The sequence below is a fragment of the Pseudomonas kitaguniensis genome (assembly GCF_009296165.1).
GTDB classification, from domain to species: domain Bacteria; phylum Pseudomonadota; class Gammaproteobacteria; order Pseudomonadales; family Pseudomonadaceae; genus Aquipseudomonas; species Aquipseudomonas kitaguniensis.
This window is the reverse complement of record NZ_VUAZ01000054.1, coordinates 1-41,814: the sequence shown is the minus strand read 5'-3', so window position 1 is coordinate 41,814 and position 41,814 is coordinate 1. Positions and strand designations below refer to the sequence as shown.

Annotated in this window: 40 protein-coding genes and 2 pseudogenes; 18 read left to right on the top strand and 24 right to left on the bottom strand. The window is 58.7% G+C overall.

Annotated features, from left to right (window positions below):
* The 15 genes and pseudogenes from F0169_RS10475 to F0169_RS10415 form a co-directional block, all read right to left on the bottom strand.
* The coding region (locus tag F0169_RS10475; protein ID WP_152746456.1) for a phage tail tape measure protein at positions 1-1,309 on the bottom strand (1,309 nt) is incomplete at its 3' end.
* A gap of 127 nt (positions 1,310-1,436) precedes the next feature.
* Entirely contained in the window at positions 1,437-2,009 is a 573-nt protein-coding gene (locus F0169_RS10470) for a phage tail assembly protein (protein WP_152746455.1), read from the bottom strand.
* Positions 2,010-2,178: 169 nt separating this feature from the next.
* On the bottom strand, positions 2,179-2,685 hold the full coding sequence (locus F0169_RS10465; protein WP_058412676.1) for a phage major tail tube protein: 507 nt from the start codon (positions 2,683-2,685) through the stop codon (positions 2,179-2,181).
* Positions 2,685-3,851 carry a phage tail sheath protein gene (locus F0169_RS10460; protein WP_152746454.1) on the bottom strand — a complete coding sequence of 389 codons (1,167 nt, stop codon included), beginning with the start codon at positions 3,849-3,851 and terminating at the stop codon, positions 2,685-2,687. The genes F0169_RS10465 and F0169_RS10460 overlap by 1 nt, the downstream gene beginning before the upstream one ends.
* Before the next feature lie 2 nt (positions 3,852-3,853).
* Entirely contained in the window at positions 3,854-4,027 is a 174-nt protein-coding gene (locus F0169_RS27370) for a hypothetical protein (protein WP_172979402.1), read from the bottom strand.
* A 92-nt stretch (positions 4,028-4,119) separates the two neighbouring features.
* Positions 4,120-4,548 (bottom strand): phage tail assembly chaperone, encoded by a 429-nt coding sequence (locus F0169_RS10455; protein ID WP_122249867.1) that lies wholly within the window; start codon positions 4,546-4,548, stop codon positions 4,120-4,122.
* 7 nt (positions 4,549-4,555) lie between these two features.
* A complete protein-coding gene (locus F0169_RS28390) occupies positions 4,556-4,990 on the bottom strand; it encodes a gp53-like domain-containing protein (RefSeq protein ID WP_421555869.1) in 435 nt (144 codons plus the stop codon).
* Positions 4,973-5,494: pseudogene (locus F0169_RS27850) on the bottom strand (phage tail protein); the annotation flags it as partial. The pseudogene F0169_RS27850 and the gene F0169_RS28390, both read right to left, overlap by 18 nt.
* The gene (locus F0169_RS10445) at positions 5,495-6,121 is read right to left on the bottom strand and encodes a phage tail protein I (RefSeq protein ID WP_152746452.1); all 627 of its coding nucleotides are present in this window, start codon (positions 6,119-6,121) and stop codon (positions 5,495-5,497) included. It abuts the pseudogene before it with no gap.
* Positions 6,118-7,113 (bottom strand): baseplate J/gp47 family protein, encoded by a 996-nt coding sequence (locus F0169_RS10440; RefSeq protein WP_152746451.1) that lies wholly within the window; start codon positions 7,111-7,113, stop codon positions 6,118-6,120. The genes F0169_RS10445 and F0169_RS10440 overlap by 4 nt, the downstream gene beginning before the upstream one ends.
* Positions 7,110-7,442 (bottom strand): phage baseplate protein, encoded by a 333-nt coding sequence (locus tag F0169_RS10435; RefSeq protein WP_152746450.1) that lies wholly within the window; start codon positions 7,440-7,442, stop codon positions 7,110-7,112. Before F0169_RS10435 ends, F0169_RS10440 begins: the two co-directional genes overlap by 4 nt.
* Before the next feature lie 9 nt (positions 7,443-7,451).
* Positions 7,452-8,063 (bottom strand): phage baseplate assembly protein V, encoded by a 612-nt coding sequence (locus tag F0169_RS10430; protein WP_152746449.1) that lies wholly within the window; start codon positions 8,061-8,063, stop codon positions 7,452-7,454.
* Between the two features lie 3 nt (positions 8,064-8,066).
* A complete protein-coding gene (locus tag F0169_RS10425; protein WP_152746448.1) occupies positions 8,067-8,582 on the bottom strand; it encodes a hypothetical protein in 516 nt (171 codons plus the stop codon).
* 21 nt (positions 8,583-8,603) lie between these two features.
* A complete protein-coding gene (locus F0169_RS10420; protein ID WP_058412684.1) occupies positions 8,604-8,942 on the bottom strand; it encodes a phage holin family protein in 339 nt (112 codons plus the stop codon).
* A 704-nt stretch (positions 8,943-9,646) separates the two neighbouring features.
* Positions 9,647-10,381 carry a LexA family transcriptional regulator gene (locus tag F0169_RS10415; RefSeq protein ID WP_082649018.1) on the bottom strand — a complete coding sequence of 245 codons (735 nt, stop codon included), beginning with the start codon at positions 10,379-10,381 and terminating at the stop codon, positions 9,647-9,649.
* A gap of 1,391 nt (positions 10,382-11,772) precedes the next feature.
* On the opposite strand from F0169_RS10415, the gene F0169_RS10405 reads away from it, so the two are divergent.
* The gene (locus F0169_RS10405; protein WP_058412686.1) at positions 11,773-12,054 is read left to right on the top strand and encodes a DUF3077 domain-containing protein; all 282 of its coding nucleotides are present in this window, start codon (positions 11,773-11,775) and stop codon (positions 12,052-12,054) included.
* A gap of 239 nt (positions 12,055-12,293) precedes the next feature.
* Positions 12,294-13,064 (top strand): tyrosine-type recombinase/integrase, encoded by a 771-nt coding sequence (locus tag F0169_RS10400; RefSeq protein WP_341869096.1) that lies wholly within the window; start codon positions 12,294-12,296, stop codon positions 13,062-13,064.
* 305 nt (positions 13,065-13,369) lie between these two features.
* On the opposite strand, the gene F0169_RS10395 is transcribed toward F0169_RS10400, so the two are convergent.
* Positions 13,370-14,098 carry a zeta toxin family protein gene (locus F0169_RS10395; protein ID WP_241679101.1) on the bottom strand — a complete coding sequence of 243 codons (729 nt, stop codon included), beginning with the start codon at positions 14,096-14,098 and terminating at the stop codon, positions 13,370-13,372.
* A 172-nt stretch (positions 14,099-14,270) separates the two neighbouring features.
* Here F0169_RS10395 and mutS point away from each other — a divergent pair, with 172 nt between their 5' ends.
* On the top strand, positions 14,271-16,850 hold the full coding sequence (gene mutS, locus F0169_RS10390) for a DNA mismatch repair protein MutS (protein ID WP_152746446.1): 2,580 nt from the start codon (positions 14,271-14,273) through the stop codon (positions 16,848-16,850).
* A 143-nt stretch (positions 16,851-16,993) separates the two neighbouring features.
* Positions 16,994-17,317: a ferredoxin FdxA gene (fdxA, locus tag F0169_RS10385; RefSeq protein WP_058412691.1), complete on the top strand. Its 324-nt coding sequence runs from the start codon at positions 16,994-16,996 to the stop codon at positions 17,315-17,317.
* A 533-nt stretch (positions 17,318-17,850) separates the two neighbouring features.
* Here fdxA and apbC read toward each other — a convergent pair.
* Entirely contained in the window at positions 17,851-18,945 is a 1,095-nt protein-coding gene (gene apbC, locus F0169_RS10380; protein ID WP_152746445.1) for an iron-sulfur cluster carrier protein ApbC, read from the bottom strand.
* 172 nt (positions 18,946-19,117) lie between these two features.
* On the opposite strand from apbC, the gene metG reads away from it, so the two are divergent.
* The 4 genes and pseudogenes from metG (at position 19,118) to F0169_RS10360 (ending at position 23,300) form a co-directional block, all read left to right on the top strand.
* Positions 19,118-21,169 (top strand): methionine--tRNA ligase, encoded by a 2,052-nt coding sequence (gene metG / locus F0169_RS10375; RefSeq protein ID WP_058412693.1) that lies wholly within the window; start codon positions 19,118-19,120, stop codon positions 21,167-21,169.
* A 112-nt stretch (positions 21,170-21,281) separates the two neighbouring features.
* Positions 21,282-21,656: pseudogene (rsxB, locus tag F0169_RS28385) on the top strand (electron transport complex subunit RsxB); the annotation flags it as partial.
* A gap of 715 nt (positions 21,657-22,371) precedes the next feature.
* The gene (nth, locus tag F0169_RS10365) at positions 22,372-23,010 is read left to right on the top strand and encodes an endonuclease III (protein WP_152746444.1); all 639 of its coding nucleotides are present in this window, start codon (positions 22,372-22,374) and stop codon (positions 23,008-23,010) included.
* A gap of 107 nt (positions 23,011-23,117) precedes the next feature.
* On the top strand, positions 23,118-23,300 hold the full coding sequence (locus F0169_RS10360; RefSeq protein WP_058412695.1) for a PA3496 family putative envelope integrity protein: 183 nt from the start codon (positions 23,118-23,120) through the stop codon (positions 23,298-23,300).
* An 83-nt stretch (positions 23,301-23,383) separates the two neighbouring features.
* Here the strand turns inward: F0169_RS10360 and F0169_RS10355 are convergent, their stop codons facing one another.
* From F0169_RS10355 to F0169_RS10345, 3 genes are all read right to left on the bottom strand, one after another.
* Positions 23,384-24,016 carry a response regulator transcription factor gene (locus tag F0169_RS10355; RefSeq protein ID WP_058412696.1) on the bottom strand — a complete coding sequence of 211 codons (633 nt, stop codon included), beginning with the start codon at positions 24,014-24,016 and terminating at the stop codon, positions 23,384-23,386.
* A 633-nt stretch (positions 24,017-24,649) separates the two neighbouring features.
* A complete protein-coding gene (locus F0169_RS10350) occupies positions 24,650-25,867 on the bottom strand; it encodes an argininosuccinate synthase (RefSeq protein WP_017738284.1) in 1,218 nt (405 codons plus the stop codon).
* A gap of 129 nt (positions 25,868-25,996) precedes the next feature.
* On the bottom strand, positions 25,997-26,905 hold the full coding sequence (locus F0169_RS10345; RefSeq protein ID WP_058412697.1) for a flagellar protein MotY: 909 nt from the start codon (positions 26,903-26,905) through the stop codon (positions 25,997-25,999).
* A 156-nt stretch (positions 26,906-27,061) separates the two neighbouring features.
* Between F0169_RS10345 and pyrC the strand changes: the two genes are divergently transcribed.
* Entirely contained in the window at positions 27,062-28,108 is a 1,047-nt protein-coding gene (gene pyrC, locus F0169_RS10340; RefSeq protein WP_058412698.1) for a dihydroorotase, read from the top strand.
* Positions 28,105-28,776 (top strand): ribonuclease T, encoded by a 672-nt coding sequence (gene rnt, locus F0169_RS10335; RefSeq protein ID WP_058412699.1) that lies wholly within the window; start codon positions 28,105-28,107, stop codon positions 28,774-28,776. The genes pyrC and rnt overlap by 4 nt, the downstream gene beginning before the upstream one ends.
* Before the next feature lie 67 nt (positions 28,777-28,843).
* On the opposite strand, the gene F0169_RS10330 is transcribed toward rnt, so the two are convergent.
* Positions 28,844-29,446, bottom strand: coding sequence for a peroxiredoxin (locus F0169_RS10330; RefSeq protein ID WP_057724790.1), 603 nt, complete (start codon positions 29,444-29,446; stop codon positions 28,844-28,846).
* Positions 29,447-29,692: 246 nt separating this feature from the next.
* Here F0169_RS10330 and F0169_RS10325 point away from each other — a divergent pair, with 246 nt between their 5' ends.
* Positions 29,693-29,911, top strand: coding sequence for a bacterioferritin-associated ferredoxin (locus tag F0169_RS10325; protein ID WP_099235954.1), 219 nt, complete (start codon positions 29,693-29,695; stop codon positions 29,909-29,911).
* Positions 29,912-30,112: 201 nt separating this feature from the next.
* Positions 30,113-30,583, top strand: a complete 471-nt coding sequence (bfr, locus tag F0169_RS10320; RefSeq protein ID WP_058412700.1) for a bacterioferritin — start codon at positions 30,113-30,115, stop codon at positions 30,581-30,583.
* An 86-nt stretch (positions 30,584-30,669) separates the two neighbouring features.
* On the opposite strand, the gene grxD is transcribed toward bfr, so the two are convergent.
* Together grxD and F0169_RS10310 are read right to left on the bottom strand one after the other, a co-directional pair.
* Complete coding sequence (grxD, locus tag F0169_RS10315; RefSeq protein WP_058412701.1) at positions 30,670-31,008, bottom strand: Grx4 family monothiol glutaredoxin; 339 nt, start codon at positions 31,006-31,008, stop codon at positions 30,670-30,672.
* Between the two features lie 86 nt (positions 31,009-31,094).
* Positions 31,095-33,203, bottom strand: a complete 2,109-nt coding sequence (locus F0169_RS10310) for a molybdopterin oxidoreductase family protein (RefSeq protein WP_152746443.1) — start codon at positions 33,201-33,203, stop codon at positions 31,095-31,097.
* A gap of 435 nt (positions 33,204-33,638) precedes the next feature.
* Between F0169_RS10310 and argF the strand changes: the two genes are divergently transcribed.
* Positions 33,639-34,559 carry an ornithine carbamoyltransferase gene (gene argF / locus F0169_RS10300; RefSeq protein ID WP_058412703.1) on the top strand — a complete coding sequence of 307 codons (921 nt, stop codon included), beginning with the start codon at positions 33,639-33,641 and terminating at the stop codon, positions 34,557-34,559.
* A complete protein-coding gene (locus F0169_RS10295) occupies positions 34,556-35,617 on the top strand; it encodes an ABC transporter ATP-binding protein (protein WP_152746442.1) in 1,062 nt (353 codons plus the stop codon). The genes argF and F0169_RS10295 overlap by 4 nt, the downstream gene beginning before the upstream one ends.
* Before the next feature lie 81 nt (positions 35,618-35,698).
* Here the strand turns inward: F0169_RS10295 and ybaK are convergent, their stop codons facing one another.
* Positions 35,699-36,169: a Cys-tRNA(Pro) deacylase gene (gene ybaK, locus F0169_RS10290; protein WP_152746441.1), complete on the bottom strand. Its 471-nt coding sequence runs from the start codon at positions 36,167-36,169 to the stop codon at positions 35,699-35,701.
* A gap of 326 nt (positions 36,170-36,495) precedes the next feature.
* On the opposite strand from ybaK, the gene F0169_RS10285 reads away from it, so the two are divergent.
* The 4 genes from F0169_RS10285 to glpD all read left to right on the top strand — a co-directional run bounded on the left by F0169_RS10285 (position 36,496) and on the right by glpD (position 41,630).
* On the top strand, positions 36,496-37,350 hold the full coding sequence (locus F0169_RS10285; protein ID WP_152746440.1) for an MIP/aquaporin family protein: 855 nt from the start codon (positions 36,496-36,498) through the stop codon (positions 37,348-37,350).
* An 80-nt stretch (positions 37,351-37,430) separates the two neighbouring features.
* Positions 37,431-38,936, top strand: a complete 1,506-nt coding sequence (glpK, locus tag F0169_RS10280) for a glycerol kinase GlpK (RefSeq protein ID WP_058412707.1) — start codon at positions 37,431-37,433, stop codon at positions 38,934-38,936.
* A 95-nt stretch (positions 38,937-39,031) separates the two neighbouring features.
* Positions 39,032-39,787 (top strand): DeoR/GlpR family transcriptional regulator, encoded by a 756-nt coding sequence (locus F0169_RS10275; protein ID WP_058412708.1) that lies wholly within the window; start codon positions 39,032-39,034, stop codon positions 39,785-39,787.
* Positions 39,788-40,091: 304 nt separating this feature from the next.
* Positions 40,092-41,630, top strand: a complete 1,539-nt coding sequence (gene glpD / locus F0169_RS10270) for a glycerol-3-phosphate dehydrogenase (protein WP_058412709.1) — start codon at positions 40,092-40,094, stop codon at positions 41,628-41,630.
* The last annotated feature ends 184 nt before the right edge of the window (positions 41,631-41,814 follow it).

Genomic DNA, 41,814 nt, shown 5'->3' with positions numbered 1-41,814 from the left:
CTTCGGACGGCATCGGTACAACGCTGCGCGCCGTCGCTTCGACCAGCCCCGGCGCTCTGCCTGGCGCCGATTGGCGCGCGGCATTAGCCTTCTTGCGGCGGCTTGGCTGGGCGCGGGACGAAGTATTCGCGCGGTCTTCGGACGGCATCGGTACAACGCTGCGCGCCGTCGCTTCGACCAACCCCGGCGCTCTGCCTGGCGCCGATTGGCGTGCTGCATTATTCCTTTTGCGGCGGGTTGGCTCGGCCGCAGGCGGCAGTAAAGCCTGAGCGGGAGCGTTGCCAGTGAACCCCGCCAGCGAGCTGCTCAAAGGCTTGGCAACCCGATCAAACAGACTGCGGGCCAACCCGGAAAAGCCAGCGTTTTTTTTCGCCGGGGTTCTGGCGGCTGCCTGCGAACGGGCGGGTTTCGGCTTGCCTGCGTTGGTTTTCCTGCCGGTGTTTCTTGGGCCAAAACGCTCGCGCCCACGCGGGGCTTCGGCCGCAGGCGGACAGCAGCAATCTTTGCCATCGCCTTTATCGCTGTCTTTATCGTTGCCCTTTTCGGAATCACCTTCCTTGAACAGCTTGCCGATGAACGGCAGCTTACCGAGTGTTCCATCGACCACTTTATCGGTAACGCGGGTCTTGATGGTTTCGCCCATACTTTCAAGCATCGGCATGATCACGGCGCCTGCCGTTTTTAATGCACTGGCCGCAACAGGCGAATCGCCGGCGAGGTCATTTGCGCCGTCCACCACCCGGGTCTTGGCCTTCAGCCAGGCGCCTTCGAACAACATCGGCGCGGGCTCAAGCGTTTTGGAAAGGCGACTTTCGCTTTCAGTGGATTCCTCGCGCAGAACGCTGATCGACTTTTGCGACGTTGTGGTCGTATCAAGCGACAGATTGGCGTTGGAAGATCGAAGCGCTGCGACCGGGTCGAGCACCTGTGCGGTGACGACTTTTAGGGATTCGCGGGTATGGCTGAGGTTCTCTGACGTGCTCGACGTCAATGCAGCGCCAGCCTTGGGCTCGGTTTGCTCAGCGGTCTTTGACGGCTGAACATCCAGTGCCTTGAACGGCAATAAAGAGGTTTCCAGCGCATCCACGCTGTCACGCAATTGGCTCAAGGACAGGCTGAGGCGATTCACCTCAACGCCTGCATTGGCCAGCGCCAACTCCACGCCCGATGATGCTGCAGCCGCCCGACTAGTTTCGGGCACCAAAGCCCCTGCGTTGACGACGGCGGCGTCCATCGCACCGCCGACACTGCCGAACACCTGCTGGCCATCCTTGGCCATGGCATACGTGAGCGAATACTTGTCTTGCATCCCGCTTACTCCTGTTTGACGCCAAGACGAGTGATCGCAATGTCGTAGCGGCGCAATGCTTTTCCGGCGTCCCAGTCGAGGATCTCCGCCTCATTGACCGAATAAATCAGCGGTACCACATCGAGGATTACTTCGATGTCGCGCTCCGAAAGAAGTCCGCCGGTTGATTTAAAAAATCGTCGATGCGCTCCTGCAGTTCCGTCCAGTCGGGCACGGTCAGGCCGGCGATATCAGGGATCATCAGGCCGGTGCAGTGCGCGGTGATGAACTCGGCGCGCTCCTTGTTGGTGGCGAGCTTTTTCATCACTTTGGTCACGCGCAGGGCGGGCATTTCCAACGCGAGTTCAGTCTGGGTTCGACCGGCTGCCGCCAACGGCAACAGCAAGTGGACCGGCTGATCGTGGTTCGCCGCAGTGCGTTCATCCAGGAAGAACGACGCAGGGCGCGTCGACATTTCGTGGACGTATTGGGCGATGCTCACGTAGTCCGGACGCTTGAGTTGGTCGAGCTCTTTTTCTGACAGGCCGGTGGCGAGTTTCGCCAGCTCGAAGAACTGGTCGTCCTCGTCGTCACCGGCGCGGGCCAGCGCGTCTTTTTGCGCGGCGTAGAACAGCGGCTTGAGTTGGATTTTTTCGATCGTCGCGCCGGTGTCAGCGGTGATCGGGGACAGCAGGCGGTGCAGCGGTGGCATCCAGGCCATTAGGTCATTCCTTGATAAGCGTTTTAAAAGGCAGCGCGGCGTTAAGCTGCGCGCGCGGTCACTGTGGGAGCCGGGCTTGCTCGCGATGGCAGTGGGTCGATCAGCACAGGTGTCGGCTGACCTGGCGCTATCGCGAGCAAGCCCGCTCCCACAGGGCGCGCATTGCGCTTTACGGCATCAGCACGGCGCGGCGGGCATCACCGAGGATGTCGACGCCGTTGAGCACGAACTTCTGGGTGCGCACGTCGATGTCGATTACCGGAATGCCGTTTTCCAGGCGGCTGTACGTGCGGCAGGAGAGTTCCAGCGTGATGGCCGGTTTATCGCCCATTTTCAACGTGGTTTCGGTCAGGGATTTCAACTTGCCACCGACGGTGTGGTAGGTGAAGTACGTCTTGCCGTCCTGGTCCTGACCGGCTTCGCGCACGTTCAGCAAAATGTCCTCACCCAAGGTCACGCCCAGGGCCAGCATGATTTCCGGCCCTGCACCTTGCAGCTCCAGGGTGGCATTCAGCACCTTGGCGCTCTTGGCCATTTCTTCGCCGATGAAGCGTCCGCCGGTCATCGACTCCATGTCGAAGTCGATCTTCGGCGGTGCGAACGAATTGACCGTTGCCGACAACGGCAGGCCTTGAAGGGTGGCCGCAAGGGCCTGTCTGATTCGGTTGGTAAACATTAGAGAACGTCCTCCAGGAACTGCTCGATGATTTCATCGCGGGCGTTGAGTTGATAAACCATGTGTTCGTTCGGCGCGTAGCGGCCGTAGTCGATGACGATGAACCAGGTGCCGTTCTTGTACTTCTCGACGCTGTTCAGTTCCGGGTGCAGGTACACGCTGCCGCCGGGAATGGTTTCGTCGGCAACCAGGGTTTGCATCCAGTCGTTGATGCGCTTGACCTCCTGGTCCATGAAGGACTTGGTGAGGTTCTTGGCCATGGCTTTCTGGCCGGCCTTGACCAGCTTGCGGCTGATGGCGTCTTCCAGCCCGACGTAGCTGATGAACTTGCCGGTGATCGAGCGGTTACCCAACAGCGAGAAACCGCCGAGGATGGTGCGCGCGTAGTAGCTCACGCCGTAGCGGTTGAGCAGGTCGCCTTCGGTGGAGGTGTCGAGGATGTTGTACTCGACCACGCGGGAAACGTCCTCGGCGAACGTCACCTGATTGCCCGGGCTTTCCCACTGCTTGACCTTGGCCAGTGCAGCGATAGCCAGCGACGACGGCGCCAGGAACACGTTTTTCTTCGCCGCTTTGGAGTACACCGACGGCAGGTTGTGCACCAGCAGGCAACGGTCGAAGCCGAGGTCGGCACCGCCCAGCTCGCCGCTGTAAATCACTTGGTCAGCGACCGAAGCGTCCTTGCCATCCAGCACCACACGCGCCTTGATGCGCTTGCCGAACGCGGCAAACTCACCGGCAACGGCCTTGGTGCCGGTGAAGCCCGGCGCACCAATAATGGTCAGGTCTTCCGGCACGCTGCTCAGCGCAGCCAGGCCAAGTTTGCGCCCGGTGACCGGCTCGTTGCCGCCGATCACGTTGTTCAGCGTGTCGGCCGGGGTTGCGCCCTCCTCCACGATCACCACGTAAACCGGTACTTTGACCACTTTGAGAATCTGGTAAACAGCCTGAAACAGTGTGCCGGTTTCAGCGCCGGTAGGGTCCAGCAGCGCCTGAGTGGTGAAGCTGTTGATGCGAAACGGCGCGTTTTTCGGGATCGACGCATGCGCATTCGGCGCAGTGCCGACCAGCCCGATCACGTTATCGCCCAGGCCACCCATGGCCTCGGGAGATTCGGTGGCATTCACGGTGATGCCGTTGTGCTCGAAGTTCAAAACCTCAGCCATGATTAGTCAGCCTTCTTGGGGGTGGAGTTAAGGACGCTGGTCAGTTCCAGACGGCCAGCGGTGCGCAGCGCGGAGGCTTCGACGTCGAGCAGTTCGAGTTCCTGGCCGGCGGTGGACCAATGGCCACCTCCGATGGGGAACGGGATGAGGACGGTGTAGGTTTGGCGGGTGTACATGTGTGGATCTCCAGGCGAAAAAAAACCGCTTGGCGCGGTATTGAGTGAAAGCGTAAGTGGGCTAAAGAACTTGCCCGGACAATGCAGGGCGCTTATTCGGCCTGCTCGGCAAGCCACAGCGGTGCTGATGGCTGATGTTCAGCGTTAGGAAACTGCGCGGATTGGGGCCAGTCGCGCAGCGCCTGCATATACGTCAGCAGGGCCAGGTACTGTTCATGGTCCAGGGTGGTAGGCGCCATCATTTCCAGTTGATCGCGATGCCGATCGCGCAACCAGGTGACCGCCGTCAGTTGATTGTCACGCCAACTGCGCGCTTCGAGCGCAAGGTCGAAAGCACTGGGCACGACGTCAACCAGATAGGGCAACCCCTGCTCATCATGGCGGCGAACAGTATTGATGCCGGCATCACGAATAACCGCTGCATAGAGCTCTTCGGTTAGGAAAACAGCATCCGGGGGCATCCTTTGATGAAGGCCGTCCAAGTAAGTGCATCCCGTTTCTTGACTGTAGTAACGCTTCATCTGAACCTCAGTAACCGATTGCAAAGTAGACACAACCTGACGCGGTCGTCGTGTTAAAGGTGCTTGAGCCTTTGGTAAGCGTGCCCATGTTCAGCGCATTCAAGCCGGTTGCAGTAATAGAGCGAAACTGCCAGACAGTCTTCATAGTGCCGTTCGCGCCAGTGTTGTCGCACTCGGAAACCCACAGGCAACGGTTTGGAAAAGCTAAAGGGAAAGCAATAACCGACTCGGTTGTTACGACGCTGCTGTAACCCATCTGCAGGATCAAACCACCCAACCAACTTGGAAAGACCACGTAACTGTTAACACCCAAGGAGATAGAAAACCCTAAGCGCAGCTTTTTAGGCGTGATGATGGTGGCGTCATCCAACCCCTGAAGGGTCTGAACTTGCGTTGCAACCTTTGCCGTACCACGATTTGACTCGGTGGCCTGCGCGGTCATTGCATCGACTTCGGACTTTCTATAGGTCGACTTGGCGACGTAATCGATGACCCAGGCGCGGGTGGCTTTGACCACTGTATCGTCAATCAGCAACGTCACCATCGACGCGTTACTGGTCTCAAAAATCGCCCGAATGTAAAACTCTTTGCCTGTCCCGGACGCCGCCAAGACAGGCTTATAAGACTCCGGATATTTGGCGATGGCGTACAAGATGCCCGTGTCGGTCCACAACCCGGCCTCGCGCACATACCACCCGCCAACCTGCGCAGGCAGCGTGACCTCGGCCATCAACCAACTGGGGTTTTTTTCATCTTGAAACAACGCATTAAGAGGCCCACGCCAGACTTCGCGTTTGAGCGCCTTGGCACTGGCGTCAGGGTTGTAAGCGGCGCCGTTACCGTCACCGATGGAAATCTGCGTCAGCTTGACCGGCACGCCAGCCGCTTTGCAGGCGGTTTCATAGGCGATGCCGGCGTCGGTGAGCAGGGTGTAGTAATCAGCCATTTAGTGCTCCTGTGGGTAAAGGGTAGTGGTTTCGACGGTGTAGAGCCCGATCGCCGTAACGACACGCCCCGAGGACTCGGCCCCTGCCAGAACCCTTGGGTAAATTGAGGTGAGCTCACCACCCAGCGTCAGCGCACCGATGAAGTGGCGGCCCGACACGCCCAAACCTACGGAGATCGACACGATGTCGCGCTCACTTTTGGCATCCGCCAAACGCCGGTCGAGCCGCGCGTCGATGGTTTCGCTGTAGGGCAATTCGGTGTAGGCCCGTATGGAAAAGCTATAGGGCACGCCCTTTGGGTCTTGCTCGTACCAGGCGCGCACCTCGGGCACCAGTTGCAGGCCCTTGGCGGCGTTTTCCAGGGCCTGGCGGGTGCCGGCCTGACGTGCAGTGGGCCAAGCCAGTTTCACCGTCAGGCGTTTTTCGGTTTCAGGCGCCGTGGTACTCCATTCGCTGACGCCACGATCCACCGCCAGGTAGGGCAAAAATGCATCACGTGTGTTCGCCGGGTCCATCAATGCAGGAAACGGTGGCGTCACCCGCTCAAGCAAATAGCCGAATCCCAGGTCCAGCGCCTTCTCTAGCGGCGAACTGTTGGCGGGCAGCAAAGTGTTTTTCTCACTCATAGCGTGCGCACCTCCACCTCGACGCCCGTGCAATACGGGGCCTGGAACGCAGTGCCGATGATCGGCGCCAGCGGTTCAAGGATTTGCAGTTGCGCCGCCCCGGCACTGTGGATCGCGTAATCGATCCAGCTCGGATCTACGCGGCCTTCCAGGCGATGACACGACTCTGCGTAGTCTTGCAGCAGTTTCTGCGCGGCGACTTGAGTAAGGCCGGAATCGGGACCTGCGTTGATCCTGGCCACCACGCGAATTTTGTAGCGCAGGATTTGCGCAGCTTGCACGCTGACCAAATCCGTCTCGGGCCGCACATCCGGCCGTGCGAAATGGCGACGAACACCGTCAAGCAAATCCGCCGATGGCGTACCGTCGCCGTCGCGGGAGAGCACGGTGACCATCACTTCACCGGGCGCCGTTCGACGCCCATTGCCATCCTTGACCTGCGCCGCGTAGCCGTCCGGGTCAAAGGTGTAACTGACCGTGACCACGCCCGGAGTGGCGCTCTGCACGTTCACCGACGGCCGTTCGCCCAGGGTGAACACCTCTCGGCGATACTGCATCCGCGAGCCCGCCGCCGGGGCATGCGGTGCCAGGTAATAACGCAAGCGGGCGTCGTCGTCGCTTTCAAGCGTCGGCGGTACGGGCGGGAAAGCCGCCGGGTCGCCGGGGTCGAGCACTTGGCGTTCGAGGCCCATATCGGCCAGGCGTGCATCCAGGTTGCTACCGGTGGCCCACCACGCCAGCATCTGCTTGATGCGTGCGTTGTATTTGCGTTCGTGAGTCTGCAAACGCACGCAAAAAGCTTCCAGGGCGAGGGTCAGCAACTCGCTTTCATTGTCGAGGCTAACCTTGAGTTTGGCCGCGCTTTGCGGCGCTCGGGTGGCCACGTAGTCGATAACAAACGCCTTGAATTCAGCCAGCAACGGTTCGAACTCATCCACCGCAATGATGGCCGGTTCCGCCAGTTGGTTCTGGCCGGGGATCAACATGCTCATGTCACGACCTCGAAGGTTTGTTGGCGGTTTTTCCAGGTGCCGGCAAACCGCAGCAACAGGCCTGCGCCCTGGCGGGTGGCGACGATGACCTGGGGCTGAAAGTCGCCGATGCCGTTCTGCGCGTTATAGAACGCTTGAGCCGCATGGCTTTGCGCGAGAATCAGCAGGTCGTCGCCAAGGTTTTGGCCGAGCAATTGCGGGACCATCGAGCCGTACAACGGGCGTTTTTGGCGAGTACCCACGGGTGTGGTCAGCGCTCGGGTGGCGCGCTGCACGAACTGCAGCCAGTCATCGACGGCTGCCCCGGTGTTTCGATCTATTCCGATCATGCGATGTCCTTATCGGGGGCTGATGACTCGGCCCTGGTGGTCCACCACCGGGCCGCTGAAGTGCGCGCCAGCCGCATCCAACACTAAAAGAGTGCCGCCGACTTGCAGGGTGATGCCTTGGGCGTTCATCGTCAGGCCGGCCGCGCCGACCCTGGCTTCAACCTGTTCGCGCGAACCTGTGAACGTGGTGGTGCCGTTGACCCAGTTGAAGGTATGGCTGGCGTCGTCGTAGTCGCTTTGGGTGCCGTCCTGATGGCGCCGCCTTGTGAGCGTCGCCACGCTGGAAACCGGCGGAAAGCGATCACTGTTGAGGCCGAACAGCGCCACCGATTGCGCGCCGCCCTCACCGCCGCCGTAGTTGAGCAACACGCACTGCTCGCCCACGGTGGGGATACGGGTTTCGGTTTGCGCACCCGCGCTGGGGTTGAAAAAGCGGATCGCCGGCGTGAGCAACTCACCGTGGCTGACCTTGCAGGTGTTGCTGGCGGCGTCGACTTCCTGGCAAATGCCAATCCGGCACACACTCTCGGCACGTCGATACACGTCTTCGAGTTGGGCTTCCATCTCTGCCAGGCGCTCGACAATCGGCCCCAGTTGCATGCGTAACAGCGCGTCGAACATGGGCTACTCCGCCAGTGGTTTGTATTGACCGGGATCATCGATGTTCGACACGTCCCAAGTGCAGGCGAACAGCGGTTGGCCTGTGGGATCGTTGAGTAACTCCGGCCCCAAATAGAGTGTTTGGGTGAAGGAAACAGTCCAGGTGTCGTAGTCCTTTTCTGCGGTGCTCTGAATAGAGGGCGCGGCAACGATATTGATCGGCAAATCGCACTGCGCCAGCGGCAAGTTCCAGCGGTTATCCAGCACCAGGTCCATGAGTTGGCTGGCCAGGTCGCAGGCGTCAAATGGCAGTGCACCCGGCGCCAGAATGGCCTTGAGCGAGATCGCCAAGGCGTGGGCCTTGCGCCCTTCGCAAGAGCGAGTGCCCGTGCCATTGCCCTCGACCGAAATCAACACCGCGGTTTGTTCCACGGCGCCCTGAAAGTCCTGATAACTGCCGACCTTCAGGTCCGGGAATGCACGGTGCAGCGCCTCGCCAATCGCCTGTAGCAGTTGGGATGGTTTTTCGATAAGTGTCATTAGGTAGCGTCCTTGCAACGGTTACTGCGGGTCCGGGCGGGAGCTTTCGTTGACCCCGATGCGCTTGGCCGCCCACCGCTCATACAGGCCGATGGCCACGTCGGCACCCGCCATGGCGGTCAGGCAGCCGATGGCGCCGGCGGTCCAAATCGACATACCGGCGGCGTAACACAGCATTAGGGCTGAAACCCCGCACACCATGCACGCCCCGGACCTCAGGGCCAGACGCCGGACCAGCGACCACCCGCGGGCGCCCTCTTTGTCGGCGCGCCACATTTCGCCGGAAACCCCGCCGATCACGGCCAGTGCGATCACCAGCCAGACAGGCATTTCCGCCAACGCTTGCTGCTCGTTTGTCATGTCACGCCTCCTGGCTGAGCATTACCGGCAGAGTGCCGGGTTCTGGGTAAATCCATTTATAGGTAAGCATTCCAAAAAGCCCGGTCGCCCAGGCTTTTCAGTAATGATGTCCTGTGCCCTGCCCCACCCTTACGCACCTTTTGAAAAATGACCGCGGTTGCCTGGCAACCCGGCGTGGCGATAAAACGCCGTCAAAAAAGGCCCCGTAAGGGTGAGGCAAGGCACTGGTCCTTCGGCGCTACTGGCGCGGTACGGACCTGTCTCCATGTTTTTTCCGACCACGATCCCTGTCTGCCGGATAACTGCTTCTGGTGCTTTACGCTGCGCACCCGGGTCAGTTGCCAACCCTCTGAACCGTTAAGGCCGGTTCATCGCTGCCTGTTTTTCAAAGCGTTACAACTAAAGAGCGTCGGCATCCTTGCCGGTGTTACCTGGCTTCCCTGCCATCGCTTCGATGGCGTCCTTGCCGATGTTGCTTGCCTTCCTTGTCTTCCTTGGCAGCATCCTTGCCGCCTCCACCAGACCTTGTTGGCTGGCTTGAGATAAAGAATATGCCTGTATAAATATACAGTCAATGCATCAGTGCATTTATTTTTGCCGTGGAAATGCATGAATGCATTTTAAGCCCGGTGGACAAAGGGTTTGGCGGTTTTTACAGGCGAAAAAAAACCCGCTCATGGCGGGTTTGGTCTTACGCAAGAAGGTTAACGGGCGTACATACCCCACCAGAACACATGGCCGAGGATGCTGATCTGCTCATCCTGAATATCCTGAAAGCTGTAGTCCTCGTCCGGGTGCTCATCGCGGTTGAAACTGCGCAGGCGAATACCGGAAGGCAAGCGATAGAGCTGTTTCACGCGCAATTGGCCGTTGTGGTTGATGGCGTACAAGTCGCCGTCAACAATATCGCCGATACCACACTTGCCCGCATTCACCCCCACCGTGGCGCCGTCGCGCAGCACCGGCAACATACTGTTGCCGCGCACCGTCACACACTTGGCCTGATCGAACTGCACACCGTTATGCCGAAGGCTGCGCTTGCCGAAACGCAGGCTGGCCTTCTCGCTTTCCTCGATGACGAATCTTCCTGATCCAGCAGCCAATTCAACCTCACGCAGAAAGGGGATCGACACCTCGTCATCATTAACGGGCGTGTCGTCATCCCACAGGCTTATGTCCTTGAGCTCCGAATGCATCGGGTCACGCCCGTCGTCACGCAAAGCGCCCACCGCCACGCGCCCGCGCAGTTGGTCGGTGCTCACGCGAAAGTACTCGGCGATGCGCGAGATGTGTTTATCCGACGGGTCAACGATCTTGCCGCTGAGAATCCGGGAGAGTGTGGATTGAGGCACGCCGGTACGCCGGTGAAGCTCCGTGGGGGAGATCCGGTCGCGGTCGAGTAGCTCTCTTAAGACGGTTGAAACGTTGCGTTTTTGCATAACGCGGATGATGACGGGGGATTTGGGGGTTGGCAAATGCTAATTTGCATAGATTATGCATTTCCAAGAAACAAGACCTGGGTGTGCGTGAGGCTCCAAGCAGTCGAAAAGCTCAACGTTCTGGAAGGCTTCTTTCTGCCAAAAGGGGTCATTCTGTTTCGTCTAGAAAATTAAAGGCGATTCAGGCCGAGTTGTACTCGTCCTTTTAACTACCTGCCCATAAGCCTACTTAAAGTAAGGGACTGCAAGCGGAAAGAGCGGACGTTTTGAATAGAGAAATTAAATCCGTCCCCTTTATCCCAAGGGGCGGGCATTTAAATCGCGTCTTCAGTACAGCACACCGGCGAACCGATCGGTTGTTCCAATCTCTATCATGGATGATGCCTATTTGATATCATTACTCGCCCGCCAAGCCGAGGGCCGTCATTGCGGTCACCGCCTGTACGCGGACGACTTTTATCATTCATTTATTGGCAGGAGACAGATTTTGAGTGAAGGAAATGGGAGCGGGAAGGCGTCAATGTCGAATGGAAGCATCATCGCTCGGTCATCGGTTTGGGCGACGTATGAAGTGCTTCTGACGTTGATGCCTGTGCTTATATGGCTTTTCATCATCTATTTTTCGAACCCCGAACCTGATATTTCCCTGCAGTTTCCGGCGTTCTCTTTTTTCTGCGTTTCTATCTGGGCGGCTTGCATTCGGGAGATTCCGAGAACACTAGTCGGTGGGGATCCGGTTCAGGACAAATTTGAGCGGGAGTGCTCGTTGGCCATTGCGATTCTGGGATTCGTGATTTCGCTTGTTTGTCTCGTCTTCGCTGCGCTCAGGAGCACCGGCAGTATTGCTCATATTTGGGGGGGCTTTTTCCGTGGTTGTCGCGGCTTCCGGCGGCATAGGTATCCTCCTCCTTTTCGCGATGATCTCCATAAAAATCCAGCGCCTGGAATATGGACGCTACAACCGCCCTCCAGCGATCTAGGTCCCCTTGGTATTGGCCGCTGCTCAGGTCCGTAGGCCTGTGACTCGTAATGGAAGAGACGAGAAAGGCATAGTGGATGAAGGGGGCGGATTTAATTTCTCTCCTCAAAACGTCCGCTTCTGGCCGAAAGCGGCCTTAGCCATTAAACCAATGACCATGGCTGATCAACCTTAGTATTAAAGCTTCAAATGATCAGTTCAAGGCGCCTTCAGCGAGCTTGAGCCCACTGGCACTCAGACCAAGCAAAGGGCCTTATTATTCCCACTTGCACCCTCCCCACCATCACGCTAACCTCCCCCGGTCGCTGCAAATTCAGCGACGGGCATGAGAACCCGAGTTAATCAAGGCGCACAGCGCCCATTCGCCTGATAACGAATGTGGTAGCTCTCAATTGATATGGGAGTTTTACCGATGACCGCGACAAATCCGTCTGCATTAACCACCCTCGGCGTCACCCCCTTCTCTTTCCACTCCGACCAACCTCTTTTCCGCGTCAACAGCGGCGTTTCTCTGCACGAAGCTTTGCAACACGCCTCCGACCTCCTCCACGTCGCGAAGCAGCTCTCAGAAGATGCGGCGATGACCAAGGAAACGGACCGTTATGCCTGGGCGTCGCATTACTTGCAGGAGATGGTAAAAGCGGTGATTGATGATGTAGTGAAGGTGTTGGATTCGCCCGTCGGCACTCAGTAAGGGGCAAAAGCAAAAAGGGGCGCTTGCCGCCCCCACTGTACGTGCGGGCTTGTCGCGCAATGACTGCCCGGCATCACTGCGCGCAGTCAATCGTGGTTACGCCTTTACTGATGCGCTTTGAAAGCGCTGCTCAACTTTTCGGAACGATCCTACGACTCGCGTCGACGGTCTTGAATTCCCGGTAACGCCATTCTTCCCTAGCCTCATCCGCGACTCTCCCAGGACGAAAAGGAAGTCGCATGTCCGGCTATGTGCCAAAACCAGCCAGGCCCAACGTTATCAAGAGCAACAGCGGCGTAGAGCCTGTTGATATCGACGATGCGCTCAAACAGATGCGCACTAGGACAAAGCCGCCCCTCAAGCAGAACACCCTCAAGCAGTACGAAGCGGCATGCGAGCGGCTGAAGGAAAAATTCGCCGACTTCCAGCCCCGAGAGGTGCTGCAGCGGCACGTCGTCGCGCGCAAGCTTCACATGGCGGACACGCCGAATATGTCGCACCGGGTTATTTCGGTACTGCGCGCGGTGTTTGCCTACGCACTGGAGCAGCAGATCGTCGACTCGACCCCTTACATAGGCGTTAGACGCCACTTAGAACACAAGCGCGACCGCTACATCACTCACGGTGAATTCCAGTCGATTTGCGCCAATTCAAGCGACAACATGCGTGTCATCTACGAGATGTGTTACCTGACCGGCCAGCGCATCGGTGACGTTCTGGCCATCCGCCTGGCGGATATCTGTGCCGATAGGATCGCCTTCAAGCAGGAAAAGACCAACGCCAGACTTCTGGTACAGATGACGCCCGACCTCGAGGATTTGATTGCCCGGATCAAAGCGCTGCCCCGGAAGGTCCGTGGCCTGACCCTATTCTGTTCTCCGCGCGGCGAGAAGCCGGTGCATTACAGCTCGGTCAAGGACGCGTTTGCGATCAGCTGCAAGAAGGCTGGAGTCGAGGATGCGAGCCTTCACGACCTGCTCGCCAAGTCTCTTTCCGATACCGACGACTAGGGCAATGAAGTACAGAAACTGGGCGGTCAGACGGACGCCAAGATGACGCAGCGTTATCTGCGCCTGCGAAAAATGAATGTCGGCCTGCCGCCAAAGATGCCGGAAAAGGCCGATTTAACGGCATAAAAAAGCCGCATCTCTGCGGCTTTTTTGTGGCTGAGCTAAAGCTTATCCAGCCTTTAACACATTCAGCTGCCGCTCAGTGGCGCGCTGCAACACAACTGCATACACACGCTTCTTCTGGTCAGTAGATGCGCTACGGAAAAACTCAGAAAACGGAGTCGAACGAGCGGCTTGTACTTTTTTCATAACATTGCCCCAGCCTTGAGGTGCTTTAGAAGGCCCTGACGGTCATAACCGACGTGCAGGTCGCCATGGATTGAGTCTATGTCTTCCTCGGTGATCTGCAAGGAAGCATCAGTATTTTTTATGAGCAGATTCAACTGCAAACGGTTGCGATATTTGACCTTCAGGGCGTTCACAACATCTTTTGCGGTGAAAAACTGCTCAACAAAAACTTCTGGAGGGACTCTACGCCCCTCCTTACGCTCTCTAGCCTGTACAAACCTCCAAGCCAATTCAGGCTTTTGGTAGACAAACATGATGACGCATTTACGATCTTTCTTTAGGGAGCGAGCTATGTTCAGGTCGGCCTTATCGAAATTGCACAAAGTGCTATCCAAAACGAAAGACTGACTCTGTTCTAACGCCATATCATGAATCTTGTCAACAAGAATTGAAGCAGCCCGCTGAAACATCCATGAATTCGTACCCACATAGCCTTCGAAATGATGACGGAGATCGTCTGGATCGATACGCATGGTGCGGAATCCAGAGTTGTCATCGATTTCACTGATCAGCTCACTCGCCGCTTCGGTTTTGCCGGCGCCCGCGCATCCTGACATGAAAACTGAAACGGGTGAGCGATCGGGAAGGTAGATAGCAGGGTTTGTAAACTCCCGAGCAATCCGCTTCTTGTTGGCTTTCGCGAAAAGCAGCGCAGCCTCCATCTGCAAGTCTTCAAGATGACTCATATCCGTATGAACGCTCACTTTTCGGGTGGGAGATTTTATACGCTATCACCAGAAAATCCTATGCCGCGTGTCGGAATTTGCCCTGCGAGCCTCATCGGCATTGGTTACTGAATCCCTGTATTATTAGACAGATGTGAATCGTCAAATAGACAGGCAGAGCTGAAACCCCCGTATGACAGACCTTTCCAGCCACACCCCAATGATGCAGCAGTACTGGCGCCTGAAAAACCAGCACCCTGATCAGTTGATGTTCTATCGCATGGGCGATTTCTACGAGATCTTCTACGAAGATGCGAAGAAGGCCGCCAAGTTGCTGGACATCACCTTGACCGCGCGCGGGCAGTCGGCGGGGCAGTCGATTCCGATGTGTGGGATTCCTTACCATTCGTTGGAAGGCTACTTGGTCAAGTTGGTGAAGCTGGGCGAGTCGGTGGTGATTTGTGAGCAGATCGGCGACCCGGCGACGAGCAAGGGGCCGGTGGAGCGCCAGGTGGTGCGCATCATTACGCCGGGCACGGTGAGTGATGAGGCGTTGCTGGATGAGCGCCGCGATAACTTGATCGCCGCGGTGTTGGGTGATGAGCGTTTGTTTGGCCTTTCGGTGCTGGACATCACCAGTGGCAATTTCAGTGTGGTGGAGATCAAGGGCTGGGAGAGCTTGCTGGCGGAGCTGGAGCGCATCAATCCGGTGGAGTTGTTGATTCCGGATGATTGGCCGAAGGATTTGCCGGCAGAAAAACGTCGTGGGGCCAAGCGTCGCGCGCCGTGGGATTTTGAGCGTGATTCGGCGCTGAAAAGCCTGTGCCAGCAATTCTCGGTGCAGGACCTTAAAGGCTTCGGCTGCGAGACGCTGACCCTGGCCATCGGCGCTGCCGGTTGCTTGCTCAGTTATGCCAAGGAAACCCAGCGCACCGCGTTGCCGCATTTGCGCAGCCTGCGCCATGACCGTCTGGACGACACGGTGGTGCTGGATGGCGCCAGCCGGCGCAACCTGGAACTGGATACCAACCTGGCCGGCGGGCGCGACAACACCTTGCAGTCGGTGGTCGACCGTTGCCAAACCGCGATGGGCAGCCGTTTGCTGACCCGTTGGCTGAACCGTCCGCTGCGCGACTTGGCGGTGCTGCAAGCGCGGCAGTCGTCTATTACCTGTTTGCTCGACGGCTATCGCTTTGAAAAGCTGCAGCCGCAGTTGAAGGAAATCGGCGATATTGAGCGCATCCTGGCGCGGATTGGCCTGCGTAACGCGCGCCCTCGTGACCTGGCGCGCCTGCGTGATGCGCTCGGCGCCCTGCCAGAGCTGCAAGTGGCGATGACCGAACTGGACACGCCGCACCTGCAACAGTTGGCCGTGACGGCCGGCACTTACCCGGACCTCGCGGCGCTGCTGGCGAAAGCCATCATCGACAACCCGCCGGCGATCATCCGTGACGGCGGCGTGCTTAAAACCGGTTACGACACCGAGCTGGACGAGTTGCAGTCGCTGAGCGAAAACGCCGGGCAGTTCCTGATTGACCTGGAAGCCCGCGAAAAAGCCCGCACCGGCCTGGCCAACTTGAAGGTCGGTTACAACCGTGTGCACGGCTACTTTATCGAGTTGCCGAGCAAGCAGGCCGAGCAGGCGCCGATCGACTATCAGCGGCGTCAAACCCTCAAAGGCGCGGAGCGGTTTATCACGCCGGAACTGAAGGAATTCGAAGACAAGGCGCTGTCGGCCAAGAGCCGCGCGCTGGCCCGCGAAAAAATGCTCTATGAAGCCTTGCTTGAAGACCTGATCGGCAAGCTGGCGCCGCTGCAAGACACGGCCGCCGCCTTGGCGGAACTGGACGTGTTGAGCAACCTCGCCGAGCGCGCGCTGAACCTTGATTTGAACTGCCCGCGGTTTGTCAGCGAGCCGTGCATGCGCATCGTGCAGGGGCGCCATCCGGTGGTGGAGCAGGTGTTGACCACGCCGTTCGTCGCCAACGACCTGTCGCTGGATGATGACACCCGCATGCTGGTGATCACCGGTCCGAACATGGGCGGTAAATCCACCTACATGCGCCAGACCGCGTTGATCGTGTTGCTGGCGCACATCGGCAGCTTTGTGCCGGCGGCCAGTTGCGAGTTGTCGTTGGTCGACCGTATTTTCACGCGGATCGGCTCCAGCGATGACCTGGCCGGTGGCCGTTCGACCTTTATGGTGGAAATGAGCGAAACCGCCAACATCCTGCACAACGCCACCGAGCGCAGTTTGGTGCTGATGGACGAAGTGGGTCGCGGCACCAGCACCTTCGACGGCCTGTCTTTGGCGTGGGCGGCGGCCGAACGCTTGGCGCACTTGCGTGCCTATACGCTGTTCGCCACGCACTATTTTGAACTGACGGTATTGCCCGAAAGCGAGCCGCTGGTGGCCAACGTGCATCTTAATGCCACCGAGCACAACGAGCGCATCGTGTTCCTGCACCACGTGCTGCCGGGGCCGGCGAGCCAGAGTTATGGCCTGGCCGTGGCGCAGTTGGCCGGCGTGCCAAACGATGTGATCACCCGCGCCCGCGAGCACCTGAGCCGCCTGGAAACCACGGCGCTGCCCCACGAAACCGTGGTCGCCAGCCCAGCCAAAGGCAAAAACAAACCCAGCGCGCCGCACCAGAGTGATATGTTCGCCAGCTTGCCGCATCCGGTCCTCGATGAGTTGGCAAAACTTGACCTGGATGACATGACCCCGCGTAAAGCATTGGAAATGCTCTATGCACTGAAGACACGGGTCTAACGCAGACGCTTGCAAGCTGATAGAATCTCGCGCGGTTTGGGATGCTGCGGGCTTTTAGCCTGGTCCGCAGACTATCGCTCTCAAACCTCGCGAGCCCCGCCGATAAGGGGTTTCGCTGCCGCCGCCTGAGGAGAAAATTAGAAATGACCTTCGTCGTCACCGACAACTGCATCAAGTGCAAGTACACCGACTGCGTAGAAGTGTGTCCGGTGGACTGCTTCTACGAAGGCCCGAACTTCCTGGTTATCCACCCGGATGAGTGCATCGACTGCGCCCTGTGTGAGCCAGAATGCCCGGCCGTCGCTATTTTCTCCGAGGACGAAGTCCCGGCAGAGATGCAGGAATTTATTCAGTTGAACGTCGAGTTGGCGGAAATCTGGCCGAATATCACTGAGAAGAAAGATTCGCTGCCGGATGCGGCCGAATTTGATGGCGTGAAAGGCAAGATCAAAGACCTCATACGCTAACAGCGTCGACGCCCTCGAAAAGGCCCCTTGCGGGCCTTTTTGCGTTTCTGCGTGGCGGGTTTCACTTTTCTACAGGCGAAAAAAAGGGGCGGTATGACCCGCCCACATTTTCTCCATAGTCCCTTTGATCCTTTTCATCATCCTGATGAATCGCATCCCGCGATGTTCCGTCGAACCATCGTTCCTTGATGGCCGTGTCAATCCGTGGACACAGGGCTGATATTAGAGAGTTCCAAAGGAAGTTCAACGGGATCCAAACCTCTGGCTGACACGCTTGGCCGATGAGCGACACATAAATAATTGTTATATTTCAAATAGATAGAAAAATCTCTCGACGTTTTGAGTCGCACACACCCGGTAAAAAAACCGAACACTTACGCAGAAGTAAGTGAATGCTTACGCGCACAACTGCGTAAAAGCAGCATCGGCCCCCGTTGAGCATTTTTCAGGCAATAAAAAACCCCCATACAGGGGGCCATATTATCTGTGGCGAGCGGGCTGCTCGCCGCAGGGCCGCTCGCCACAGGGAGGGATCAGTCGTCGCTGACTGTGATCGTCGGCATCGCAGGCGCAGCCGCTTCTTGCAGAACGATTCGCGCGCCCACATGACGGGCCAGTTCCTGGTAGATCATCGCAATCGGCCCATTGGGCTCGGCCGCCACGGTGGGCTTGCCGCCATCGGCCTGCTCACGTATCTCCATCGCCAATGGCAACGAGGCGAGCAATTCGACGCCGTACTGGGTCGCCAGCTTCTCGCCACCGCCCTCGCCAAACAGATGCTCGGCGTGGCCGCAGTTGGAGCAGATGTGCACCGCCATGTTTTCCACGACGCCCAGCACCGGGATGTTGACCTTGCGGAACATCTCCACGCCTTTTTTTGCGTCAAGCAACGCCAGGTCCTGCGGCGTGGTGACGATGACGGAGCCGGCCACCGGGACTTTCTGCGCCAGCGTCAACTGGATGTCACCGGTGCCGGGCGGCATGTCGATCACAAGGTAGTCGAGGTCGCCCCAGGCGGTCTGCGTAACCAGTTGCAGCAACGCGCCGGAGACCATCGGCCCGCGCCAGACCATCGGTGTGTTGTCATCGGTGAGGAAGGCCATGGACATGACTTCCACGCCCATCGACTCAATCGGCACGAACCACTTCTGGTCCTTGACCTTGGGCCGCGTGCCTTCGGCGATGCCGAACATCACGCCCTGGCTGGGGCCGTAAATATCGGCGTCGAGAATACCCACGCGCGCCCCTTCACGGGCCAGCGCCAGCGCCAGGTTGGCGGCGGTGGTGGATTTGCCCACGCCGCCCTTGCCGGACGCCACGGCGACCACGTTCTTGACGTTGGCCAGGCCCGGGATTTGCGCCTGGGCCTTGTGCGCGGCGATCACGCATTGAATGTCGACCTTGGCCGAACGCACACCGTCCAAGCCTTCAATGGCCATTTGCAGCATCTGCGCCCAACCGCTTTTGAACAGGCCGGCGGCATAGCCCAGTTGCAACTGGACCGAGACCTGATCACCCTGAATCTCGATGGCGCGCACGCAACCGGCATTGACCGGGTCCTGGTTCAAATAGGGGTCGGTGTATTGGCGAAGAACGGCTTCCACCGCTGCGCGAGTGACGGCGCTCATGGGCTACTCCCGAAAAAAGACTGACTGAAACAGGCGGCTATCCTAACCGTTCCAGGCGCCCAGCGGCATGCTTTCGACGGCGCGCACGCTGCTGAAACAACGCCACGGGGTGAAATATATTTGCGGGCGCTTTATAGTGGCCGACCTCCGTTTCATCAAGTAGCCGAGCCCCATGTCCGAGCCACGCAAGATCCTCGTCACCAGCGCCCTGCCCTATGCCAATGGTTCTATCCATCTTGGCCATATGCTTGAGTACATCCAGACCGATATGTGGGTGCGCTTCCAGAAGCATCGCGGCAACCAATGCATTTATGTCTGCGCGGACGACGCCCACGGTTCGGCCATCATGTTGCGCGCCGAAAAGGAAGGCATCACCCCGGAACAACTGATCGCCAATGTGCAGGCTGAACACAGCGCCGACTTTGCCGAGTTCCTGGTCGATTTCGACAACTTCCACTCCACTCATTCCGAAGAAAACCGCGAGCTGTCGAGCCAGATCTACAAGCGCCTGCGCGACGCCGGGCATATTGATACGCGCTCGATTACGCAGTATTTCGACCCGGAAAAGAAAATGTTCCTGGCCGACCGCTTCATCAAGGGCACCTGCCCTAAATGCGGCACCGAAGACCAGTACGGCGATAACTGCGAGAAGTGCGGTGCGACCTACGCGCCCACTGACCTGAAAGACCCGAAGTCGGCCATCTCCGGCGCCACGCCGGTGCTTAAAGATTCGCAGCACTTCTTCTTCAAGCTCCCGGATTTCCAGCAGATGCTGCAAACCTGGACCCGCAGCGGCACCCTGCAGGACGCCGTGGCCAACAAGATCGCCGAATGGCTGGACGCCGGCCTGCAACAGTGGGACATCTCCCGCGATGCGCCGTACTTCGGTTTCGAGATCCCCGATCAGCCGGGCAAGTATTTCTATGTGTGGCTGGACGCGCCGATTGGCTACATGGCCAGCTTCAAGAACCTGTGTGACCGCACGCCGTCGCTGGATTTCGACGCGTACTGGGCCAAGGACTCGACTGCCGAGCTGTACCACTTCATCGGCAAAGACATTGTTAACTTCCACGCGCTGTTCTGGCCGGCGATGCTTGAAGGTTCGGGCTACCGCAAGCCGACCGGCATCGCGGTGCACGGCTACCTGACGGTGAATGGCCAGAAGATGTCCAAGTCGCGTGGCACCTTTATCAAGGCGCGCACCTACCTGGACCACCTGTCGCCGGAATACCTGCGCTACTACTACGCCTCCAAGCTGGGCCGTGGCGTCGATGACCTCGACCTGAACCTGGAAGACTTCGTACAGAAGGTCAACTCGGACCTGGTCGGTAAAGTGGTCAACATCGCCAGCCGCTGCGCGGGTTTTATCCACAAGGGCAATGCCGGTGTATTGGTGGCCGAGAACGCCGCGCCGGAACTGACCGACGCGTTCCTGGCGGCCGCGCCAAGCATTGCCGACGCTTATGAAGCGCGCGACTTTGCCCGTGCGATGCGCGAGATCATGGGCCTGGCCGACCGCGCCAACGCCTGGATCGCCGACAAGGCGCCGTGGTCGCTGAACAAGCAGGAAGGCAAGCAGGCTGAAGTGCAGGCGATTTGTGCCACGGGCATCAACCTGTTCCGCCAACTGGTGATCTTCCTCAAGCCGGTACTGCCGTTGCTGGCCGCCGATGCCGAGGCGTTCCTCAACGTCGCGCCGCTGACCTGGAATGACCACGCCAGCTTGCTCGGCAACCACCAACTGAACGCGTTCAAGCCGCTGATGACGCGTATCGACCCGGTCAACGTGCAGGCGATGACCGACGCTTCGAAAGAAGACCTGATCGCCAGCCAGACCGACACCGGCGAGCCCGCGCCTGCCGGCAACGGCGAACTGGCTAAGGACCCGCTGTCCCCGGAGATCGACTTCGACGCCTTTGCTGCCGTGGACCTGCGCGTTGCGCTGATCATCAAGGCCGAAGCCGTGGAAGGCGCCGACAAGCTGCTGCGCCTGACGCTGGACATCGGTGACGAGCAACGCAACGTGTTCTCCGGGATCAAGAGCGCTTATCCGGATCCGTCCAAGCTCGATGGTCGCCTGACCATGATGATCGCCAACCTCAAGCCACGGAAAATGAAGTTCGGCATTTCCGAAGGCATGGTGATGGCGGCCGGCCCCGGCGGTGAGGAAATCTACCTGCTGAGCCCGGACAGCGGCGCCAAGCCAGGGCAACGTATCAAGTAAGGCTCAAGGCCCGCGGTAAGCGGGCCTGTTTTATGACGCGCGCGTGATGTATGGCGAGCGGCTTACCTGTACAAGCGTTATGTATTCAACCGGCATGCCCATGAACCTGATTCAACGTATCGACGCGCTGCTGCCGCAGACCCAATGCGGCAAATGCGGGCACCCAGGCTGCAAGCCTTACGCCGAAGGCATCGCCGCCGGTGAGGCGATCAACAAGTGCCCGCCGGGTGGGCAGGAAACCATCGCGGGCCTTGCGCAACTGCTGCGTGTGCCGGTGTTGGAACTCGATACCCGCCGTGGCGAAGCCCCAGCCGTTGTCGCCTATATACGTGAGGCCGAATGCATCGGCTGCACCAAATGCATCCAGGCCTGCCCGGTGGATGCGATTGTCGGCGCCGCCAAGTTGATGCACACCGTGATCGTTGATGAGTGCACCGGCTGCGACCTGTGCGTTGCGCCCTGCCCTGTCGATTGCATTGAGATGCGCCCGGCGGCCAACGTGCTGCCGATTGTCGGCGGCATGGCGGCCAACGACCATGAACGCCATGAACGTGGCCTCAAGCGTGACCGGGCGCGGCGACGCTACGAACAACGCAATGCGCGCTTGCAACGCGAAGAAGCCCACAAACTCGCCGAGCGCCTCGCGCGGGCCAAGCGTTCGACGCCGGTTGCGCCGGTGCAGGCCAACACAGCGCAAGCGGCCAGGGATGCTGCGGTCAAAAAAGCCAAAATCAGCGTGGCCATGAGCCGCGCCCAGTTACATAAATCGTTGAAGGCGTTTGGTCACCCGCCGACCTTTGAGCAACAGTCGCAATTGATTGTGCTGCAGCAGCAATTCGAAGCGGCTGAGCAGGCACTGGATGCACTGGAAGTGAACAGCCCGCCACCGGCGTCAACGACGACGAGCAAAGACCCCGAGCTCAAGCGCGCGAAAATCCAGCTGGCGTATGCCCGGGCGAATGTCGGCAAATTGCAACGCCAGCCGGGCGTCAGCGCGGATGAACTGCAGGCCGCACAACGCACGCTGGAAGACGCGCAGCGTCAGGTGGACGCTCACCTCAGCGCGTGAGCCGCAGCAAGCACCGCAGGCTGCCGGGTAGCGTGGTGATGGTTTATCCTGCCGGGGTTATGGCTGGCAGGCTCCCCTGCCTGTGCACACTTTTCACAATCACGTTGACTGCCTGCAAGGAACTACCTGCCCCATGAACGCCGCAAAACGCCTGGAAATCTTCCGCAGGCTTCACGAAGACAATCCGGAACCTAAAACCGAACTGGCCTATTCCTCGCCGTTCGAGTTACTGATTGCGGTGATTCTGTCGGCCCAATCCACGGACGTTGGCGTGAACAAGGCCACCGCAAAACTGTACCCGGTAGCCAATACGCCGGAGGCCATCCATGCCTTGGGCGTAGACGGGTTGTCCGAATACATCAAGACCATCGGTCTGTACAACAGCAAGGCCAAAAATGTTATCGAAACCTGCCGCCTGCTCGTAGAGCTGCATGGCAGCGAAGTGCCAAACACCCGCGAAGCCCTCGAAGCCCTCCCCGGCGTGGGCCGCAAAACCGCGAACGTGGTGCTCAATACCGCGTTCCGGCAACTGACCATGGCGGTCGACACGCATATTTTTCGCGTCAGCAACCGAACCGGCATCGCGCGCGGCAAGAACGTGGTTGAGGTGGAAAAACAACTGATGAAGTTCGTGCCCAAGGCGTATCTGCTTGATTCCCACCATTGGCTGATCTTGCACGGGCGCTACGTTTGCCAGGCCCGCAAACCGCGCTGTGGGAGCTGCCGTATCGAAGACCTGTGCGAATACAAGGAGAAGACCTCAGACGATTGAGGCTTCATTGCGTTTCCCGATCACTCGATTGAAAAAATCTTTTTTACCCCGCCATGGAATATCGTTATAAGGGGCGCCAACGGCATTCTTAGCCTGGAGTTAACCTTATGAGCACTGGCAAAGAACAACTGGATCTGGAAGACGACCTCGTTGCAGAGTCGGAAGACGATGGGGAAGCACCTGTTGCTGAGGTGGCCAAGACCAATCTGAGCAAACGTCGCACGATCGACAACCTTCTGGAAGAGCGCCGCTTGCAGAAACAATTGGCCGATTACGACTTCGATCTCTAATCGACCCGTTGACGACCGGAAGCCTCCCTGACGGAGGCTTTTTTCTGCCGGTTACGCTTGCCCTTCAGTGGCAACCGCCTGCGCTATACAAGGCCGTTGCGTTGGGCCAGCTCGATCAGGTCGACGAGGGAGCGCGCATTCAGCTTGAGCAGCAGGCGGGTCTTGTAGGTACTGACAGTTTTGTTGCTCAGAAACATGCCGTCGGCAATCTCCTTGTTGGTTCTGCCACGCGCCAACTGCTGCAGCACCATCATCTCGCGACCCGACAGGCGTTCGACCATATCCGCTTCACTGGCGTTGCCCATGGTGGAGCGCACCGAATTAAGCGCCTGGTTAGGGAAATAGCTGTAGCCGGAGAGTACTGCCTTGATGGCGCTCAACAACTCGGTCAGGTCCTGCTGCTTGCACACGTAGCCAGCCGCCCCCGCCTGCATGCAACGCATGGAAAAATGGCCGGGCGCCTGGGACGTCAGCACCAGCACCTTGAAGGGCGCAGCCTGCTTGGTAGACGCCAGGCGACAAATCACTTCCAGCCCATCGAGTTTGGGGATCCCGATATCCAGTATGACAATGTCAGGCACATGCTCGCGCGCCAGTTGTAACGCATCGACGCCGTTATCAGTCTCGGCAACGACTTCATAACCATGACGTTCCATTAGCATGCGTACAGCAAGACGAATGACGGGATGATCATCCACGATCAGCACTTTATTCATGAGAAAGTCCAATTTCGCTGTTCGAATTATTTAGAGCAAGCACAATAGCCTAGTCGTTTCCTAGTTGGCATAGTGCTCACCCCCAAGCAACAGCAAGCAGAGACCCAACCCACAATGCTTTAGGAATTGACCTACAAAAAAACACCCAGTTGGATACATCGAGCTTTACGGGGACTTTCAGAACTTTCCGAAGCCATACATATTTTGAATGAAATATAGGCCTCGTAAGCGCTGTAACGTCCACGCGCAGAACCTTTCTTTCAGAAAATGTCCATTGCTTGTCACCACCGGGCGAATGAAGAGGTGAAAAAATTCCGCGGTTATTAGTTCCATTCAACATAGTTTCCGACCTCCCTAATTCCTACAGAATTTTCCGCTCCTTACATAAGTTTCGCCCTCATATAGTGAATCTTCTGTAAGACATAGTTCCTAGGCAGGTGTTAAAAATTCATTCAGACGTAAAAAAACAGCCATCAAGAAAAACCAGTCCACCTATGTTTATATCGGACAAGCGATAAACATTTACTCAGCACTTTTAAACATTGCAGTTCATTCAACTGCCTGGCCCCTTGATAAACAGGCAAAAAAAATGGCCCCTTGGGCAAGGGGCCATGTTTACAACGCGGGTATGACTCAGAACAACTTGCGACCCTTGTTGGCCGCAATGCGCATACGCAGTGCGTTCAACTTGATGAAGCCTGCTGCGTCCGCCTGGTTGTAAGCGCCGCCATCTTCTTCAAAGGTGGCGATATTGGCGTCGAACAGCGACTCATCAGACTTGCGACCGGTGACGATCACATTGCCCTTGTACAGCTTCAGGCGCACAACGCCGTTCACGTGGGCCTGGGAAGCGTCGATCATCTGTTGCAGCATCAGACGCTCAGGGCTCCACCAGTAGCCGGTGTAGATCAGGCTGGCGTACTTGGGCATCAACTCGTCTTTGAGGTGAGCCACTTCGCGGTCCAGGGTGATCGACTCAATGGCGCGGTGGGCGCGCAGCATGATGGTGCCGCCCGGGGTTTCGTAGCAGCCACGGGACTTCATGCCCACGTAACGGTTCTCAACGATGTCGAGACGGCCGATACCGTGTTCGCCACCGATACGGTTGAGGGTCGCCAGCACGGTGGCCGGGGTCATTTCGACGCCGTCCAGCGCGACGATGTCGCCGTTGCGGTAGGTCAGTTCCAGGTACTGAGGCTTGTCTGGAGCGTTCTCCGGGGAGACGGTCCATTTCCACATGTCTTCTTCGTGCTCGGTCCAGGTGTCTTCCAGCACGCCGCCTTCATAGGAGATGTGCAGCAAGTTGGCGTCCATCGAATACGGGGACTTCTTCTTGCCGTGACGCTCGATCGGGATGGCGTGCTTTTCAGCGTAATCCATCAGCTTTTCACGCGACAGCAGGTCCCATTCACGCCAAGGCGCAATCACTTTCACGCCAGGCTTGAGCGCGTAGGCGCCCAATTCGAAACGCACCTGGTCGTTGCCCTTGCCGGTAGCACCATGGGAAATGGCGTCGGCGCCGGTTTCGTTGGCGATTTCGATCAGGCGCTTGGCGATCAGCGGACGTGCGATGGAGGTACCCAGCAGGTACTCGCCTTCGTAGACGGTGTTGGCGCGAAACATCGGGAAGACGAAATCGCGGACGAATTCTTCGCGCAGGTCGTCAATGTAGATCTCTTTCACGCCCATGGCTTGCGCCTTGGCACGTGCAGGTTCGACCTCTTCGCCCTGACCCAGGTCAGCGGTGAAGGTCACCACTTCACAGTTATAAGTATCCTGCAGCCACTTGAGGATCACCGAAGTGTCCAGGCCGCCGGAATACGCGAGAACGACCTTGTTTACGTCGGCCATGCCATCACTCCACGGGGTTGTACGGAAAGGCAACGATTCTACCGATCAAAACCATGGATTTACAGGGGCGCGACAGCAAATGAAGATAAAGCGACAGATTATGTCGAGAGAGCGACCGAAGGTCGCACCCTAGGATATATGCGCAGGGTTAGTCGGCGCCGTGGCTTGGGGCGCCGGTTTTTCGGGGGCCGCCACGCGTTCAAGCTGAACATTCACGCGGCGGTTACGCGCCCGGTTGGCAGCATTGGTGTTGGGCGCCAGTGGGTAGCTTTCGCCATGAAAGCGCAGCGTGATCTGCGATTCCGCAATGCCGTTGGCCTTGAAATAGTCCATCACGGCCAGGGCACGACGGCGCGAGACGTCGCGGTTGGTCAGCCGATTGCCGCTGTTGTCGGAATGGCCATTGAGCTCGATATGGTTAACCGTAGGGTCGGCCTTCATGTACGTGACAATCACGTCGAGCTTCTTCTTAGCCGCCGCGTCCAGCTCAATACCACCGCCAGGGAAGCCCACTTCGGCCTGTTTGACCTGATCGTAATTCATCGGCAACAGCTTGGCGGTGCACACTTGATAGTCGTTGTAGGCCTTGCTGAACTTGACCGGCAGCAGACGAATTTCCGAGTAACCGCCCTCACGCCCATAGTGGCGCACGGTCGGGCTACGGCCTTCCAGCAACCCGGTAAACAACCGCCCCGCCTGGGCCTGGGAGCTGTTGAACAAGACGTCGCCACTGCCCGCACGCACCGCGCCGAGGTTGATGTCACCGCGGCCCGGCTGCCACGGCGCAGCGGCGGCCAACAAGGTGGCGGAGCCCGCACCCAGCGCGCCGTTATAGGCTTTAAGGCGGAATGTGGCCTGCTCGCCGGCGCGGCGCACGAACTCACCCGAACCAAAATCGGCGATCGGCTGGGTCAAACGGCACTCGAACACGTCGCCCTCCACCTTCCACTCAATATTCTCCAGACGTGTCTGGAACGTGAGGGCCATCGCAGGCAGGCTGGCGAACACACTGAGCAGGGCTAGATAATGCTGGCGCACGGGCGGCTCCACTGGTTTCTACAACACTTCAAAGCGTCATACGTCGTTAAGGCATACTCAGGGGTATCGGTCACCTCCCGCAAAACTTGATAGCGAGTGCCTGCAAGAGTCTTTTCCGGTAGCATTCCCACCAGATTGACCCGCCTGGAATCCCCAATGTCCGACCGCCTGACCCTGCTGCGTCCCGATGACTGGCATATTCATCTTCGCGATGGTGCTGCGTTACCCCATACCGTGGCCGATGTAGCGCGCACGTTTGGCCGCGCCATCATCATGCCTAACCTGGTACCGCCGGTGCGTAATGCCGAGCAAGCCGACGCCTATCGCCAGCGCATCCTCGCTGCCCGACCGGCCGGCAGCCGCTTCGAACCGTTGATGGTGCTTTACCTCACCGACCGCACCCAGCCCGAAGAAATTCGTGAGGCAAAGGCCAGCGGTTTTGTGTACGCCGCCAAGCTGTACCCGGCGGGCGCGACCACCAACTCCGACTCCGGCGTTACCAGCATCGACAAGATTTTGCCGGCGATCGAAGCGATGGCTGAAGTCGGCATGCCGCTGCTGATCCACGGTGAAGTCACGCGTGGCGATGTGGACGTGTTTGACCGCGAAAAAATCTTCATCGACGAACACATGCGCCGTGTGGTCGAGCTGTTCCCGACCCTCAAGGTGGTGTTTGAGCACATCACCACGGCCGATGCCGTGCAGTTTGTCACCGAGGCTTCGGCCAACGTCGGTGCGACCATCACCGCGCATCACCTGCTCTACAACCGCAACCACATGCTGGTGGGCGGGATTCGGCCGCACTTCTATTGCCTGCCGATCCTCAAGCGCAACACCCACCAAGTGGCCTTGCTGGATGCCGCCACCAGCGGTAACCCGAAGTTTTTCCTCGGCACCGACTCGGCGCCTCACGCCCAGCACGCAAAAGAAAACGCCTGTGGCTGTGCCGGTTGCTACACCGCGTACGCCGCAATCGAGCTGTACGCCGAGGCGTTCGAGACGCGCAACGCGCTGGACAAGCTCGAAGGTTTCGCCAGCCTCAACGGCCCGCGTTTCTATGGCCTGCCAGCCAATACCGAGCACATTACCCTGGTCCGTGAAGACTGGACCGCCCCTGCCAGCCTGCCGTTTGGCGAGCTGACCGTTATCCCGCTGCGCGCCGGTGAAACACTGCGCTGGCGCCTGCTGGAGGAAAGCAAGTGAGTGAAGACCATTACGACGACGAACACGAGCACAGCGGTGGCGGCTCCCGCCACCCGATGGCCGAGCGGTTTCGCGGCTATCTGCCGGTTGTCATCGACGTAGAAACCGGCGGCTTCAACTGCGCCACCGACGCCTTGCTGGAAATTGCCGCTACCACTATCGGCATGGACGAACAGGGCTTCGTGTTCCCGGAACACACGCACTTCTTCCGCGTAGAACCGTTTGAAGGCGCGAATATCGAAGCCGCCGCCCTGGAGTTCACCGGCATCAAGCTTGATCACCCACTGCGCATGGCGGTGAGTGAAGAAGCGGCGCTGACCGATATTTTCCGTGGCGTGCGCAAAGCGTTGAAAGCCAATGGCTGCAAACGCGCGATTCTGGTCGGTCACAACAGCAGCTTCGACTTGGGCTTCCTGAACGCAGCCGTGACGCGACTGGACATGAAGCGCAACCCGTTTCACCCGTTCTCCAGCTTCGACACCGCCACCCTCGCAGGCTTGGCGTACGGCCAAACCGTGCTGGCGAAAGCCTGCCAGGCGGCTGGCATCGACTTTGACGGGCGCGAGGCCCACTCGGCTCGCTATGACACCGAAAAGACTGCCGATCTGTTCTGCGGCATCGTCAACCGCTGGAAACAGATGGGTGGCTGGGAAGACTTCGGCGACTGACTGAAGGTTTGCCCGCGCATAAAAAAACCGGCCTTCTCAGGCCGGTTTTTTTTGCTGCAAACGTGGCTTACAGCTTGCCGGCGTTCTCGGTCAGGTAAGCCGCCACACCTTCGGTGGAAGCGGTCATGCCCTTGTCGCCTTTTTTCCAGTTGGCAGGGCACACTTCGCCGTGCTCTTCGTGGAATTGCAGTGCGTCGACCAGACGGATCAGCTCTTCCATGTTACGGCCCAGCGGCAGGTCGTTGATGATCTGCGAGCGCACAACGCCCTTGTCGTCGATCAGGAACGCGCCACGGAACGCCACGCCGCCTTCGGACTCAACGTCGTAGGCCTTGGCGATGTCGTGCTTCATGTCGGCAGCCATGGTGTATTTGACTTTGCCGATGCCGCCATCGTTGATGGCGGTGTTGCGCCAGGCGTTGTGGGTGAAGTGGGAGTCGATGGAAACCGCGACCACTTCAACGTTGCGCGCCTTGAAATCGTCCATGCGGTGGTCCAGAGCGATCAGCTCCGAAGGGCAGACGAAGGTGAAGTCCAGCGGGTAGAAGAATACCAGGCCGTATTTGCCTTTGATGGCTTCAGACAGTTTGAAGCTGTCAACGATTTCGCCATTGCCGAGCACGGCAGGTACGTCGAAATCCGGGGCTTGCTTGCCGACGAGTACGCTCATTGGGTATCTCCTGATAGTAAAGGTGACGATTGAAGTAAAAGGACCGGCGTTGAGTCTGCCGCGTTTAAGCGACAGCCCTGTGACGCAGTCACGCTTCGTGAAAGCCGAGCATCATACCTTAAAAAAACCGTTCGTCAGCGCGAGGGCAGCGGCGGTGCAAAGAGCCGCGAAACTATTTTGACAATCATTCTCGTTAACATTAAGATCCATCGCACTTAAGCCTTAACACCGCGACGGTTCTCCTTTATGTATGTCTGCCTCTGCACTGGCGTCACCGACGGACAAATCCGCGAAGCAATCCTTGAAGGTTGCTGCAGCTACAAGGAAGTGCGTGAAACCACCGGCGTTGCCAGCCAATGCGGTAAATGTGCATGCCTTGCCAAGCAAGTCGTACGGGAAACCCTGACGCAGCTGCAAACAGCCCAGGCCGCGATCCCCTATTCAGCAGAATTTACACACGCATAATGACGCGTGTTTTTAAGAACCGGACCGAGTGTCCGGTTTTTTTATGCCCGAAATTCAATTAGTTAGCGCCAAGACGCGGAACACAAACATTCTTATTCCGATTAATTTTCATTTATTATTCAATAACTTAGGTTTGACACTAGAGATTTCGCCGCTCAAACTCCGCCTTATACACCGTTATTACAGGGCAGGACCCCAGTCATGAAAGGCGACATCTCAGTCATCCAGCAACTCAACAAAATCCTTGCCAATGAACTGGTCGCGATCAATCAGTACTTTCTGCATGCGCGCATGTACGACGATTGGGGCCTGGAAAAGCTCGGCAAGCGTGAATACAAAGAATCCATCAAGGCGATGAAGGACGCAGACGCGCTGATCAAGCGCATCCTGTTTCTGGAAGGCCTGCCGAACGTGCAAGACCTGGGCAAGCTGAATATCGGCGAACACACTCAGGAAATGATCAGCAGCGACCTGCGTTTCGAACAGAAGAGCCACAGCGACCTCAAGGCCGCGATTGCTCACTGTGAAACACACAGCGACTTCGGCAGCCGTGAGCTGCTGGAAGAGATCCTTGAAGACCAGGAAGAGCATATCGACTGGCTGGAAACCCAACTGGGCCTGATCGTCAAAGTCAGCCTGGAGAACTACCTGCAATCGCAGATGGGTGAATAACCCACGCGGCTACAGGTAAGGCACAAAAAAGCCCCGCGCTCTGACGAGACGCGGGGCTTTTTATTGCAGGGCTTCTTACAACAGCATCAAGCTTCAGTCTTGGCTGCCGCTTTGGCCGCTGCGTCTTTGACCAATGCCTGCAACGAACCGTCCGCAGCCATTTCAGTGATGATGTCACTGCCGCCGACCAGTTCACCGGCTACCCACAGTTGTGGGAACGTAGGCCAGTTGGCGTACTTCGGCAGGTTGGCGCGAATTTCCGGGTTTTGCAGGATGTCTACGTAAGCGAATTTCTCGCCACACTGCATGATCGCCTGCGACGCTTTGGCGGAGAAACCGCACTGAGGAGCGTTTGGCGCGCCCTTCATGTAAAGCAGAATAGTGTTGCTGGCAATCTGCTCTTTGATCGTTTCGATGATATCCATGGAACACCTCGGCTGGAACTTTGCGACTCACAGGTCGGCACGGTGGCGCATTGTAACGCAAAATTCCAGCCCGGTGGTCGGGCGCCTTACGCAGCCGCCACCTGCACCGGCACGCCGTTGAGTGCCGCATTGCCCGACAACTCATCCAACTGGCGCTCATCGGTCAGGTCATTGGCACTCGCGCCCGGCTGCCCACTGGCGATGCTCATGCGCACACCCGGGCGCCCGTGGCCCCAGCCATGCGGCAGGCTGACCACACCGGGCATCATGTCCAGGCTGGCGACCACCTCCACTTCAATCATGCCAATGCGCGAGCTGACGCGAACCCGCTGGCCATCGCTCAGTTCACGGCTGGCCAAGTCATCGGGGTGCATGTGCAACTGGTGCCGAGGCTTGCCCTTCACCAGGCGGTGATAGTTATGCATCCAGGAATTATTGCTGCGTACATGGCGGCGGCCGATCAACAACAGCTCGCCGACCTTGGCCAGCGGCTGCGCCGCGAACCGCGTTAGGTCCGCCAAAATCACTGCGGGCGCTGCCTGTACCCGGCCGTTCGGGGTTTTCAGACGGTTGGCCAGGTTGGGCTTGAGCGGCCCCAAATCCAAACCATGCGGATGATCCGCCAGCGTCGCCACCGACAACTTATGGCTGGAGGCGTCGCCGTAAACCCCGCCGCGCAAACCGATGTCGATCATCTGCGCAGGCGCCATGGTGGGTTTAAGCGCCACGCCGGTCTGCGCCGCAAAAGCGGTGGCCAAGCCGACGAAGATCTCCCAATCATGCAGTGCGCCCTCGGGCTTGGGCAGGATCGCACGGTTGAAACGCGTGACGTTGCGCACTGCAAACATATTGAATGTGGTGTCGTAGTGATCGTTTTCCAGCGCTGAAGTCGACGGCAAAATCAGGTCGGCGTAGCGCGTGGTCTCGTTGATATAAAGGTCAATGCTGACCATGAATTCCAAGCCTTCCAGGGCCTGTTCCAATTGGCGGCCGTTAGGCGTCGACAGCACCGGGTTGCCGGCCACGGTGACCAAGGCGCGGATTTGCCCTTCGCCTTCGGTGAGCATTTCTTCGGCCAACGCCGACACAGGCAACTCACCGCCGTACTCCGGGCGCGCTGACACACGGCTTTGCCAGCGATTGAAATGCCCGCCGCCGGTGGATGCCACCAAGTCCACGGCGGGCGTGGTGCACAGGGCGCCACCGAGCCGATCAAGGTTGCCGGTGACCAGGTTGATCAGTTGCACCAACCAATGGCACAGCGTGCCGAACGCCTGCGTCGACACGCCCATGCGCCCGTAGCAGACGGCTTTATCCGCCGCCGCAAAATCGCGCGCCAACTGGCGGATCTGCTCGGCCGGCACCGCACATTGGCGGCTCATGGCTTCGGCAGTGAACCCGGCAATCGCTCGGCGCACGTCGTCCAGGCCGTCAACCGGCAAGTGGCTGGCGCGGGTCAGGTTTTCGCTGAACAGCGTGTTGAGCACGCCGAACAGCAGCGCTGCATCGCCGCCAGGGCGCACGAACACGTGTTGATCGGCCATCGCCGCCGTCTCGCTGCGCCGTGGGTCAACCACCACCACTTTGCCGCCTCGCGCCTGAATGGCCTTGAGACGCTTCTCCACATCCGGCACGGTCATGATGCTGCCGTTGGACGCCAGCGGGTTACCGCCAAGTATCAGCATAAAGTCGGTGTGATCGATGTCCGGTATCGGCAGCAACAAACCATGGCCGTACATCAAGTGGCTGGTGAGGTGATGGGGCAATTGGTCCACCGAGGTCGCCGAAAAGCGGTTACGCGTCTTCAACTGCCCCAGGAAGTAATTGCTGTGGGTCATCAGCCCGTAGTTGTGCACGCTGGGGTTGCCCTGATAAACCGCCACCGCATTCTGCCCATGCTGCGCCTGGATGCCCGCCAGCCGTTCGGCCACCCGCGCGAAAGCCTCGTCCCAGGGGATCGGCTGCCACTCGCTGCCCACGCGCAACATCGGCTGGTGAAGGCGGTCGGGGTCGTTCTGAATGTCCTGCAGCGCCACGGCTTTGGGGCAGATATGCCCACGGCTGAAAGGGTCGAGTGCATCGCCCTTGATTGACGTGATCGCAAGGTGGCCATCGTCGGCTTGGGTGGTTTCCAGGGTCAAGCCGCAGATGGCTTCACACAGATGGCAAGCACGGTGGTGCAGAGTCTTGGTCATGGCCGGTGTCTTCATCAGGGCTTTGGCTGAACTATGGGCCGCGACCGCAACGTGCACCAGCAACGTTAGCCGTGTGAATCGAGGGGCATCAGGCCAAAGCATGGCTAAGCGTGTGCAAATGTTTCAAAAACCCCGCGAATGGCCTCTGAAACCGGCACAGCCTGGCCCAAACCCGCCTGCATAGATTGCAAAAGGTCTCGGCGCCAGTGTACAAATGGGCCGCTGCTGTCTGGTAATCGTCTTCAAAAGCGCTCTCGCGCCCCTCTTGAACACCCTTAAAAACCGTAGCCCTATTGGTAAGACGCGACATTTAATTATAAGATCGCGCCTTCCCCTATTTCGTCGCCCCGTGCGGCTTTCGCCGCAGGTCTCGCCCGTTGTCACAATAAACAAGGCTTTGAGTATCTGCGGTCTGTTGCAAAAAGGTAGTTAATGATGAGCGCAAGGCACTTTCTCTCCCTGATGGATTGCACGCCCGAAGAGCTGGTCAGCGTGATCCGTCGAGGCATTGAGCTTAAAGACCTGCGTAACCGCGGCGTACTCTTCGAGCCTTTGAAAAACCGTGTGCTCGGGATGATTTTCGAGAAGTCGTCGACGCGCACCCGCGTGTCTTTTGAAGCGGGCATGATCCAGCTCGGCGGCCAAGCCATCTTTCTGTCGTCGCGCGACACGCAACTGGGCCGTGGCGAGCCGATTGCCGACAGCGCACGGGTGATGTCGCGCATGCTGGATGCGGTGATGATCCGTACCTTCGCGCACAGCACGGTGACCGAATTTTCCGCCAACTCCCGCGTACCGGTGATCAACGGCCTGTCCGATGACCTGCACCCGTGCCAGTTGCTGGCCGACATGCAAACCTTCCTCGAACACCGTGGCTCGATCCAGGGCAAGACCGTGGCCTGGATCGGCGACGGCAACAATATGTGCAACAGCTATATAGAAGCGGCGATCCAGTTCGACTTCCACTTGCGCATCGCCTGCCCTGAAGGCTTTGAACCGAGCGCCGAGTTCCTGGCCAAAGCCGACGGCCGCGTGCAACTGCTGCGTGATCCGAAAGACGCCGTTGTGGGCGCGCATTTGGTCAGCACCGACGTCTGGACCTCCATGGGCCAGGAAGAAGAAACCGCCAAGCGCCTGGCCCTGTTCGCCCCGTACCAGGTGACCCGCGCCCTGCTCGACCTGGCCGCCCCGGACGTGCTGTTTATGCACTGCCTGCCCGCGCACCGTGGCGAAGAAATCAGTCTGGACCTGCTCGACGATGAGCGCTCGGTCGCGTGGGATCAGGCCGAAAACCGCCTGCACGCGCAAAAGGCGCTGCTCGAATTCCTCGTGCCGCCGTCGTACCACCACGCATGAGCCAGCCGTTACTGCTGAACCTGCGTAACCTGGCATGCGGCTATCAAGATCAACGCGTGGTGCAAAACCTCAATCTGCACCTCAACGCTGGCGACATCGGTTGCCTGCTGGGCTCTTCGGGCTGCGGCAAAACCACGACCTTGCGCGCGATTGCCGGGTTTGAACCGGTGTACGCAGGTGAAATCAGCCTGGCGGGCGAAGTGATCTCAAGTGCCGGTTTTACCCTCGCACCGGAGAAACGCAAAGTCGGCATGGTGTTTCAGGACTACGCGCTGTTTCCACACCTGAGCGTGGCCGACAACATCGCCTTCGGCATTCGCAAGCACCCGCAAAAAGACCGCGTGGTGGCGGAGCTGCTGGAGTTGGTGAACCTTAAAGACCTCGGCACGCGCTTTCCCCACGCGCTTTCCGGCGGCCAGCAACAACGTGTCGCCCTCGCCCGTGCGCTGGCGCCGGAGCCGCAACTGTTGCTGCTGGATGAACCGTTCTCCAACCTCGACGGCGAACTGCGCCGCAAGCTCAGCCATGAAGTGCGCGACATCCTCAAGGCGCGCGGCACCAGTGCGATTCTGGTCACGCACGATCAGGAAGAAGCGTTCGCCGTGAGTGATCAGGTCGGGGTGTTCAAGGAGGGCCGCCTTGAGCAGTGGGACACGCCCTATAACCTTTATCACCAACCGCAGACGCCTTACGTGGCGAGCTTTATCGGCCAGGGCTACTTTATCCGTGGGCAGTTGAGTTCGCCGGAATCGGTCAGCACCGAACTCGGTGAGCTGCGCGGCAATCGCGCCTATGCCTGGCCTGTGGGCGGCGCGGTGGACGTGTTGCTGCGCCCGGATGACATCATCTACGCGCCGGACAGCGCGTTGAAGGCGCGCATCGTCGGCAAGACGTTTTTGGGTGCGTCGACCTTGTACCGTTTGCAACTGCCGACGGGCGCACAACTGGAATCGATTTTCCCCAGCCATGCGGATCATCTGGTCGGTGCGCAGGTGGGTATTCGGGTTGCCGCTGAGCATTTGGTGCTGTTCAAAGCGCCGGGCAGCACGGCTGCCTGACTAACTTGAGCAGAATGTGGGAGGGGCTTGCTCCCTCCCACCCAAGCCCTGGCCCACACAGGCCGCATCCCCCAAAAACATTCAGGCCCGGCTGATCGGCGCGAACTTGGCTTGGGTGTGTTCAGCCAGCACTGCCGCCGAGAGTTCCACTTCAAGCCCCCTTCTGCCGGCACTCACAAAAATCGTCGCGAACGGTTGCGCGGTCTCATCAATGAACGTGCGCAAACGCTTCTTCTGCCCCAACGGGCTGATGCCACCCAACAAGTAACCGGTGGAGCGTTGCGCCGCAGCCGGGTCGGCCATTTCGACTTTTTTTACCCCGGCAGCAACGGCCAGGGCTTTTAAATCCAGACTTCCGACGACTGGCACCACCGCGACCAACAATTCACCTTTTTCACTGCTGGCCAGCAAGGTCTTGAATACTTGCGCCGGGTCGAGCGCCAATTTTTCCGCGGCCTCCAGGCCATAGGACGCCGCCTTGGGATCATGTTCGTAACTGTGGATGTGATGTTCGGCGCGAACTTTTTTCAACAAATCCAGTGCGGGGGTCATGGCTACTCCGGGCGTGGCAATCAGACGGCCAATTCTAGGCCAAGCCCATGCAAAACGCTCTAGTGCGCCCCTTGCATAACATACTCGCGTGACGTAAAGCGTGATCATTCACCAAACCAATAGATGAAAAATGACCGACGGTTCACTTTCGACCTTTGACAGCCGCCTTTCTTGTCTATATTTTTTCGTTTCCGAATGCTGTAGGAATAATACTTCGGTGCGGTAAGAGTAAGCTGTTGTCAGGATGGGGATCCTGGCCACGGTGAAAATCGCGCAACAGCCCAACGAGGCGGTTCGCTAAACAAGAACAACAATTGAGGTTTGCCATGACAACTGCTCTTCAACAGCCTTCACTTTCGAGCCAATGTATGGCCGAATTCCTGGGAACAGCGCTTCTGATCTTCTTCGGTACCGGTTGTGTCGCCGCGCTCAAGGTCGCGGGCGCCAGCTTTGGTTTGTGGGAGATCAGCATCATCTGGGGGATCGGCGTAAGCATGGCGATCTACCTGAGCGCCGGTATTTCCGGGGCTCACCTCAACCCGGCGGTCAGTATCGCCCTGTGCATCTTTGCCGATTTCGAAAAGCGCAAACTGCCCTTCTATATCCTCGCTCAAGTCGCCGGCGCCTTCTGCTCCGCCGCCCTGGTGTACACGCTCTACAGCAACCTGTTTTTCGATTACGAACAAACTCACCATCTGGTTCGCGGCACACAGGCCAGCCTGGAATTGGCGTCGGTGTTCTCCACCTACCCGCATGCACTGCTGAGCACCGCGCAGGCCTTCCTGGTCGAAATGGTCATCACCGCGATTCTGATGGGCGTGATCATGGCCCTTACCGACGACAACAATGGCCTGCCACGCGGCCCGTTGGCGCCGCTGCTGATCGGCCTGCTGATTGCCGTCATCGGCAGCGCCATGGGCCCGTTGACCGGCTTTGCGATGAACCCGGCGCGGGATTTCGGGCCAAAGCTGATGACCTTTTTCGCCGGCTGGGGTGAAATGGCCTTTACCGGTGGCCGCGACATTCCTTACTTCCTGATTCCGATTTTCGCGCCGATCGTCGGCGCCTGCCTCGGTGCTGCGGCCTATCGCGGGCTGATTGCCCGCCATCTGCCAAACGCCGCACCGGCTGTAGCTGAAACACCTGACACGGCTGTCAACGGCAAAACACGTATCTCCTGATAGCGTCAGCCTGGTCCTTGCTGCCCTTATGCGGGCCAGGCTGATCACTCACTTCCTTATTTCAGTCCAAGGCAATCGACATGACCGATATTCAGAATAAGAACTACATCATTGCGCTTGATCAGGGCACGACCAGTTCGCGGGCGATCATTTTTGACCGTGACGCCAACGTGGTCTGCACCGCCCAGCGCGAATTCACCCAGCATTACCCGCAAGCCGGCTGGGTTGAACATGACCCGATGGAAATTTTCGCCACCCAGAGCGCGGTGATGGTCGAGGCCCTGGCACAAGCCGGCCTGCACCACGACCAGGTCGCCGCCATCGGTATCACCAACCAGCGTGAAACCACCGTGGTCTGGGACAAAATCACCGGCCGCCCGATCTACAACGCGATCGTCTGGCAGTGCCGCCGCAGCACCGAGATCTGCCAGCAACTCAAGCGCGACGGCCACGAGCAATACATCAACGACACCACTGGCCTGGTCACCGACCCGTACTTCTCCGGCACCAAGCTCAAGTGGATCCTCGATAACGTTGAAGGCAGCCGCGAGCGTGCGCGCAACGGCGAGCTGCTGTTCGGCACCATCGACAGCTGGCTGATCTGGAAATTTACCGGCGGCAAAACCCACGTCACCGACTACACCAACGCCTCGCGCACCATGCTCTTCAACATCCACACGCTGGAGTGGGATGCGAAGATGCTGGAGATTCTGGACGTGCCGCGCGAAATGCTGCCGGAAGTGAAGTCCTCGTCGGAAATCTACGGCCGCACCAAAAGCGGCATCGCCATCGGCGGTATCGCCGGCGACCAACAGGCCGCGCTGTTCGGCCAGATGTGTGTAGAACCCGGCCAGGCCAAGAACACCTACGGCACCGGCTGCTTCCTGCTGATGAACACCGGCGACAAAGCGGTTAAATCGCAACACGGCATGCTCACCACCATCGCCTGCGGCCCGCGCGGCGAAGTGGCGTACGCCCTGGAAGGCGCGGTATTCAACGGTGGCTCCACCGTGCAGTGGCTGCGTGACGAGCTGAAAATCATCGCCGACGCCACCGACACCGAATACTTCGCCGGCAAGGTCAAGGACAGCAACGGCGTGTACCTGGTGCCTGCGTTTACCGGTTTGGGCGCTCCATACTGGGACCCGTACGCGCGTGGCGCGCTGTTCGGCCTGACGCGTGGCGTACGCGTGGATCACATTATTCGTGCAGCGCTGGAGTCGATTGCCTACCAGACCCGTGACGTGTTGGACGCGATGCAACAGGACTCGGGCGAACGCCTGAAAGCCCTGCGCGTGGATGGCGGCGCGGTGGCCAACAACTTCCTGATGCAGTTCCAGGCCGACATCCTCGGCACCCACGTCGAGCGCCCGCAAATGCGTGAGACCACCGCACTCGGCGCCGCCTACCTGGCAGGCCTGGCCTGTGGTTTCTGGAGCAGCCTCGACGAGTTGCGCGGCAAGGCCGTGATCGAGCGCGAATTTGAGCCACAGCTCGATGAAGCCGCCAAAGAGAAACTCTACGCAGGCTGGCAAAAAGCAGTCAGCCGCACCCGCGACTGGGAACCGCACGAAGGCGCTGAATAAGCCAACCAACGGCCCCATGGAGGGTTGAAACTGGCAGGGAGCAGATTCCTGCGTCATCATGGGCCACTTTTGTATGGCAGCCCAAAGGACGTCTCATGAATCTGCCTCCCCGCCAGCAACAAATCCTCGAACTGGTCCGCGAACGCGGCTACGTCAGTATCGAGGAAATGGCGCAGCTGTTCGTTGTCACCCCGCAAACCATCCGCCGCGATATTAACCAGTTGGCGGACGCCAATCTGCTGCGCCGCTACCACGGCGGCGCCGCCTATGATTCCAGCGTCGAGAACACCGCGTACGCCATGCGTGCCGACCAGATGCGTGATGAGAAACAACGCATTGCCGAAGCCATCGCCGCGCAAATCCCCGACCACGCCTCGCTGTTCATCAATATCGGCACCACCACCGAATCCGTCGCGCGTGCGCTGCTTAATCACAATCACCTGAAAATCATCACCAACAACCTCAACGTCGCCACCATGCTCAGTGCCAAGGACGATTTTGATGTGCTGTTGACCGGCGGTAACGTGCGCCGTGATGGCGGTGTGGTGGGCCAGGCGAGCGTCGACTTTATCAACCAGTTCAAGGTCGACTTTGCGCTGGTGGGTATCAGCGGCATTGACGAGGACGGCAGCCTGCTGGACTTCGATTATCAGGAAGTGCGGGTTTCCCAAGCGATCATCGCCAATGCGCGCCAAGTCATTTTGGCGGCGGATTCGAGCAAATTCGGGCGCAATGCCATGATTCGCTTGGGGCCGATCAGCCTGGTGGATTGTTTGGTGACGGATCAACAGCCGGTGCCGGCGCTGGTGCAGGTGTTGAATCAGCATAAGGTTCGGCTGGAGGTGGTTTAGCGTTTGCACCGCCGCCATCGGGAGCAAGCCCCCTCCCACAGTTGCCTGCATTGCCACAGTTGGCCTGGCTCCAACATGAGAATAGGGGCAACTGTGGGAGGGGGCTTGCTCCCGATGGCAATCTATCCAGCACCCACTTTATAGAGACGCCCCCAGGCTCATGTTCACAATTCTTCCTTTCCCCGCCCTTCGATCAGTTTTTTCAATCGAAGTTGGGTGGCTGTGCGCGCATTTATCAGCTACCATTTTCGCAAATGAACATTAATGTTCGAATTCCAAGACGATAAGATCGCGAGGACTGCCGATGAACCCTTCCACCTTGCCTGTCCCACCGCTTGCCGAAGTCTATGACGTTGCCGTAATCGGCGGCGGCATCAACGGCGTTGGCATCGCAGCAGACGCAGCCGGTCGCGGGTTGTCGGTTTTCCTTTGCGAAAAGGACGACTTGGCCAGCCATACGTCCTCCGCCAGCAGCAAACTGATCCACGGCGGCCTGCGTTACCTTGAACATTACGAGTTCCGCTTGGTACGTGAAGCGTTGGCCGAGCGCGAAGTGTTGCTGGCCAAGGCCCCGCACATCGTCAAACAGATGCGCTTCGTGCTGCCGCATCGCCCGCACCTGCGCCCTGCGTGGATGATCCGCGCTGGCCTGTTCCTGTACGACCACTTGGGCAAGCGCGAAAAACTCGCCGGTTCCAAAAGCCTCAAGTTCGGCCCTGACAGCCCGCTCAAAAGCGAAATCACCAAAGGCTTTGAATACTCCGATTGCTGGGTTGACGACGCCCGCCTGGTAGTTCTCAACGCCATGGCCGCACGTGAAAAAGGCGCGCACATCCACACCCAAACCCGTTGCGTCAACGCTCACCGCAGCAATGGCCTGTGGGAAATGAACATGCAACGCGCCGATGGCAGCCTGTTTTCGATCCGCGCCCGGGCACTGGTGAACGCGGCCGGCCCGTGGGTCGCCAAGTTCATCAAGGAAGACCTGAAGCTGGAATCGCAGTACGGCATCCGCCTGATCCAGGGCAGCCACCTGATCGTGCCAAAACTCTACGAAGGTGCGCACGCGCACATTCTGCAGAACGAAGACCAGCGCATCGTTTTCACCATTCCGTACCTGAACCACCTGACCATCATCGGCACCACCGACCGTGAATACAGCGGCGACCCGGCGAAAGTGGAAATTACCGACGGTGAAACCGACTACATGCTCAACGTGGTCAATGCTCATTTCAAGAAACAAGTGAGCCGTGACGACATCGTGCACACCTACTCCGGCGTGCGCCCGTTGTGCAACGACGAATCGGACAACCCATCGGCCATCACCCGCGACTACACGTTGTCGCTGTCTGGCGGCACAGGTGAGGCGCCGATCCTGTCGGTGTTCGGCGGCAAGCTGACCACCTACCGCAAACTCGCCGAGTCGGCGATGGCGCAGTTGGCACCCTACTTCACGCAGATGCGCCCAAGCTGGACGGCCACCGCCAGCCTGCCGGGCGGCGAAGACATGACCACGCCGGAAGCCTTGGCGGATGCGATTCGCGCCAAGTTCAACTGGGTGCCGAGCGAAATTGCACGGCGCTGGTCGACTACGTACGGCAGCCGTACCTGGCGCTTGCTCGAAGGCGTGCAATCGTTGGCTGACTTGGGCGACCACTTGGGTGGCGGCTTGTACACCCGCGAAGTCGATTACCTGTGTGCGGAAGAATGGGTCACGCAACCTCAGGATGTGCTGTGGCGCCGCACCAAGCTGGGTCTGTTCACCACACCGCAAGAGCAGGACAACGTGGAGCGTTACTTGTCCAAGGTCGAGCAGAATCGCGCGAAGATCGAAGCCGCCTGACTCCGCGCCGCACCAGGTCAAAAATGTGGGAGCAAGCCTCATCCTATCGACGGAGCGGCCCGCCCGAACGCCGACCCAATCTCCAAGGCAGAATGTGGTCAAACTGTGGGAGGGGGCTTGCTCCCGATGGCGGTGGGTCAGTCAATTCATGTATCAACTGTAAAACTGCTATCGGGAGCAAGCC

Coding starts and splice junctions, on each gene's coding strand:
- F0169_RS10470 (WP_152746455.1), bottom strand. CDS start 2,009: ATGGCCTGGATGCCACCGCTGCACCGCCTGCTGTCCCCGATCACCGCT.
- F0169_RS10465 (WP_058412676.1), bottom strand. CDS start 2,685: ATGTTTACCAACCGAATCAGACAGGCCCTTGCGGCCACCCTTCAAGGC.
- F0169_RS10460 (WP_152746454.1), bottom strand. CDS start 3,851: ATGGCTGAGGTTTTGAACTTCGAGCACAACGGCATCACCGTGAATGCC.
- F0169_RS27370 (WP_172979402.1), bottom strand. CDS start 4,027: ATGTACACCCGCCAAACCTACACCGTCCTCATCCCGTTCCCCATCGGA.
- F0169_RS10455 (WP_122249867.1), bottom strand. CDS start 4,548: ATGAAGCGTTACTACAGTCAAGAAACGGGATGCACTTACTTGGACGGC.
- F0169_RS28390 (WP_421555869.1), bottom strand. CDS start 4,990: ATGACCGCGCAGGCCACCGAGTCAAATCGTGGTACGGCAAAGGTTGCA.
- F0169_RS10445 (WP_152746452.1), bottom strand. CDS start 6,121: ATGAGTGAGAAAAACACTTTGCTGCCCGCCAACAGTTCGCCGCTAGAG.
- F0169_RS10440 (WP_152746451.1), bottom strand. CDS start 7,113: ATGAGCATGTTGATCCCCGGCCAGAACCAACTGGCGGAACCGGCCATC.
- F0169_RS10435 (WP_152746450.1), bottom strand. CDS start 7,442: ATGATCGGAATAGATCGAAACACCGGGGCAGCCGTCGATGACTGGCTG.
- F0169_RS10430 (WP_152746449.1), bottom strand. CDS start 8,063: ATGTTCGACGCGCTGTTACGCATGCAACTGGGGCCGATTGTCGAGCGC.
- F0169_RS10425 (WP_152746448.1), bottom strand. CDS start 8,582: ATGACACTTATCGAAAAACCATCCCAACTGCTACAGGCGATTGGCGAG.
- F0169_RS10420 (WP_058412684.1), bottom strand. CDS start 8,942: ATGACAAACGAGCAGCAAGCGTTGGCGGAAATGCCTGTCTGGCTGGTG.
- F0169_RS10415 (WP_082649018.1), bottom strand. CDS start 10,381: ATGCAAAAACGCAACGTTTCAACCGTCTTAAGAGAGCTACTCGACCGC.
- F0169_RS10405 (WP_058412686.1), top strand. CDS start 11,773: ATGACCGCGACAAATCCGTCTGCATTAACCACCCTCGGCGTCACCCCC.
- F0169_RS10400 (WP_341869096.1), top strand. CDS start 12,294: ATGTCCGGCTATGTGCCAAAACCAGCCAGGCCCAACGTTATCAAGAGC.
- F0169_RS10395 (WP_241679101.1), bottom strand. CDS start 14,098: ATGAGTCATCTTGAAGACTTGCAGATGGAGGCTGCGCTGCTTTTCGCG.
- mutS (WP_152746446.1), top strand. CDS start 14,271: ATGACAGACCTTTCCAGCCACACCCCAATGATGCAGCAGTACTGGCGC.
- fdxA (WP_058412691.1), top strand. CDS start 16,994: ATGACCTTCGTCGTCACCGACAACTGCATCAAGTGCAAGTACACCGAC.
- apbC (WP_152746445.1), bottom strand. CDS start 18,945: ATGAGCGCCGTCACTCGCGCAGCGGTGGAAGCCGTTCTTCGCCAATAC.
- metG (WP_058412693.1), top strand. CDS start 19,118: ATGTCCGAGCCACGCAAGATCCTCGTCACCAGCGCCCTGCCCTATGCC.
- nth (WP_152746444.1), top strand. CDS start 22,372: ATGAACGCCGCAAAACGCCTGGAAATCTTCCGCAGGCTTCACGAAGAC.
- F0169_RS10360 (WP_058412695.1), top strand. CDS start 23,118: ATGAGCACTGGCAAAGAACAACTGGATCTGGAAGACGACCTCGTTGCA.
- F0169_RS10355 (WP_058412696.1), bottom strand. CDS start 24,016: ATGAATAAAGTGCTGATCGTGGATGATCATCCCGTCATTCGTCTTGCT.
- F0169_RS10350 (WP_017738284.1), bottom strand. CDS start 25,867: ATGGCCGACGTAAACAAGGTCGTTCTCGCGTATTCCGGCGGCCTGGAC.
- pyrC (WP_058412698.1), top strand. CDS start 27,062: ATGTCCGACCGCCTGACCCTGCTGCGTCCCGATGACTGGCATATTCAT.
- F0169_RS10330 (WP_057724790.1), bottom strand. CDS start 29,446: ATGAGCGTACTCGTCGGCAAGCAAGCCCCGGATTTCGACGTACCTGCC.
- F0169_RS10325 (WP_099235954.1), top strand. CDS start 29,693: ATGTATGTCTGCCTCTGCACTGGCGTCACCGACGGACAAATCCGCGAA.
- bfr (WP_058412700.1), top strand. CDS start 30,113: ATGAAAGGCGACATCTCAGTCATCCAGCAACTCAACAAAATCCTTGCC.
- grxD (WP_058412701.1), bottom strand. CDS start 31,008: ATGGATATCATCGAAACGATCAAAGAGCAGATTGCCAGCAACACTATT.
- F0169_RS10310 (WP_152746443.1), bottom strand. CDS start 33,203: ATGACCAAGACTCTGCACCACCGTGCTTGCCATCTGTGTGAAGCCATC.
- argF (WP_058412703.1), top strand. CDS start 33,639: ATGAGCGCAAGGCACTTTCTCTCCCTGATGGATTGCACGCCCGAAGAG.
- F0169_RS10295 (WP_152746442.1), top strand. CDS start 34,556: ATGAGCCAGCCGTTACTGCTGAACCTGCGTAACCTGGCATGCGGCTAT.
- ybaK (WP_152746441.1), bottom strand. CDS start 36,169: ATGACCCCCGCACTGGATTTGTTGAAAAAAGTTCGCGCCGAACATCAC.
- F0169_RS10285 (WP_152746440.1), top strand. CDS start 36,496: ATGACAACTGCTCTTCAACAGCCTTCACTTTCGAGCCAATGTATGGCC.
- glpK (WP_058412707.1), top strand. CDS start 37,431: ATGACCGATATTCAGAATAAGAACTACATCATTGCGCTTGATCAGGGC.
- F0169_RS10275 (WP_058412708.1), top strand. CDS start 39,032: ATGAATCTGCCTCCCCGCCAGCAACAAATCCTCGAACTGGTCCGCGAA.
- glpD (WP_058412709.1), top strand. CDS start 40,092: ATGAACCCTTCCACCTTGCCTGTCCCACCGCTTGCCGAAGTCTATGAC.